Source organism: uncultured Flavobacterium sp., assembly GCF_963925185.1.
Lineage (GTDB): Bacteria > Bacteroidota > Bacteroidia > Flavobacteriales > Flavobacteriaceae > Flavobacterium.
Map to the genome: position 1 here is coordinate 115,343 of NZ_CAWURC010000001.1, position 57,671 is coordinate 173,013.

50 protein-coding genes (2 of these 50 running past the window's edge) are annotated in these 57,671 nt (G+C 35.8%); 21 read left to right on the forward strand and 29 right to left on the reverse strand.

Going from position 1 to position 57,671, the window contains the following annotated elements; translation table 11 throughout:
• The 5 genes from AABM59_RS00535 to AABM59_RS00555 form a co-directional block, all read right to left on the reverse strand.
• On the reverse strand, nt 1–222 hold the 5' end (the start) of the coding sequence (locus AABM59_RS00535; RefSeq protein ID WP_338407024.1) for a gliding motility lipoprotein GldH. It extends 258 nt beyond the left edge of the window; 222 of the gene's 480 nt are visible here — the first part of the coding sequence; its start codon is at nt 220–222; its stop codon lies beyond the left edge, outside the window.
• Nucleotides 206–1,489 (reverse strand): regulatory iron-sulfur-containing complex subunit RicT, encoded by a 1,284-nt coding sequence (ricT, locus tag AABM59_RS00540; protein WP_338407025.1) that lies wholly within the window; start codon nt 1,487–1,489, stop codon nt 206–208. Before ricT ends, AABM59_RS00535 begins: the two co-directional genes overlap by 17 nt.
• Before the next feature lie 217 nt (nt 1,490–1,706).
• Entirely contained in the window at nt 1,707–3,062 is a 1,356-nt protein-coding gene (locus AABM59_RS00545) for a rhodanese-related sulfurtransferase (protein WP_338407026.1), read from the reverse strand.
• A 136-nt stretch (nt 3,063–3,198) separates the two neighbouring features.
• Nucleotides 3,199–3,585, reverse strand: a complete 387-nt coding sequence (locus AABM59_RS00550; protein ID WP_338407027.1) for a hypothetical protein — start codon at nt 3,583–3,585, stop codon at nt 3,199–3,201.
• Nucleotides 3,586–3,714: 129 nt separating this feature from the next.
• Nucleotides 3,715–4,125 (reverse strand): BrxA/BrxB family bacilliredoxin, encoded by a 411-nt coding sequence (locus tag AABM59_RS00555; protein WP_338407028.1) that lies wholly within the window; start codon nt 4,123–4,125, stop codon nt 3,715–3,717.
• A gap of 208 nt (nt 4,126–4,333) precedes the next feature.
• Here AABM59_RS00555 and AABM59_RS00560 point away from each other — a divergent pair, with 208 nt between their 5' ends.
• Complete coding sequence (locus AABM59_RS00560) at nt 4,334–6,205, forward strand: Nramp family divalent metal transporter (RefSeq protein WP_338407029.1); 1,872 nt, start codon at nt 4,334–4,336, stop codon at nt 6,203–6,205.
• Between the two features lie 94 nt (nt 6,206–6,299).
• The gene (locus tag AABM59_RS00565; protein WP_338407030.1) at nt 6,300–6,953 is read left to right on the forward strand and encodes a metal-dependent transcriptional regulator; all 654 of its coding nucleotides are present in this window, start codon (nt 6,300–6,302) and stop codon (nt 6,951–6,953) included.
• A gap of 407 nt (nt 6,954–7,360) precedes the next feature.
• On the opposite strand, the gene AABM59_RS00570 is transcribed toward AABM59_RS00565, so the two are convergent.
• The 4 genes from AABM59_RS00570 to AABM59_RS00585 form a co-directional block, all read right to left on the reverse strand.
• Nucleotides 7,361–7,483, reverse strand: coding sequence for a FeoB-associated Cys-rich membrane protein (locus AABM59_RS00570; protein WP_338407031.1), 123 nt, complete (start codon nt 7,481–7,483; stop codon nt 7,361–7,363).
• Between the two features lie 6 nt (nt 7,484–7,489).
• Nucleotides 7,490–9,592 (reverse strand): ferrous iron transport protein B, encoded by a 2,103-nt coding sequence (feoB, locus tag AABM59_RS00575; RefSeq protein ID WP_338407032.1) that lies wholly within the window; start codon nt 9,590–9,592, stop codon nt 7,490–7,492.
• A 6-nt stretch (nt 9,593–9,598) separates the two neighbouring features.
• A complete protein-coding gene (locus AABM59_RS00580; protein WP_338407033.1) occupies nt 9,599–9,832 on the reverse strand; it encodes a FeoA family protein in 234 nt (77 codons plus the stop codon).
• Between the two features lie 75 nt (nt 9,833–9,907).
• Nucleotides 9,908–10,582 carry an SCO family protein gene (locus tag AABM59_RS00585; RefSeq protein WP_338407034.1) on the reverse strand — a complete coding sequence of 225 codons (675 nt, stop codon included), beginning with the start codon at nt 10,580–10,582 and terminating at the stop codon, nt 9,908–9,910.
• A gap of 137 nt (nt 10,583–10,719) precedes the next feature.
• On the opposite strand from AABM59_RS00585, the gene AABM59_RS00590 reads away from it, so the two are divergent.
• Both AABM59_RS00590 and AABM59_RS00595 read left to right on the forward strand, forming a co-directional pair.
• On the forward strand, nt 10,720–12,783 hold the full coding sequence (locus tag AABM59_RS00590; protein ID WP_338407035.1) for a M13 family metallopeptidase: 2,064 nt from the start codon (nt 10,720–10,722) through the stop codon (nt 12,781–12,783).
• 206 nt (nt 12,784–12,989) lie between these two features.
• Nucleotides 12,990–15,053 carry a M13 family metallopeptidase gene (locus AABM59_RS00595; RefSeq protein ID WP_338407036.1) on the forward strand — a complete coding sequence of 688 codons (2,064 nt, stop codon included), beginning with the start codon at nt 12,990–12,992 and terminating at the stop codon, nt 15,051–15,053.
• 63 nt (nt 15,054–15,116) lie between these two features.
• On the opposite strand, the gene AABM59_RS00600 is transcribed toward AABM59_RS00595, so the two are convergent.
• Genes AABM59_RS00600 through AABM59_RS00620 form a run of 5 tightly spaced genes read right to left on the reverse strand, consistent with a single transcriptional unit; the run spans nt 15,117 to nt 21,138 of the window.
• Nucleotides 15,117–16,040, reverse strand: a complete 924-nt coding sequence (locus AABM59_RS00600) for an EamA family transporter (RefSeq protein WP_338407037.1) — start codon at nt 16,038–16,040, stop codon at nt 15,117–15,119.
• 1 nt (nt 16,041) lies between these two features.
• On the reverse strand, nt 16,042–16,860 hold the full coding sequence (locus tag AABM59_RS00605) for an NAD-dependent epimerase/dehydratase family protein (protein ID WP_338407038.1): 819 nt from the start codon (nt 16,858–16,860) through the stop codon (nt 16,042–16,044).
• Nucleotides 16,857–19,247, reverse strand: a complete 2,391-nt coding sequence (locus tag AABM59_RS00610) for a M28 family peptidase (RefSeq protein WP_338407039.1) — start codon at nt 19,245–19,247, stop codon at nt 16,857–16,859. The genes AABM59_RS00605 and AABM59_RS00610 overlap by 4 nt, the downstream gene beginning before the upstream one ends.
• Nucleotides 19,248–19,264: 17 nt before the next feature.
• Nucleotides 19,265–19,612: a hypothetical protein gene (locus tag AABM59_RS00615; RefSeq protein ID WP_338407040.1), complete on the reverse strand. Its 348-nt coding sequence runs from the start codon at nt 19,610–19,612 to the stop codon at nt 19,265–19,267.
• The gene (locus AABM59_RS00620) at nt 19,609–21,138 is read right to left on the reverse strand and encodes a bifunctional GNAT family N-acetyltransferase/carbon-nitrogen hydrolase family protein (RefSeq protein ID WP_338407041.1); all 1,530 of its coding nucleotides are present in this window, start codon (nt 21,136–21,138) and stop codon (nt 19,609–19,611) included. The genes AABM59_RS00615 and AABM59_RS00620 overlap by 4 nt, the downstream gene beginning before the upstream one ends.
• 181 nt (nt 21,139–21,319) lie before the next feature.
• Between AABM59_RS00620 and ssb the strand changes: the two genes are divergently transcribed.
• Entirely contained in the window at nt 21,320–21,652 is a 333-nt protein-coding gene (gene ssb, locus AABM59_RS00625; RefSeq protein WP_338407042.1) for a single-stranded DNA-binding protein, read from the forward strand.
• A 114-nt stretch (nt 21,653–21,766) separates the two neighbouring features.
• On the opposite strand, the gene AABM59_RS00630 is transcribed toward ssb, so the two are convergent.
• The 3 genes from AABM59_RS00630 to metG are packed head-to-tail and all read right to left on the reverse strand — an operon-like array spanning nt 21,767 to nt 25,203.
• A complete protein-coding gene (locus AABM59_RS00630) occupies nt 21,767–22,396 on the reverse strand; it encodes a chloramphenicol acetyltransferase (protein WP_338407043.1) in 630 nt (209 codons plus the stop codon).
• Nucleotides 22,396–23,082, reverse strand: coding sequence for an HAD family hydrolase (locus tag AABM59_RS00635; protein WP_338407044.1), 687 nt, complete (start codon nt 23,080–23,082; stop codon nt 22,396–22,398). Before AABM59_RS00635 ends, AABM59_RS00630 begins: the two co-directional genes overlap by 1 nt.
• A gap of 60 nt (nt 23,083–23,142) precedes the next feature.
• On the reverse strand, nt 23,143–25,203 hold the full coding sequence (gene metG / locus AABM59_RS00640) for a methionine--tRNA ligase (protein WP_338407045.1): 2,061 nt from the start codon (nt 25,201–25,203) through the stop codon (nt 23,143–23,145).
• Nucleotides 25,204–25,457: 254 nt separating this feature from the next.
• Between metG and AABM59_RS00645 the strand changes: the two genes are divergently transcribed.
• From AABM59_RS00645 to AABM59_RS00655, 3 genes are all read left to right on the forward strand, one after another.
• Nucleotides 25,458–25,625, forward strand: coding sequence for a hypothetical protein (locus AABM59_RS00645; RefSeq protein ID WP_338407046.1), 168 nt, complete (start codon nt 25,458–25,460; stop codon nt 25,623–25,625).
• Between the two features lie 101 nt (nt 25,626–25,726).
• Nucleotides 25,727–25,954, forward strand: coding sequence for a CDGSH iron-sulfur domain-containing protein (locus tag AABM59_RS00650; RefSeq protein ID WP_338407047.1), 228 nt, complete (start codon nt 25,727–25,729; stop codon nt 25,952–25,954).
• Nucleotides 25,955–26,123: 169 nt separating this feature from the next.
• The gene (locus AABM59_RS00655) at nt 26,124–26,663 is read left to right on the forward strand and encodes a hypothetical protein (protein WP_338407048.1); all 540 of its coding nucleotides are present in this window, start codon (nt 26,124–26,126) and stop codon (nt 26,661–26,663) included.
• Nucleotides 26,664–26,716: 53 nt separating this feature from the next.
• On the opposite strand, the gene AABM59_RS00660 is transcribed toward AABM59_RS00655, so the two are convergent.
• Nucleotides 26,717–28,636 carry a M1 family aminopeptidase gene (locus AABM59_RS00660; RefSeq protein WP_338407049.1) on the reverse strand — a complete coding sequence of 640 codons (1,920 nt, stop codon included), beginning with the start codon at nt 28,634–28,636 and terminating at the stop codon, nt 26,717–26,719.
• A 189-nt stretch (nt 28,637–28,825) separates the two neighbouring features.
• Here AABM59_RS00660 and serS point away from each other — a divergent pair, with 189 nt between their 5' ends.
• From serS to proC, 6 genes are all read left to right on the forward strand, one after another.
• Nucleotides 28,826–30,097 (forward strand): serine--tRNA ligase, encoded by a 1,272-nt coding sequence (serS, locus tag AABM59_RS00665; protein WP_338407050.1) that lies wholly within the window; start codon nt 28,826–28,828, stop codon nt 30,095–30,097.
• Between the two features lie 91 nt (nt 30,098–30,188).
• On the forward strand, nt 30,189–31,967 hold the full coding sequence (locus AABM59_RS00670; protein ID WP_338407051.1) for a tetratricopeptide repeat protein: 1,779 nt from the start codon (nt 30,189–30,191) through the stop codon (nt 31,965–31,967).
• Nucleotides 31,968–32,008: 41 nt separating this feature from the next.
• Entirely contained in the window at nt 32,009–32,320 is a 312-nt protein-coding gene (locus tag AABM59_RS00675) for a DUF4286 family protein (protein ID WP_338407052.1), read from the forward strand.
• A gap of 218 nt (nt 32,321–32,538) precedes the next feature.
• Complete coding sequence (rsmA, locus tag AABM59_RS00680) at nt 32,539–33,321, forward strand: 16S rRNA (adenine(1518)-N(6)/adenine(1519)-N(6))-dimethyltransferase RsmA (RefSeq protein ID WP_338407053.1); 783 nt, start codon at nt 32,539–32,541, stop codon at nt 33,319–33,321.
• Nucleotides 33,311–34,663, forward strand: a complete 1,353-nt coding sequence (gene mgtE / locus AABM59_RS00685) for a magnesium transporter (RefSeq protein ID WP_338407054.1) — start codon at nt 33,311–33,313, stop codon at nt 34,661–34,663. Before rsmA ends, mgtE begins: the two co-directional genes overlap by 11 nt.
• Nucleotides 34,664–34,754: 91 nt before the next feature.
• Nucleotides 34,755–35,531 (forward strand): pyrroline-5-carboxylate reductase, encoded by a 777-nt coding sequence (gene proC, locus AABM59_RS00690; RefSeq protein WP_338407055.1) that lies wholly within the window; start codon nt 34,755–34,757, stop codon nt 35,529–35,531.
• 72 nt (nt 35,532–35,603) lie between these two features.
• Here the strand turns inward: proC and nhaA are convergent, their stop codons facing one another.
• Nucleotides 35,604–36,770, reverse strand: a complete 1,167-nt coding sequence (gene nhaA, locus AABM59_RS00695) for a Na+/H+ antiporter NhaA (protein WP_338407056.1) — start codon at nt 36,768–36,770, stop codon at nt 35,604–35,606.
• A 169-nt stretch (nt 36,771–36,939) separates the two neighbouring features.
• Between nhaA and AABM59_RS00700 the strand changes: the two genes are divergently transcribed.
• Nucleotides 36,940–37,893, forward strand: a complete 954-nt coding sequence (locus AABM59_RS00700; protein WP_338407057.1) for a 2-hydroxyacid dehydrogenase — start codon at nt 36,940–36,942, stop codon at nt 37,891–37,893.
• A 37-nt stretch (nt 37,894–37,930) separates the two neighbouring features.
• Here AABM59_RS00700 and AABM59_RS00705 read toward each other — a convergent pair whose 3' ends face one another.
• Entirely contained in the window at nt 37,931–39,739 is a 1,809-nt protein-coding gene (locus AABM59_RS00705) for a GNAT family N-acyltransferase (protein WP_338407058.1), read from the reverse strand.
• A gap of 115 nt (nt 39,740–39,854) precedes the next feature.
• Between AABM59_RS00705 and AABM59_RS00710 the strand changes: the two genes are divergently transcribed.
• From AABM59_RS00710 to AABM59_RS00720, 3 genes are all read left to right on the forward strand, one after another.
• Nucleotides 39,855–40,619 (forward strand): exodeoxyribonuclease III, encoded by a 765-nt coding sequence (locus tag AABM59_RS00710; RefSeq protein WP_338407059.1) that lies wholly within the window; start codon nt 39,855–39,857, stop codon nt 40,617–40,619.
• 24 nt (nt 40,620–40,643) lie between these two features.
• Nucleotides 40,644–41,585 carry an OmpA family protein gene (locus tag AABM59_RS00715; protein WP_338407060.1) on the forward strand — a complete coding sequence of 314 codons (942 nt, stop codon included), beginning with the start codon at nt 40,644–40,646 and terminating at the stop codon, nt 41,583–41,585.
• A gap of 136 nt (nt 41,586–41,721) precedes the next feature.
• Nucleotides 41,722–42,759: an aldo/keto reductase gene (locus AABM59_RS00720; RefSeq protein ID WP_338407061.1), complete on the forward strand. Its 1,038-nt coding sequence runs from the start codon at nt 41,722–41,724 to the stop codon at nt 42,757–42,759.
• Nucleotides 42,760–42,840: 81 nt separating this feature from the next.
• Here AABM59_RS00720 and AABM59_RS00725 read toward each other — a convergent pair whose 3' ends face one another.
• The 5 genes from AABM59_RS00725 to panC all read right to left on the reverse strand — a co-directional run bounded on the left by AABM59_RS00725 (nt 42,841) and on the right by panC (nt 46,437).
• A complete protein-coding gene (locus AABM59_RS00725) occupies nt 42,841–42,993 on the reverse strand; it encodes a hypothetical protein (RefSeq protein ID WP_338407062.1) in 153 nt (50 codons plus the stop codon).
• Between the two features lie 261 nt (nt 42,994–43,254).
• Nucleotides 43,255–43,416 (reverse strand): hypothetical protein, encoded by a 162-nt coding sequence (locus AABM59_RS00730; RefSeq protein ID WP_338407063.1) that lies wholly within the window; start codon nt 43,414–43,416, stop codon nt 43,255–43,257.
• Nucleotides 43,417–43,431: 15 nt separating this feature from the next.
• A complete protein-coding gene (locus AABM59_RS00735) occupies nt 43,432–43,701 on the reverse strand; it encodes a hypothetical protein (RefSeq protein ID WP_338407064.1) in 270 nt (89 codons plus the stop codon).
• Nucleotides 43,702–43,790: 89 nt separating this feature from the next.
• Nucleotides 43,791–45,152 (reverse strand): DNA repair protein RadA, encoded by a 1,362-nt coding sequence (radA, locus tag AABM59_RS00740; RefSeq protein WP_338407065.1) that lies wholly within the window; start codon nt 45,150–45,152, stop codon nt 43,791–43,793.
• Between the two features lie 406 nt (nt 45,153–45,558).
• Nucleotides 45,559–46,437: a pantoate--beta-alanine ligase gene (gene panC, locus AABM59_RS00745; protein ID WP_338407066.1), complete on the reverse strand. Its 879-nt coding sequence runs from the start codon at nt 46,435–46,437 to the stop codon at nt 45,559–45,561.
• A gap of 78 nt (nt 46,438–46,515) precedes the next feature.
• Here panC and AABM59_RS00750 point away from each other — a divergent pair, with 78 nt between their 5' ends.
• The 3 genes from AABM59_RS00750 to glmS are packed head-to-tail and all read left to right on the forward strand — an operon-like array spanning nt 46,516 to nt 50,837.
• Entirely contained in the window at nt 46,516–47,322 is an 807-nt protein-coding gene (locus AABM59_RS00750; protein ID WP_338407067.1) for a glycogen/starch synthase, read from the forward strand.
• Nucleotides 47,323–47,343: 21 nt separating this feature from the next.
• Entirely contained in the window at nt 47,344–48,981 is a 1,638-nt protein-coding gene (locus AABM59_RS00755; protein WP_338407068.1) for a DUF4270 domain-containing protein, read from the forward strand.
• Nucleotides 48,982–48,989: 8 nt separating this feature from the next.
• Nucleotides 48,990–50,837: a glutamine--fructose-6-phosphate transaminase (isomerizing) gene (glmS, locus tag AABM59_RS00760; RefSeq protein ID WP_338407069.1), complete on the forward strand. Its 1,848-nt coding sequence runs from the start codon at nt 48,990–48,992 to the stop codon at nt 50,835–50,837.
• 623 nt (nt 50,838–51,460) lie between these two features.
• On the opposite strand, the gene AABM59_RS00765 is transcribed toward glmS, so the two are convergent.
• The 4 genes from AABM59_RS00765 to AABM59_RS00780 form a co-directional block, all read right to left on the reverse strand.
• Nucleotides 51,461–54,931 carry an efflux RND transporter permease subunit gene (locus AABM59_RS00765; protein WP_338407070.1) on the reverse strand — a complete coding sequence of 1,157 codons (3,471 nt, stop codon included), beginning with the start codon at nt 54,929–54,931 and terminating at the stop codon, nt 51,461–51,463.
• 95 nt (nt 54,932–55,026) lie between these two features.
• Nucleotides 55,027–56,166, reverse strand: a complete 1,140-nt coding sequence (locus AABM59_RS00770; protein ID WP_338407071.1) for an efflux RND transporter periplasmic adaptor subunit — start codon at nt 56,164–56,166, stop codon at nt 55,027–55,029.
• A gap of 8 nt (nt 56,167–56,174) precedes the next feature.
• Entirely contained in the window at nt 56,175–57,548 is a 1,374-nt protein-coding gene (locus tag AABM59_RS00775) for a TolC family protein (protein WP_338407072.1), read from the reverse strand.
• A protein-coding gene (locus AABM59_RS00780) for a TetR/AcrR family transcriptional regulator (RefSeq protein ID WP_338407073.1) crosses the window boundary here: on the reverse strand, nt 57,548–57,671 show its end. 473 nt of this gene lie beyond the right edge of the window; only the last 124 of its 597 coding nucleotides appear in the window; the start codon falls outside the window, past its right edge; its stop codon occupies nt 57,548–57,550. Before AABM59_RS00780 ends, AABM59_RS00775 begins: the two co-directional genes overlap by 1 nt.

Below are 57,671 nucleotides of genomic sequence, written 5' to 3' on the forward strand. Positions count from 1 at the left end.
AATTAGAAAGATATTGTTAAAAGGATAGTTGTTGTTGTCTCTCAAATTGACAAACAAATTATATTGTTTTAATGAATCTAATTCGGGCAAGTTGAAGGTTAAAACACTGTCTTTGTGCCAACCACTCCTGGTGGATTTGTATTCGTCAAAAACTCTTTTTTTATCACACGAATAAAAGAGAGTCACAAGTAAAAGAAGCAATACACTATTCTTTATTCTCATTTTTAGTGATAATTATGGGTTTTCTTGCCACTACTAGTTTTTCGTTCGCCTCCTTGGGTTTGGCGTTTTGGTTTGGATTATTGTTATTATTGCTTTTGTTGGGTTGGTTATTGTTGGCTACAATCAAATTCTCACCAGATGATTTCCGATTTTTATTTGATTTTTTCTTTTTCTTAGGTTGGTCAAAACGCGTTAAACTTTCCTGACCCATAGCGTTATTGAAGTGTTTTTCTGGTTCTTGAACAATTTCTATTGCAAAATCTTCCAATGAAGCCACTTTGTTTTTGAGTTTGTTTTCGGTAATGATTTCCTTGACTTGGTCAATCTTCAATACATGCCAGTTAGCAAAATCATTGATGTAGGCAAACCACATCATTCCTTTGAAAATATCCTGTTTTTGGCAAATAGCATCTCCTTTTTCGGTAACTAATTTTGTGTCAAAACTAGGAAATCCATTCAGCGCATCCATATAAGTATCGAGTTCATAATTCAGGCAGCATTTTAATTTACCGCATTGTCCAGCCAGTTTTTGAGGATTCAAGGACAGTTGCTGATAACGGGCCGCTGAGGTATTGACACTTCTAAAATCAGTTAGCCAAGTGGAACAACATAACTCTCTTCCGCAAGAACCAATTCCGCCCAAACGAGCCGCTTCCTGACGAAGACCTACTTGTTTCATCTCGACCCTGGTGCTGAATTCTTTCGCAAAATCCTTGATTAATAGTCTAAAATCGACTCTGTCATTGGCAGTATAATAAAAAGTGGCTTTCGATCCATCGCCTTGGAATTCGATGTCGGAGATTTTCATTTCGAGTTTTTGGGCAATCGCCAATTCACGAGCCCGAACCTTCATAGGCTCTTCTTTATCGCGCGCTGTTGACCAAATATCGATGTCTCTTTGGGAAGCTTTTCTGTAGATTTTTGTGATTTCAGCACTGGTAGGATTGACTCCTTTTTTCTTCATTTGGATGCGTACCAATTCTCCTGTCAATGTCACAATTCCTATGTCATGACCCGGTGAAGCTTCGGTAGCGACGATGTCGCCCATACTTAAAGTCAGTTTTTCAGTATTGCGATAAAATTCTTTTCGGCCGTTTTTGAAACGTATCTCAACGCAGTCAAAAGGCGCTTCGCCATTGGGTAAACTCATATTAGAAAGCCAATCGAAAACCGTCAATTTGTTGCAGCTATCGGTGCCGCAAGTCCCATTATTTTTACAACCTTTTGGCGCTCCGCCATCAGAAGTTGAACAACTTGTACATGCCATAATTTATATGTAGTATTGTGATGAACACAATTTAAGTTCTTAAAACGTTTAATTTGTAAAGATATTATTTTAATTTAAGGTTTATAAGTTTAAAGTTTAAAGTTTTCTTTTGAGGAACTTTTAAATTAAAACAGCAATTTTTTCATAGCGATAAATAGTAGGGTTAAAATCTTTATCAAAGTTTTGAACGTTGACAAAAGTTGAAGGTCTTGAAAAACTAGTCTAAAACTTTATATAATTTATCAGACAATCGAATTCTGAAAGGAACTTTGAAAGTACATATGTCGCCAGCAATTGCTTTTTGTGCAGCATTTTCGTTGACAAACATTTCTGAAAGTATCATTTGTTGTTCGCCAGTTGTACTGCCTTTGATAAGGATTTTATCGCCAATTTTGATTTCGTTTTCTTCAATTTCGAATTGAGCGATACTTACTTTTGGATAAAAATGAGTTCCTTTTCCGATCAATGTTTTCTTGATTTTTTGGGCTTTTGCAACAACTGATTTTTTTTCTTCAGCAACAAAAACTCCTTGACTTTCTATATTATTTTTGAACGTTAAAACGTCTGATTTTCCTTTTTTGAATATTTTATTTCCGTTTTTTAATCCACGGCGAACGGCTTTTTGTTCGTCTTCGGGAAGATGAATTATCGACACACATTTGTCCGAACAGCAACCTTCCATTTTTGATTTACAAGAATCACATTGGATAAAAAGCAAATGACAACCTTCGTTGTCGCAATTGGTATGCACGTCGCAAGGGGCGCCACATTGATGGCATTGTGAAACAATATCGTTGGTGATTCTTTCGCCCAAGCGGTGATCAAAAACAAAGTTTTTACCTATGAATTTGCTTTCTAAACCTTCGGCTTTTACTTGTCGGGTATATTCAATAATTCCGCCTTCGAGCTGATAGACGTTTTCAAAACCTTTGTGTTTGAAATAAGCACTGGCTTTTTCGCAACGGATTCCTCCGGTGCAATACATCAATACTTTTTTGTCTTGTTTGTGTTCGGATAATTGTTCTTCGATTATGGGCAAACTTTCTCTAAAAGTGTCCACGTCAGGTTTTATGGCGCTGGTAAAATGACCAATTTCTGATTCGTAATGATTTCGCATATCGACCACAATAGTGTCGGGATCTTCTAAAAGAGCATTAAATTCCTTGGCTTTTAAATGGATTCCAATATTGGTTACATCAAAAGAAGCATCTTCTAAACCATCAGCCACAATTTTATCACGGACTTTTACGGTCAGTTTCAAAAAGGAATGATCGTCCTGTTCTACGGCGATATTCAGACGAACGCCTTTCATAAAAGGATAGTTTTCAATCGAATCTTTAAAGGCATAAAAATTGTCGGCAGGAAGTGATAATTGGGCGTTAATTCCCTCACTGGCGACATAAATTCGGCCCAGAACCTCAAGTGGATTCCAAGCTAGGAATAATTCGTTACGGAATTGTGTTGGATTTGGTAATTGCGCATAAGCATAAAAAGACAAGGTAAGGCGTTGCCTTCCGGCATCATCAATCATGACCGCTCTTTCCTCTGCGCTTAATGTGTTGTACAGTTGCATGCTATAAACAGTTTAAGTTGAGAAAATATTTGTGCAAAGGTAGAATCTTTACCACAAAGGCGCAAGGGTTTTGAAAAGTTAACAAAGAGCTGTATAAAAACCGCATGAACGAAGCTTTATGGTAATTGTGTGGTTTTTACTTGATCACGGTACAAACGCCATTGACACATTTGACTTCGGTTGGAGGCGTTATAGCCATACAGTCTGACATGGCATTCGTTTGAATGTTGTACAACCGATTCATTTCATTGTAGTTTAAAACCATTTCTTTTAGTTTATCCAAGTTGACACTATTGGAGAAAACCAAATAGGACCAAGGGCCACCACAAGGTTTTGAGCCAAAGGCAATATAACCACATCCAAGATTTTCGTAGCAAGAAGAGCTATTGATGTAATTTTGAATTTCCTGTTTTTTGGTTTCTAATTGCGTTGACGTGATGAGGCCTGAAGTATTGTTTGAATCACTACATTGAAAACCTTGAAGCACTAGAGAAATCGCTAAAACTTTAAAAACCCATTTCATTTTAATAAACTTTTGGATTATGTTGAAGAGTAAAGTTACATAATTTGGGTAAGATTAGTGTATATATTTTTATTAAAAACAAAAAGCACTAAATTAATAGTGCTTTTGACAAATTTAAAGATCAAATAATTAACAATATTCCTCGAAAGCATCTTTTAAGTTTTCAGCAATCAATTCAGCAGGGCGGCCTTCAATATGGTGACGCTCTAGCATGTGAACTAATTCGCCATCTTTGAACAAGGCAATACTGGGTGAAGATGGAGGAAATGGAAACATAAATCCCCTTGCGGCATCAACCGCTTCTTTATCAACTCCCGCAAAAACAGTCACTAAATGATTTGGTTTTTTAGCGTTGTCTAAACTCATTTTCGATCCCGGACGAGCATTTCTTGCAGCACAACCACAAACCGAGTTAACCACAACAAGAGTTGTTCCTTTTGCTTTCATTGCGTTTTCAACGTCTTCTGCCGTATGTAATTCTTGAAAACCAGCAGCTGTTAATTCAGCTTGCATTGGTTTAACCATTTCTTCTGGATACATATTTTTTTATTTAAAGATTATTGATTTCAGATATAAAAAATCTAGACACAAAGGTACAAAGTTTCAAAATAAGATGTAAGATTGAATTATAAAGTTTTGTTATAGTTTGATAATTAAGTTTAATTTTCAAATCGACATAATTTAGTTTTGTCTAAAAATTTTATTTGATTAGTAAAAATAATTTATATTTGCTACAAATACCATTTTTATGAATCATTCACTAGAAGAAGTAAATCAATCTGTAGCCACCCAAGACAAAAAAACTAGATTCAGAAAAATCCTTGCTTTTTTCGGACCAGCATATTTAATCAGCGTTGGTTATATGGACCCTGGAAATTGGGCAACAGATATTGCAGGCGGAAGTCAGTTTGGTTATGCATTACTTTGGGTTTTATTGATGAGTAATATAATGGCCTTGCTTTTGCAAAGTTTAAGTGCTAGATTAGGAATTGTAACCCAAAGGGATTTAGCACAAGCCTCTCGAGAAACTTATTCACCATTTATCAATTATATTCTTTATTTTCTTGCTGAAATTGCAATAGCCGCCTGTGACTTGGCCGAAGTTTTGGGTATGGCAATAGGTATCAATTTATTGTTTGATATTCCGCTTATTGATGCAGTTTTAATAACCGCTTTAGACACTTTTTTATTGTTGTTTCTTATCAACAAAGGCATTCGTAAAATGGAAGCGTTTATTATTGCATTAGTTGTGGTAATTGGGATTTCATTTGTTTTTGAAATGTTTTTTGCTCAACCAGTTATGGGTGATGTAATGCGAGGTTTAATTCCTTCAATGCCAAATTCTGCTGCTTTATATATCGCTATTGGTATTATTGGTGCTACGGTTATGCCTCACAATTTATACCTACATTCCTCTTTGGTTCAAACTCGAAAATTCGATCGAACACCTTTGGGAATTAAACAAGCTTTAAAATATAATTTTATTGATAGTACAATTGCGCTCAACCTAGCTTTTTTTGTAAATGCTGCCATTTTAATTTTAGCGGCAGCCACATTTCACAATAACGGACTGTTTGATGTTGCTGAAATTCAAGATGCACACAAAATTATGGAACCTATTTTAGGCACCAAATGGGCGCCTATATTATTTGCTGTTGCACTGATAGCAGCAGGTCAAAGTTCGACTATTACAGGAACATTGGCAGGCCAAATCGTAATGGAAGGCTATTTGAATTTAAGAATCCAACCTTGGGTTCGACGAATAATTACAAGATTGATAGCCATTATTCCAGCAGTAATCGTTATCACTATTTTTGGCGAAAGCGCCACTGGAAAATTACTGATTTTGAGTCAGGTGATTTTGAGTTTGCAATTGGGTTTTGCCATTATTCCTTTGATTCACTTTGTGAGTGATAAATCCAAAATGAAAGGGTTCCACATTAGTAAAACAACTCAATTCGCCTCATGGATTGTAGCCTTGATTATTGTTTCCTTAAACATACAATTGGTGTATAATGAAATTGAAGGTTGGTTAGCAACCTCAGAAGACCCATTAGTTTTATGGCTTACTGTAATACCGCTTTCATTTGCCTTTTTAATATTGCTTTTTTACATCGTATTTAGACCGTTTATTACACGAGCAAAAATCGATATTCACAACCATTCTCCACATAATTTAAATTTACAATTCTCTAATAAAGGAGGGTATAATAAGAAGAATGTTGCAGTTACTGTAGATTTTACATCATCTGATGAAGGCGCCATAAACAGTGCGTTTGAATTAGGAGGCACAGACGCTAAATATACTTTAATTCATGTGGTGGAAACTGTTGGAGCAATGATATATGGGGATAATATTGACGATCATGAAACACTAATTGATGATAAATTATTGAAAGAATATAAAAAGATGCTTACTGAAAAAGGATTTCAAGTTGAAACAGAACTCGGTTTTGGCACCCCAGACAAAGTGATTCCTGAAATTATAAATAAGGGCGAGTATGATGTTTTAGTTATGGGAACACACGGCCACACAGGCTTCAAAGACTTGCTTTTTGGGACTACTGTTGACAAATTGAGACACAAAATTTCGATACCTTTGTTTATTGTTAAGAATTAAAAACAGGATTAAGAATTAAGTAGTATATATCAATTTTTTTATTAAAATTCTATAATCTGCAATCTAAAATCGTTAATCTAGAACCATAAATCAAATGACATTTTCAGAAGAAAATTATCTTAAAACCATCTATCACCTTGCTGGAATCACTAAATCCGAAGTGAGTACGAATGCTATTGCCGAAATGATGGAAACAAAACCATCATCGGTTACGGATATGATTAAAAAATTATCCGAAAAGGACTTAGTAAATCATATAAAGTACCAAGGTGTTTCACTCACAGAAAAAGGCAAATTATCTGCAAAAATGATTGTTAGAAAACATCGCTTATGGGAGGTGTTTTTAGTTGAAAAATTAGATTTTTCTTGGGATGAGGTTCATGATATTGCTGAGCAATTGGAACATATTAAATCAGAAAAATTAATTAATAAACTAGATGATTTTTTAGGCAACCCTACCGAAGACCCACATGGTGATCCAATTCCTAATGCCAAAGGTCAAATAATTACTATCGATAAACAATTACTTTCAGAATTAATAGAAAATCAACAAGGGATATGTGTTGGAGTAAAGGATAGCTCAGCCGAATTCTTGAAATACTTAGACAAACAAGAAATTGCATTAGGCTCCACAATTGAAATATTGGCTAAAGAAAGTTTTGATTTGTCTTTAAAAATTAGAGTTAACCAAACTATCTTGACTATTTCTAACAAGATAGCTATGAATGTTTATGTGAAACTAAATTAGGGTTTTATTCTTTTTTTTGTAAATTATACCTTAAATTTCAAAACAAAAACACTTTTTTGTCGTCGTAATCAACCGGAATAAGGTTTTCATAAGCATTGGTTACACAAGAAGTTACTAGAACGATGAGCAAAGGTGCTCAATCTGGAATACAGGATTTTATTCAAAATGTTTCTGAATACAATTTAGAAGACTGGCCCCGCTAACTTTACCTTCATAAAAAGTTAAGAATAAAACTTAATTTTAATTTATGAAAAAGATGCGAAAGATTTATTTGCAAAAAAAGAAAAAGAAATAGAAGAGAGCCTTAAAATGATTGAAAATAAAAGCAGTGAAATTGAAAAACAGCGTCAATTAATTTTTAGTATTCAAAAAGAGTAATCAACTCAAATATTTTATTTAGAATAACTTTAGTGACAACCACAACCATCACCACAATTTTTATCGCTTTTTTTCTTTTTGAAAAAGAATTTTTTAATCAAAAACAAAACAGCAATTCCTAGTGTAATATAAGCTAAAATCTCTTGTAACATAATCAGTTATTTTAATATTTGATAAGCTAACAAAGCTACAATATAAGCAAAACTACTCATAAAAATTAATTGACCTAGAGGCCATTTCCAACTATTAGTTTCTTTTTTGGTCACCGCAAGAGTACTCGCACACTGCATGGCAAATGCATAAAACAACAATAGAGAAATTCCTGAGGCAAAATTAAATATCTTATTTCCTGTTTCAGGATGAACTTCAGCGGCCATTTTATTTTTTATGGTGTCTTCATTATCACTACCACCTACACTATATATTGTTGCTAAGGTTCCCACAAAAACCTCTCTTGCTGCAAATGAACTAATAATAGCTATGCCAATTTTCCAATCATATCCCAATGGTGAAATAGCAGGTTCAATCGCTTTTCCCATTATTCCAATATAAGAGTTTTCTAATTTATAAGAAGCTATTTTGTTTTTAAGTTCTGTTTTATCTATTCCAATATTCTCTGTATTCGATGTAATAATAGCATCAGCATCACTAAATTTATTTGTTGGACCATTCGATGCCAAAAACCACAAAATAATTGAAATTGACAAGATGATTTTTCCTGCTCCGTAAACAAATGCTTTTGTTTTTTCGATAACATTTATCACCACATTTTTTAATAAGGGTAACTTATAATTAGGCATTTCAACAACAAAGAATGTCTTGCAGTTTAGTTTAAGCACTTTGTGAAGCACATAAGCCGAAATTATTGCCATTGCAAAACCTAATAGATACAACAACATTAATGTTAGTCCTTGTAAATTCAAGAAACCAAAAACATATTGATCTGGAATTACCAGTCCAATGATAATGGCATAAACGGGTAATCTAGCCGAACAAGTGGTAAATGGAGTTACCAATATGGTGATTAATCTTTCTTTCCAGTTCTCGATATTTCGAGTAGCCATAATTGCTGGAATAGCACAAGCAGTTCCTGAAATTAAAGGCACTATGCTTTTTCCTGAAAGGCCAAATTTGCGCATAATTTTATCCATCAAAAAGACTACTCGACTCATATAGCCACTTTCTTCGAGGATAGAAATGAATAAAAACAAAAAGGTTATTTGAGGTATAAAAATTAAAATCCCACCAATTCCAGGAATAATTCCTTGAGCAATTAAGTTTGTAAATGAACCAGGTGGCAAGAATTTATTTGCCAAAGAACTTAAATCGGCAAAGGATTGATCAATTAGTTCCATCGGAACTTTTGACCATTCAAAAATGGACTGAAAAATTCCGAATAATATTAGAGAGAATATAAAATATCCCCAAACTTTATGGGTTAGAATTCGGTCTAGTTTACTTCTAAAATCTTTGGCTGTAGCCGAATTTACTCTTTGACCCAATTTCAAGACTTCATTTATATATTGATATCTCTTGATTGTTTCTTTTTGTTGTAAGCGTTTTAACTCCGAATTGGTTTTTGTAAACGAAGTGTTCTTTAAGGATTTTCTATTTAAATCAACAAAATTTACGTCCTGTGTAATAACTAACCAAAGCTTATATAATGACTGATTTGGAAATGTTTTTCTTAAGGATTCAAAATAATTATCATCTATTGAAGAGGCATTTAAACAGGGTTCTGTTGAAATGGTTTTGTAAGTGGTAATTAAATTTTTTAAATCTTCAATCCCAGATTTTTTTCGGGTACTTACTAATACAATTTTTGTGTTTAACTGGCTTTCTAAATATGGAATATCGAGTGAAATCCCTTTATAATCCATTCTGTCAATCATATTAATGACTAGAATTGTTGGAATCTCTATATCCTTGATTTGAGTGAAAAGCAATAAGTTGCGCTTCAAATTTTCGACCTCGGCAACCACAACAATTACATCAGGATAGAGTTTGTCGTTCTTGTTTAATAATAGTTCAATAACAACGCTTTCATCTATAGAACTTGCATTCAAGCTATAGGTACCCGGTAAGTCAAGAATATTTGCATCGATGGTGTTGGACAATTTACAAAAGCCCACTTTTTTTTCAACAGTAATTCCGGGATAATTTCCAACTTGCTGATTCAATCCTGTTAAGGCATTAAACACAGAGGTTTTTCCTGTATTAGGATTTCCAATTAAAGCGACATTAATGGTTTGCTTGCTCATTTCAACTTATTTTGCAACAATTTCAACTCCAATTTCACGAGCGGTTTCGATTCGAATAGCAAGGTGAGAACCATTTATATCTAAGAATAAAGGATCGCCTAAGGGAGCAATTTGGAGCAATTCGACCTGATTTCCAGGCAAACACCCCATTTCCAAAAGTTTTAACGGGATGGCTTCGACATCAAAATCGATGATCAGGGCCTTATCTCCTTTTTTTAAGTTGGCAATCGTAGTTTTCAAATTCTTATTTAGATTGAATTTAGATTACAAAAGTACAGATAAAAAAAGAATATTAAATGACAATTATTAGGTTTACTATTTTTTTCCATCTTCTAAAAGCCAATTGATGTCATCGATTAACCTTTGAATCTCCTCCTTTTCGGTTCCTTCATAAAAGCCACGAACCTGTCTTTTTGTATCTACAAGCACAAAATTTCCGGTGTGCACCATATCATAAAGTTGGTCTGGCTTTCCTAGTTTTACGACCAAATAGGATTTTCGTGCCATTGTGTAAATCTCTTTTTTGCCCCCAGTAACTAGGTTCCATTTGTTATCATTCACGCCATACGTTTTGGCATATTTTTTCAAAACAGAAACACTGTCGATTTCAGGAAAAACAGTATGCGACAACAACATTACCTTTGAATTATTAAGAAAAGCTTTTTGCACATCGACTAGGTTAGTCGTCATTTTCGGGCAAATAGATCCACAAGTTGTAAAGAAGAAATCGACAACATAAATCTTACCTTCATAGTCTTTTTGAGTGATGGTTTTTCCGTTTTGATTGGTAAACGAAAAATCAGTAATTGTGTGGTATTTGCTAATATATTGAACCGTACTATCAACTAATTCAGGATTTACATCTACCGGATTGAATATAGGCAAGGTTTTCGCCGGCTTCAAAGCCGTATAAAAAAAGGATAGCGTAATAGCGGAAAAAACCAAAAACCCCGTCAAGAATTTTCGGTATTTATAGAGAATGGTTTTCATAAAAAACATTTCGTGTAAAAGTACGAAAAGGACAATTGCTTTTAAATTAATTTAACACAATGTTGTTTTTAAACAAACTAGGGCAATTAATTAAAAAATAAGTATAGCTTTGTATTAGTAATCAAATCATTAAAAAAATGAAAATAGACTTCAATAAGGCGCTTGTTTTTGTGATTCCCGCAATCATTGGACTTACTTCAATTCAAGCACAAAATACACCAGCAAGCCAAGAACCAGGAATTAATGTTTCGAATATGGATTTGGAAGTAAGGCCCAGCGATAGTTTTTATCGATTTGTAAACGGAAGTTGGCTCGATAAAACCGAAATCCCTGCCGACAAAACTACATGGGGAAGTTTTAATGAATTGCGTCAAAAAACAGACAAAGATGCTCTTGAAATTTTGGCAGAAGCTGCAAAAAACCCTATTTACAAATCAAATACAGACCAAGGCAAAGCTATAAATCTGTATAAAACTATTATGGATACAGTTGGCAGAAACAAACAAGGGCTGTCTCCGTTAAAACCGTATTTAGAAAAAATCAATGCAGTAAAAAACTCCAAAGATTTAGAAGCGTTTTTAATAGAAATGGATCCCATAGGCGGCATTGGTTTTTTTGGCGTTGGCATTGGCTCAGACGCTAAGAATAGCAATAGAAATGTCATTAGTGTTGGCCCAGGAAGTTTAGGTTTGCCAGACCGAGATTATTATGTTTCTGATGACAAAGACTCAAAAGAAAAGAGAGATAAATATGTTTTGCATGTAGCCGGAATGTTAGAACTTTTAGGCGAAACTCCAAACGACGCAAAAGCAGATGCCGATAAAATTCTAGCAATAGAAACCGCAATGTCAAAACCGAGATTGGACAGAGTTGAAAGAAGAGACCGCAGAAAATCATACAATCCACTTTCAATTTCTGATTTGCAAAAATTGACACCTACTATTGATTGGAAAGATTATTTAACAAAAACAGGATTAACAAAAGCAGATTCTTTGATTGTTTCGCAACCAAAATATATGGAAGCTTTAGAAGCTATTTTTAAGGAAAACAAAGTCGAAGACTGGAAAGCCTACATGCGTTGGACATTGTTAAACAGGTCATCCTCTAAATTATCAACAACTCTTGAAACCGCAAACTGGGAATTTTATGGTAAAACGTTGACTGGAGCCATAAAGCAAAGACCTCTCGACGAAAGAGCTTTGCAGGTAATTAATGGGCCCACCGGAGAAGCACTTGGAAAACTATATGTAGAGAAAAAATTTCCGGCGGAAGCCAAAGCCAAAGCAGAAAAAATGATTAAAAATGTTTTTCTTGCTTTCGAAAACCGTATTAATAATTTACCCTGGATGTCAGTAGAAACAAGAGTAAGTGCTATTGCAAAACTCCATAAATCACAAGTAAAAATTGGTTATCCAGACAAATGGAAAGATTATTCAAAACTGACTTTAGAAAGCCCGGAAGAAGGGGGAACTTATTTTGAAAATTCAAAAAACATTTCTCGTTGGAGTTCTAAAAAAGATTTAGATAAATTGTACAAACCAGTTGATAAAACAGAATGGGGAATGTCTCCACAAACGGTAAACGCATACTACAATCCTTCGTATAACGAAATTGTGTTTCCAGCCGCCATTTTGCAGCCGCCATTTTATAATTATCAAGCAGATGAAGCAGTAAATTATGGAGGAATTGGAGCCGTAATTGGTCACGAAATTTCACATGGATTTGACGATTCTGGATCCCGTTACAATGCTGATGGAAACCTAAAAGACTGGTGGACGGAAGATGACCAGAAACAATTTGCGGCTTTAACAGGTGCGCTTGCTGACCAATACAGTGCATTGCAACCTTTGCCGGGAACTTTCGTTGATGGAAAATTTACTTTGGGGGAAAACATTGGGGATTTAGGAGGACTAAACGCGGCTTATGATGGTTTACAAATCTATTTAAAAGAAAACGGAAATCCTGGATTAATCGATGGCTATACACCAGAACAGCGTTTCTTTATTTCTTGGTCTACGGTTTGGAGAACAAAAATGCGTGACGAAGCCATAAAAAACTTGGTAAAAACCGATCCACATTCGCCAGGAATTTACCGTGGATATGTGCCATTACTTAATATAGATTCCTTTTATGAAGCATTCAACATCAACCTAGGAGACGGAATGTATGTTGCTCCAGAGAAAAGGGTAAAAATCTGGTAAAAAAATTAAAACCATAAAAAATTCCCAAGTTTGCGCTTGGGAATTTTTTAAATTACATCCTTGTTCTGTCCTGAAATAGCAATGTACAAAAAACATCTTTGATTGAATAAAATTCTAAACTTATAGAGTGTTGTTTTCTAAATAGATTAAATGTTTTTTGGGGATTTTATAAATAGATTTGTGAAACAACTAAACTATCAAAATAAATGAAAATACATTTAAGAAAACAATTGATTTTTGTTATCCCGACAATCATTGGCTTCTCATCAATTTTTGCACAAGAAACGCCAGTTCAGCAAAAAGAAGGGGTTATTATTTCGAATATGGATTTATCAGTTAAACCAAACGAAGATTTTTATAAATTCGTTAATGGAGGTTGGCTTAAAAAAACCGAAATTCCTGCAGACAAAACACGTTGGGGAACGTATGATGAATTACGTCAAAAAACGGATATCGACGCTTTAAATATATTGAAAGAAGCAACCGAAAATCCAAAATACCAATCCAATACCGATCAAGGAAAAGCGGTAAATCTGTACAAATCCATTTTGGACACCATTAGCAGAAATAAAAAAGGATTGTCTCCGCTTAAACCTTATTTGGCTAAAATCAATTCAATAAAAAACGTTAAGGATTTACAGGCATTGTTAATCGAAATGGAACCTATTGGCGGTATTGGCTTTATGGGTGTTGGAATTAGTAGCGATGCCAAGAACAGCAATAGAAACTTGATATATGTTGGCCCAGGAAGCGTAGGTTTGCCAGACCGTGATTATTATATTTCTGACGACAAGGATTCTAAAGAAAAAAGAGAAAAATACGTTTTGCATGTGGCTAGAATGTTACAGTTTTTAGGGGAAAAACCCAAAAAATCCCAATCTGATGCAGACAAAATTTTGGCATTAGAAACAGCGATGTCTCAACCAAGATTCGATAGAGTGGAAAGAAGAGATCGACGAAAATCATATAATCCAATGACGGTTTCTGATTTGCAAAAACTAACCCCCTCCATAGATTGGAATTCCTATTTGACAAATATTGGTTTGAAGAACGTGGATTCTTTAGTTGTTACGCAACCTAAATATATGATTGCCTTAGAGGCCATTTTCAAAGAAAACAAGGTCGAAGACTGGAAAGCCTATTTGCGTTGGTCTTTACTAAATAGTTCTTCAGGGAAATTGTCTAAAACCGTTGAAGTGGCAAATTGGGAGTTTTATGGCAAAACCCTGACTGGGGCAATGAAACAAAGACCTCGTGACGAAAGAGCCTTGCAGGTAATTAATGGAGTGGTTGGAGAGGCACTTGGGAAATTATATGTAGAGAAAAAGTTTCCACCAGAAGCCAAAGTGAAGGCCGAGAAAATGATCAAGAATATTTTTCTAGCTTTCGAAAACCGAATCAATAATTTACCTTGGATGACACCCGCTACCAAAATAAGTGCGGTTGAAAAATTGCACAAAATAAAAGCAAAAATTGGCTATCCTGACAAATGGAAAGATTATTCCTCGCTGACTTTAAACAGCCCGGATGAAGGCGGAACGTATTTTGAGAATATGAAAAACATTAGTCGTTGGAGTTTCCAAAAAGACATAGACGAACTTTATAAACCTGTTGATAAGACAGAATGGAGAACATCACCTCAAATAGTAAACGCTTTTTACAACCCTTCCTTTAACGAAATCACGTTTCCAGCAGGGGTACTTCAATCTCCTTTTTACAATTATCAAGCAGATGATGCCGTAAATTATGGTTCAATAGGATGTACCATTGGACACGAAGTTTCTCACGCATTTGATGATTCAGGTTCTCGTTATGATGCCTATGGGAATTTAAATAATTGGTGGACAGCCGAAGATTTAAAACAATTTACAGTCTTAACAGGCGCACTTGCCAATCAATATTCTGCGATAGAACCATTGCCAGGAATTCATATTGACGGGAAATTCACTTTGGGCGAAAATATTGGAGATTTAGGAGGCGTAAATGTCTCTTATGACGGATTGCAGTTGTTTTTAAAAGAAAATGGAAGGCCCGAATTAATAGATGGCTACACTCCAGAACAGCGATTTTATATTTCTTGGACAACAAAATGGCGTTCACAAATTCGTGATGAAGCTTTAAAAAATCAATTAAAAACAGATCCACATTCACCAGGAATGTATAGGGCTTATGTTCCTTTGCAAAACGTCAATGCTTTTTATGAAGCCTTCAATATCAATGCGGGAGACGGAATGTATATTGCTCCAGAAAAAAGAGTGAAAATCTGGTAACTGAAACTATTTAGTATAAAAATTCCCAAGTTTGCGCGTGGGAATTTTTTTGTTTTAATCGTATTACAACCTAGCTTTTCGCATCGAATAATTGACCATATACAAGCCGCCCAAAGTAACAACACCTCCTATGCCAATTGCTATTGTGAGTGGTTCTCCAAAAATCATTGCGCCCAAAAGAACGGCAATAATAGGATTGACGTAAGCATAAATACTGTTTATTTCGGGAGGAAGTCTTTGCAACATATAAATAAAGGCGATAAAAGATAAAACCGAACCAATTATGACCAAATAAGCAATCGCCCACCAGGAATTTACAGGAATTAAATTTACGGCTACTCCGGTACCAGTAGCCCCAGTTATGGCAAAAAGCAAGACACTTGAAATCACCATTTGTAATCCGAGACTAAAATAAGGATTGAAAGAAGCTGCTTTTTTCTTGGTGTATAAACTCCCGAAAGCCCAACTAATAGTGGCAATTATCGAAAGTAAAATCCCAAAAGTAAAATTGGGCTTTATAATTTCATTAAGATGGTCATAAAAAATGACGCAAACTCCCCCAAAACTTATTATTAATCCAAACACGGCCAATCGAGCTAATCTTTCTCCCCTAAAAAGTGTAATTATTACAATCCATAAAGGGAAAATGGCATTGATGATCGCGCCCAAACCACTACTGATGTATTTCACACCCCAAGTACTGAGTCCGTTGCTTAATGCAAAATTGAGAACACTCAAAATGAGGATCGTTTTCCATTGTTTTCCTTTCGGCCAAGGTGCTTTTTTAAACAAGAAATAACAGACATAAAGAGACCCTCCTATAAATTGCCTAATAGCGGCGAGTTGCAAAGCGGGCATATGTTTTACACCTTCTTTTGAGGCAATCCAAGTGGTGCCCCAGAAAAAACAAACAAAACACAAGGCGATTATTGGCAAACCAATAGCGTTTACTTTAGAGGAAACAGCGTTCTTAATTTTAGCTTTCACTTTATAAATTTGGTTCGGTAAAAGTATAATTTAAAATAGTTTTTATTTTACCATTTGAAATTGTTTTTCCAACAGAAATTTTTTCGTGATTAAATTTTGGTAAGGCCAAATTTAGATCTTTGGCTTTTTGGGTATAATAGGTTTCTCGACTCGGATGAAAAGGAGCCACGGCATTGAAAGATTCTCCCCAAATAAATTTGTCATTGAGAGCTTGTCGAAGAATGGCTCGAACTATTCCAATGCAATCTTTCTGATGAATGAGATTTATGGGTGCTTCTGGGTTTTCAAGATTCTCGCGACCTGCCAAAAATTTTATGGGATGTCGACCTTCTCCAATCAATCCGCCAAAGCGAAGAATGGTGGTTTTAAAGTTGGAATTGCTTTGCAAAAGTTGTTCTGATTGCAACAATTGTTTACCGCTTTCGGTTTCCGGATGAGGTTTTGTTTCTTCGGTTACGATAGAATTGCCATCACCATAAACAGATGTCGAACTAATAAAAAGCACGTTTTCGATATCGGATTTTTCAAGTAACGGAATCAAGGTTGTTATTTTTCCAACGAAATCTTCTTTCGAATTCCCCCTTAATTTGGGAGGAATATCGACAATTAAAATTTTAGAGTTTTCCAAAAATCCTTTTATATTTCCTGAAACACTTTTGCTTTCAAGCGTAATTAGAAACGGTTGAATCCCCGAGTTTTCTAAAACAGAAAGTTTCTCATTTGAAGTCGTTGAACCATTTACTGAAAAACCATTATTCAGCAAGGCTTTCGCCAAAGGCAAACCCAACCAACCGCAACCCAGAATGCTGATTTGTGTCATTTTTCTAATTGAATAGAATCATTAGAAGTGGGCACTACCAATGGATTTTTTTTTGCTTCTATAACCGGAATAAGACTTTCTTTTTTTTGCGGAGGCCTTATTTTTTCTTTAATAATCACGGCATCATTCAACACAAAAGGGGTTGGCATCATCCAATCGGCCCTTTTTGTCATTGAAAACAGCGGATTCTTCATCAAGTCGAAAGAGCTTTCCATTAAATTCAAATCTAAAACACTATAAACAGGAACATTAAATTCCATTTCCAGCGGAAGTTGGTCTACCACATAATAACTTATAATATGTTTTCTTTTTCGGATATATTTTGAAGTTTTTTGACCTAAAAGCGTCAAGCCATTAGCCCTGAAATTTTGAATGTCTAAATCTTCATTGGCAAAAACATCATACCTGTTGACTTTTCGGTTGGGCGTAATCCGTATTTTTAAATAGCGATTTGAACCGGAAACACTGTCTTTTAGGAATTCGATCGTGGCTCTTGCCATTTCTTTCACTGGCGCATCGGCCATATAAGTATATCCAGTTTTGTATTTACTTGGTAATGAAAGCGAATTTAATTCATTGGCATTTTTTGCGTTTTCTCCCAAATATGCCTTTGTCCATTCGTCAAGATTGATGTCATAAGTTGCCCAAAAAGCTTTGTTTGTGTCGGCGTCAAGAACATATAATAAACTATTGGACTTGGCTTTGCCTAATTCATAACCGGAATTATAATGTGCCTTAGCGAAAAAGCCAATAGCTAGTATAAACAAGATTAAGGATGGTATTCCTTTTCGTTTAAATGAACCAAAAACAGGCAGTAATAATCCAAACACCAATACCGTAAGAATAGCAATACCAAATAGCATGTTCAATCCCAAACCAATTGGTAGCATTTGAACAAATGGAGCTATGAGGAGCAATGCAGGAACGCTAAAAAACAGGTTCAGTTTCCAATTTGATTTTTGAGTAAGAATAAAATAAGCCAGCATCATTAATCCCGCAAAAACAGGAATTATGAAATAGCTCCCTCCCTTTAGGAAGATAGCAATACCTAAATTGATGATGATCCAAATCAATAATGGAGCTACATAATGGTTCATAGTCAGTTTTTTAGCAGAAAAAATTTGATAAAAAGCAAAACAAATTGCCAAACTCAAGAGTACAAAAGCCGCCATATAATCGTGTCCGTTATACGTAAATCCGTTGAGCAAATCGTTGTATTGTGGGTAAACCCTCAGCAATCCTTTCCATCCAAAAAAGGTAATTAATCCAGAAATAATTACAGAACCTATAAATGGAATAAATCCCTTTACAATTTCCTTGAACGATAAAATTCGTTTGCCCATTCCCACGAAGATCAACAATAATAAAAACGCAAATGCAACAATCACCATTGGCAAAACCCAGTCAAACGGATAATGAATAAAAGCATAAGGAATTGTAAAATACACGTCATCTTCATTAGTTTGTGGACCGCTTATGTTGGCATTCGAAAAGTAATTCAATAATGGCATCAGATAAGTGCCTTGGTGTGCCAGTGTATTTTTGCTCAAATGATCGACGTCGTCTTGAGCCGTATGATAATTAAAATGACTGTCCATAAAGGCAAAATTATAGCCATGAATATTCCCTTGTTTTCTAAAAACAGTCATGTCCATATCGTTGGGCAACATTTTATAAATACTGTACATCAATGAATTAGAAAGGGGATATTTTGCGTTTGCTTTTGCGAATTCTTTTGCCAATCCAGCATTTCCATTATTGGTTTCCATCAACATATAACTTGGACCTGAAGAACCTCGGGCTTCAAAATTTAGCACCAAGCCCACTTCCTTTGCCCATTTATGTTGGGTTACAAAAAGTGCCGCACCATTCAAACCCAATTCTTCTGCATCTGTAAAAAGAATGATAATGTCGTTGTTATGTGGTTTTTTGTTGTAAACAAAAGCACGAACACTTTCGAGAATTGTTGCCACTCCAGAACCAGCGTCACTCGCGCCGTGAGAAGCTGAATGTGGAGCGCTGTCATAATGCGAAAGCAAAAGCAAAGCTTTTTTACTGTCGTTCCCCCTTATTCGCGCCAAGACATTCTTGCATTTTGTTAGATTTCCCCAATCTGAAAAAGCAAAACCTTCTTGAACGGAAGTTTCCAACCCCATTTTTTGCAATTCTTTTACCAAATAGTTTGCAACAACATCATGATTTTCCGAACCCACGAAATGGGGTTCCTTAGAAATGTTTTTGACTTGTTTTAAAGCTCTTTGGGTCGAAAATTCCGAAAGCGGAACTTCCCTTTTAGGGATCCGTTGTGGCATCATTGTGTAGAAAAATAATGCAAGAATTGCAAGGATAAATACAACAGAAACAAGGGAGGAATAATTTTTTTTCATCACTGTACGTTTTGGGTTTATATTTCTTTTTTAACTAACATATAATAATCATCTTCCAGAACACGATAGCCTTGGTCGTAAACAAAATAATAAGTATTTCCAGTTTTTGTTTCTAATATATTGGTGAAAAACTCAAAATCAAAACCTTTACTTAAGAGTTTTGCTCTTGTGGCTTTTCCTTTTCCATCAACATTCAACACCGAAAGGATGCGATAATTTTTGCGTAACTTATTGTTCACGTTGCGCATAAAATTAGTGCTGTCTTTGTTTATTTTGTTATTGTAGGCGTTACGACAGCCGTCGCTGCAAAACTTTTTATCTTCGCGACCTACAATTTTATCTTCACATTCAAGGCAAGTTTTCATAGTTTTACTCTTTTAATTTCATACAAATCAGTTCTTCGATCTTTTAAAATCCTAACACTTCCGTGTTCATGAAGTTCTTTTAATAAATCCAAATCCACGTCTACAATCAGCGTCATTTCCGTATTTGTTGTGGTTTCTGCTTTTATTCCATTGCTTGGAAACGCAAAATCAGAAGGGGTAAATACCGCTGATTGCGCATATTGAATATCCATATTGTTCACTTTTGGAAGATTCCCCACACATCCCGCAATTGCAACATAGCACTCGTTTTCGATAGCCCTTGCTTGAGCACAATGCTTGACCCTAATATAGGCGTTTTGAGTGTCAGTTAAAAACGGAACAAACAAGATATTCATTCCTTCGTCTGACATCAATCTTGCTAGTTCAGGAAATTCGACGTCGTAGCATATCATGATTCCTATTTTTCCACAATCTGTATCGAAAGTTCTAATTTCTGAACCACCTTTCATCCCCCAATGTTGAACTTCGTTTGGCGTTACGTGAATTTTAGCATACATTTCAGAAGTTCCATCTCTTTTGCATAAAAAACCAACATTATACAAAGATCCATCTTCTATAAATGGCATACTTCCGGTAATGATATTTATATTGTACGAAATGGCAAATTCCTGAAATCGTTTGTGAATGGGCTCTGTGTGTTTTGCTAATTCCCTAATAGCTTCGGCTTCTGTTAAATGATTGTAATCTGCCATTAAAGGCGCGGTAAATAACTCTGGAAATAGCGCGAAATCACTTCCGTAACCAGAAACAACATCAATAAAAAATTCAGATTGTTCAAATAAAGCATCCAGATTATTTAATTGACGCATTTGCCATTGGATTAATCCTAATCGAATAACGCTTTTTTCAAGGTTAATTATTCTAGGGCTTTCATCATAATAGATATTGTTCCATTCTAGTAAAACGGCAAATTCTTTGGAAAGTTTATCCCCTTCAAGATAATTCTTCATAATCCGCATTACGTGAAAATCATTGCTTAGCTGAAAGGAAAGCACCGGATCGTGCAATTCTTTTCTTTTTACTTTTTCTATGTATTCTTTTGGCGAATATTCTTCGGCGTATTGCCCATAATTTGGAATTCTTCCTGCAAAGACGATTGATTTCAAGTTCAGTTGTTCGCAAATTTCCTTGCGCGCCTCATACATTCGTCGCCCTAAACGCAACCCCCTGTATTTTGGATGTACAAAAACATCAATCCCATATAATACCTCACCGTCAGGATTGTGTGTTGAAAAGGTGTAGTTCCCTGTTATTTTTGCGTAATCATGATTTTTTTCAACAATTCTTTCATTGACAATTAACGATAAAGCAGAACCAACAACGATGTCATCAACCAAAATCACAAGTTGGCCTTCAGGGAATAATCGTAGGAGATTTTCAATGTGTGTTTCTTTCCAGTACGAATTAATCATTCCAGGATAGGCCTCGATCATCGAATGTTTTAATTCTTTATAATCTTCGATTCTTAGATTACGAAGTTCAACTTTGTTGATTTCTGTTTGCATAAAGAGGTTTAGTTTTGACCAAGGTAGTAAATATACTATCCATTTACAAACGGTTACAAATAACTACAACCGAAAGTAAGTAGTTATTAACCGAATAAAATTTTAGAGTCATCGCATCTTTGCCTTGTTGATTTGAACGAACAATTCAACATTTATACTAACAATTTAAATTTTATAAGCCATGAATGCAATGAGAAACAGAGTACAGTTAATTGGACATGTAGGTAACGATCCAGAAATCAAAAATCTTGACGGAGGGAAAAAAGTAGCTAATTTTACTATCGCCACAAACGATAGTTACAAAAATGATAAGGGAGAAAAAGTGGAACAAACCGAATGGCACAAAGTGGTTGCCTGGGGAAAAACCGCCGAAATCATCGAAAAATACGTTACTAAAGGGAAAGAAATCGCTATTGACGGCAAACTTACTCATAGAAGTTATGACGATAAAAACGGTGAAAAACGATATATTACAGAAGTAGTGGCAAATGACGTACTGCTTTTAGGAAAATAAATCCAAGAAGGGTTTTTATATTAAAAGGTTTTCGGAAACGGAAGCCTTTTTTTAGTTTTTATCCTGACGGAATTTCAATCCGAAAAACCAAATTCACGAACTAAAACACTGGATTTATTTATTCATCAATTCCTGAAAACAATCCACAAATTGTCCCACATGAAAACCATCCATTAATCCGTGATGTACGTGAACCGACATTGACATTGTTCTTTTTCCGTTTTCATCAACCATCATTTTTCCAAAAGATATTTTCGGACAACTATCCGGAAAAGTATAACTTCTGGCGTGAGAAATAGAGGTGAAATTTACCCAAGGAATTGCAGAAAAATGGATCACGTTCTCGCTAGGGAATTCTCTGGTAAAAAGGCCAGGTGTATTTTTTATTCTTTGAATTTCTTCGAATGTGTTTTCCGAAAAAACAGCAAAATCTGGCGAATATTCAATCAACGAAAACCCAAAACTTTCGTCGTCACGCATTATCGTAGCGGATACATTTATAATGTCAAAAACACAAACCGCATCGTCTATTATTCGATAGCGAAAAGATTCAACAGTGTTCACCGCGGCAATTGTTTTGTGCAAATAATATACAAAAAAGGAAGTTTCTAATTGTTTTGCCGTTTCGTAGGCTTTTGTGCAATCGATGGTTGTGGTGATTCCGAAAAAAGGTTCTTTGAATTGTTTAAAAAACAAAAAATGCTCTTTTCTTGGCCAATTTTCTAAGTCTAAAAAGGCTTTCACTATTGTACTTTTTTTAAAACATCAGTCATTTTTTCGAAAGCGTAAAAATTTTTGTGTTCAATTGTATGGTCGATTCTTTCGTGCTCCCAAGTGGTGTGAAACGGAATATGCGCCGCGTGACCGCCAATTGCCAAAACCGGCAAAACATCTGATTTTAAGGAATTGCCAATCATAAAAAAATCAGCGGGTTGTATCTCCAAACGTTTTATCAAATCAGAATAATCTTTTTCTTGCTTGTCTGACATTACTTCAATATGGTGAAAATAATGCCCCAAACCGGAATCGTGCAGTTTTCGGCGTTGGTCTAACAAATCGCCTTTGGTAGCGACAATCAATTTGTATTTTCCGTGTAAAACTTCCAGTGTTTCTTCAACTCCATCCAATAAAACAATTGGTTTTTCGAGTAATTCTTTCCCGTATTCGATTATTTTTTCAATAACTTCAATGGAAATGGTATTGTTAGAAATTCGCATCGCCGCTTCAATCATCGAAAGAATATAAGCCTTGATGCCGTAACCGTAGATTTTTAAATTGTCGATTTCCACTCTAAAAAGTTCCTGCGAAATTCCTTGATGCGACAAATAATCCTCCATCAAACCACAGAATTTTTGTTCCGTTTCCTGAAAATAAGGTTCGTTGATAAACAAGGTGTCATCAGCATCGAAAGCAATTACTTTTAGCTTCATTTTTATTTTTTTTGCCACGAATTCATGAATTAAAAATTTTTAGAAATTTGCAGCTAATTTTTAATTTATTGTCTCCCCATTCCCAACTCCATCCGTATCAGGATTCACAAAAACCAGTTTCCCTTCAGCATTATTCGTCATCAAAATCATTCCTTGACTTTCGACGCCACGAAGGTTTCTTGGCGCTAAATTCACTAAAACTGTCACGCGTTTGCCAATGATTTCTTCTGGCGAAAAACTCTCGGCAATTCCCGAAACGATGGTGCGAACGTCAATTCCGGTGTCGATTTTCAAAATCAACAATTTGTTGGTTTTTGGCATTTTTTCAGCTTCAATGATTGTACCCACACGCAAATCCATTTTGGCAAAATCATCATATTGAATGGTTTCTTTCTGTGGTTCAACCACTTTGTTTTCGGCTAAATTAGCTGTCTTTGTTGCTTCCAATTTGTCTATTTGTTTTTGGATTTCATCGTCTTCAATTTTGGCAAAAAGCAATTCTGCTTCTCCAATTTGGTGTCCTGCAGGAATCAAATCGGAATTTGTTGCAACATCATTCCAGCTTAATTTTAAATCTGTTTTCAAAATACCGGATAATTTGCAAGCGGTAAAAGGCAAGAACGGCTCACACAAAACACGCAAAGCAGCCGCAATTTGCAAAGCCACATACATTTGGGTTTGTACACGATCCAGATCGGTTTTTACCATTTTCCAAGGCTCTTCGTCGGCCAAATATTTATTTCCCAATCGGGCAACATTCATTAATTCGCCCAAAGCTTCCCGGAATCGATACCGTTCCAAAGAACTCGAAATCACGGCTGGATAGGCCTTCAATTCGGTCAAAGTCGCCGTATCCACTTCCGAAAATCCGTTCGGACTTGGAACGATTCCTTCGTAATATTTATTGGTTAAAACCACGACACGATTGATGAAATTTCCAAAAATCGCAACCAATTCATTATTGTTCCTCGCCTGAAAATCTTTCCAAGTAAAATCATTGTCCTTCGTTTCTGGTGCATTTGATGTCAACGCATAACGCAAAACATCTTGCTGATTTTGGAAATCTTCCAAATATTCGTGCAACCAAACCGCCCAGTTTTTAGACGTCGATAATTTATTTCCTTCCAAGTTCAAGAACTCGTTTGCAGGAACATTGTCTGGTAAAATACAACTCCCTTCGGCTTTCAACATCGCCGGAAATATGATGCAATGAAAAACGATATTGTCTTTCCCGATGAAATGAACCAGTTTCGTGTCCTGATCTTTCCAATACGGTTCCCAATCTTTTCCTTCGCGCAATGCCCATTCTTTTGTAGAAGAAATATAGCCAATTGGCGCATCAAACCACACATATAATTTTTTTCCTTCGGCACCTTCAACCGGAACGTCAATCCCCCAATCGAGGTCACGAGTTACCGCACGAGGCTCCAATCCGCCGTCTATCCACGATTTTACTTGCCCGTAAACATTAGGTTTCCAGTCGTTTTTATGTCCAACGAGAATCCACTCTTTCAAAAATTCTTCATAACGATCCAAAGGCAAAAACCAGTGTTTCGTCGATTTCATAATCGGGGTTTCTCCCGTAATTGTTGATTTTGGATTAATCAAATCCGTTGCATTCAGCGTCGAACCACATTTTTCGCATTGATCGCCATATGCTTCTTCATGTCCGCATTTTGGGCAAGTTCCAACTACAAATCGGTCGGCTAAAAATTGATTTGCTTTTGCGTCATATAATTGCTCGGTAACTTGCTCTATAAAATCACCTTTATCGTATAATTTTTTAAAAAATTCTGATGCTGTATCGTGATGAATTTTAGCGGATGTTCTAGAATAATTATCAAATGAAATTCCAAAATCCGTGAACGATTTTCGAATTATCCCATCGTATTTATCGATTATTTCCTGAGGCGTAACCCCTTCTTTCTTTGCTTTCATCGAAATTGCTACACCATGTTCATCGCTTCCGCAAACAAACAAAACATCTCTTCCTTGCAATCTCAAATAGCGAGAATAAATATCCGAAGGCACATAAACACCCGCCAAATGCCCAATGTGAATCGGTCCGTTTGTATATGGCAATGCCGCCGTGATGGTATATCTTTTTGGATTCTGTAGCATAATTCAGTTTAATTTGCTGCAAAAATAAGGAATTATTTATTGTTATTGCGAGGAACGTGGCAATCCGGAGCGCTCATTGTTGGTTTTTTTGAATCAATCTCCTGCTATCCGTTGCAATCTTTTGCTTTTAAAAGGAAAAAGCAAAAGGATTTCCACAGCTATCGGGGCTAGGGGATTTGAGATTTCAAAACGGTTTCATAATAATTTAATCATTCCCTTTGTTTATATTTGTGTACAATAAATCATTGTAAATTATGGCAAAAGGACCTGAAAAAAAGACTAACAACAAGACTTTACACGCCAAATTGCTAAAACGAAAAAACACTAAAATTCAAGATGAGAAAAAAGCAAGCGCCTTGCGATTGAAAGCTTTAGTGGCAAAAATGAATCAGCAAAAGAGCGGTGACGATTTAATTCACTAAGATTCCGTTATTGATTTAGAACCTTTAATAAATAATAAAAAACAGGAATTGATGTAATCAGAAAATATTTTACAATCTTTGGCCTCTAAAATAAAAACAATATGAGCAAATCAAAACTAACAATTAACAAAAACGGATCTATAAAAATAGAAGGGGATTTTGAAATAGTAGACCAAGAAGGAAACATTTTTGGACTTCAGGGTCGAACATCGCTAGGCCTTTGCCGTTGTGGGTTATCAACCAACAAACCTTTTTGTGACGGTTCACACCGCAATAATTTTGAATGTGATTCAAAAGCATTTGACTTGCCGCCAATGAAAACGAATTAAAAAACACCGTTTATGCTAGAATAGCAAAAAGCTACTTTTTCATCGATGGAGCTTTTTTTTGTCTCCAAAACACCTTTGTCAAAGTTTAAATTTTGACAAAGGCTAAACAAAATTTCGTTTCTGTTATTATTTACCCGAATTTTGCAGCCAATATTTAAACACAAAACGGATGGAATTCGGCAGAATAATAGTTTCAGAAACAGCCTTCAACAGTGAAAACAGTCAAGATGTTGTCAACTCCAATATTTCGGTAATTAACTTAATGCGTGAGGAAAAAATAGATGACGATTTCATCCACGAAGATGCTTTAACGAGCTATTATTTAGATTATTATACGTCGCAATATGTTGCAGGAAACTTTTCGCAATTTGTATATAATTTGAGTTGGGACAAGGAGTTGAACGAATTGATAGAAGAAGGTTTGGCACTCATTGGGGCCTACAACCATTTGGAATTGTTTCAACAACAATCCAAAAAAGTGAAATTAATGAGCAGTGTAAAGCTCAATAAATTCCTAAAAGGTAAATTAGAAGGCGTAAACCCCACGAGAGACTTGCTCAACAATGATGTTTTTTTCGAAATAGATGAAAATTTGGTTACCTTGAACGCTAATTTTCTAAAAACCCATCCCAATTTCGAAGTGCTTTCCGTTGATGATATGTTTGCCACTTTGGAAGAATTTGTGGGTCACGAGATTAAAAGAGTTTAATAGTAACGCCATAGCACATCGCTTTTTTAAAATCCACCAACTGCTTTTAAAGTTTACTTTTTCACAAATTGAAATTGTTTAGTTCCCTCATTTGTATATATTTTAATAAAATAAACACCTTCCGAAAAAGCACCAACATCCCAAGAGGTAGGCGAAGTTGTTTCTTTAACTTTTTGGCCTAAAGCATTATAAATGATAGTTTTTTGAAGAGAAATTTCTTTTGGAAAATCTAGATATATTTTATTATTAGTTGGGTTTGGATATAACGTTATACCTTCTAATTTGAAATTTTCTGTGGCCAATGTAATACTGGAATTTTTAGAAATTAAATCTTTTTTCGGATCAAAAACTACACTTGTAACCACAAAAGGAACATTTTTAACAAAAGGTTCTCCATTGAAAGTGTTATTTAAAACAAAGTCCACCTGTTCGCCACTAGCTCCAAAAACTCGAATAGGAAGTGGCATTTCGAAAAAAGATACCGATGCATCCGATTGCGTTTGATTGACACTTAAAGCAACCGTGCCATTAAAATTATTTTGAACAGCAATCGAATAAGTAGGATAACCTTGATTGTAAACCCAATCATTGAAAAACGCAGTCAAACTACTGCCGTAAACCACTTCGAGATGCGTTTGCAAATTAGATGTGACAGCATACTTATAGGCCAAATCTGTATCGGCTAAATAATTTTTTAATCCTTGAAAAAACAACGCATCACCCATTTTTAAACGTAGCATATTCAAAACCATTGCGCCTTTATAATACGACAATCTGCTGTTAAAAATCCTGTTAACATTTGTAGCTTCGGTATCCGTAAGATAAACAGCTCCGTTTGTGATGGAAGTTATTGAATTGATCATATTAGTTTTATCGGCTGTAAAAGCCACATCACCATCAAAATGTTCAATAACCATCGAGGCAAGATATGTTGCAAATCCTTCGTTGAGCCAAATATCCTTCCAAGTGCCACAAGTAATCTTATCTCCAAACCACTGATGCGCCATTTCATGCGCTATTAATTGTCTTCCAAAACTACCCATAAATGAAACCGTGGTATGTTCCATTCCACCACCCCAACCAAACTGAGCATGACCATATTTTTCGTCATGAAAAGGATAGATTTCTAATAAATTTTCGAATAAATTCAATATCAATGGTGTTTGTGCCAATTGGTTTTGAACAGTTGGAGTGAAATTTTCTGGATAAATGTAATTCACAATTGGATATTGATTCGGAATAGTTCCACCAGTTTGATTGTAAACAGCATAATCAGTTACTGCCGCGCAAATTAAGTATGCAGGAATGGGATAATTGTGATGAAAATGAGTGGTTTTGTTCGGGCCATTAATTACAGGTGCTTCGGGTTCTACACCGTTAGAAACACTTGTATATTGACTTGGAGCAGTTATATAAACATCAATGCTGTTTATTTTATCATTCAAATCTTGCTTACAAGGCCACCATTCCATTGCTCCAAAAGGTTCAGATAAAGTCCACATTATGGGTATTCCATTATGTGTAGTGGTTTCAAACGAGCCAAAACCAGAAGAGGGAGGTGTTCCGGAATAGTTGATTTCAACTGTTTCAGAAATCCCTTTTGGTTGAGTTGTGGGTAAAGTAATTTGCAATTCGGTTTCCGTTTGTGTAAAAGCCAAATTATCAACCCCTTTTTTTACGGAACTTACTGTTAATGTGTTAGCTAAATCGAAAGTTAGGCTCGTCATATTCGAAAGTGCGATATAAGTAGTCGTTACTTTTCCGGATATAAAATAGATGGCTGGATTGATATTCCATTCTAATTTATGGTATGTAATGTCATAATTTGCAGTATTAGGATTGGTTTTTACCGACATAAGTTTTGAAGCAGAGTTAGCTTCAGATGCTCTCATTTTTTCAAATAAAACAAGATTTTCTTGCGAAAAAACGAAAGAGGTAAACAACAGAAAACCGAAGAGAAGTATTTTTTTCATTGACTGAAATATTTATGCTAAAAATAAGTAATCTATCAGAAATACAATCTATAATAGCAGAAAAAGCACAAACACAATTCACCATTATCGTCTAAATCGTTCTTAACTTTTTGATTCCCCCTTTTTATAAAAACATTTCCTTAAATTTGCTTCCTTATATTGAAAACAAAGAGTTAAAAAAATCAAGTTATGTTACAAATAGCATTTATTAGAGAGAATCAGGAAAAAGTAATCAAGGCTTTGGCAAAAAGAAATATAGATGCCACAGGTGTTGTTGAAGAAGTGGTACAACTGGATGAAAGACGTCGCGCCACACAAGTGGAGTTGGACGGAATTTTATCCGAATCTAATAAATTATCCAAAGACATTGGCGAATTGATGAAAAACGGTGAAAAGTCAAAAGCCGCCATTCTCAAAGAAAAAACATTTTTATTAAAAGAAAAAAGTAAAGCACTGGCTGAAACTGCCGACCAATTGGCCGACGATCTTATAGAAAAACTATACACTTTACCCAATCTTCCAGCTGATATTGTTCCTGAAGGAAAAACCCCTGAAGATAACCTAAACATTTTTGAAGAAGGCGAAATTCCCGTTTTACACGAAGGTGCGCAACCCCATTGGGAATTAGTAAAAAAATACGATATCATCGATTTTGAATTAGGTGTAAAAATCACAGGTGCTGGATTTCCGGTTTACAAAGGAAAAGGAGCCAAATTACAACGAGCCTTAATCAATTATTTTCTTGATAAAAACACAGCTGCAGGCTACAATGAAGTTCAGGTTCCGCACATGGTCAACGAAGCTTCGGCTTATGGAACGGGACAATTGCCCGATAAAGAAGGGCAAATGTACCACGACGCCACCGATAATTTATATTTGATTCCAACTGCCGAAGTTCCGGTAACGAATTTGTTTCGTGATGTGATTCTGAATGAAAACGAATTACCAATTTTAACGACTGCATACACGCCTTGTTTCCGTCGGGAAGCCGGTTCTTATGGCGCTCAAGTTCGCGGATTGAATCGTTTGCACCAGTTTGACAAAGTTGAAATCGTGCGAGTGGAACATCCTGATAAATCCTACGAAGCCTTGGACGGAATGGTAGAACACGTAAAAAGCATTTTGCAAGAATTGAAATTACCGTATAGAATATTGCGTCTTTGTGGCGGTGATATGGGTTTCACATCAGCTTTGACGTATGATTTCGAAGTATATTCTACGGCGCAAGAACGTTGGTTAGAAATCAGTTCGGTTTCTAATTTTGAAACTTTTCAAGCGAATCGTTTGAAATTGCGTTTCAAGGACAAAGATGGAAAAAACCAATTGGCTCACACCTTAAACGGGAGTTCATTGGCTTTGCCAAGAGTTTTAGCGGGAATTTTAGAAAATTACCAAACACAGGAAGGGATTGTAATACCGGAGGCTTTAAGAAGCTATTGTGGGTTTGATATTATAGATTAACTAGTGTTCAGTTCTCAGTAATCGGTGTTCGGTTCCTTATTGGACAAAACTCCTTTTGTAAACTGAACACCAAATACCGAACGCTTTTGAAATGAAATACTTCTTTCTACATATCGTCCTGTTTTTTTCGTTGGCGTGTTTCTCGCAAAACGAGCAATTGGCGCAATATTATTTTGATAAAGGTGATTTCGAGAAAGCAAAAATCAGTTTTGAAGAATTAGTAAAAGAAACACCTCAAAACTATCAGTATTTCAATAGAATTATTGACTGTTACCAACAATTACAACAGTTTGACGTTGCCGAAAAAGCGATTCGAGAGCGATTGGACAAATACAAACAAGGGAATCTTTTGGTCGAATTGGGTTATAATTTCCAGTTGCAAAAGAACGAGACTTCCGCCAAAAAGTATTACGATGAGGCTATCGAACGAATCAAGAATAAGCCAAATGAGGTTTATGGAATTTCGAATTCTTTCGAGAAAAAAGTCTTGATTGAATATGCTTTGAAATCCTACCAAACGGCAATAGCCATAGAGCCAAAGTATAATTTTAATTATCAAATGGCGCTGCTTTATGGTCAACTTGGCAATGCCGAAATGATGATTTCCACTTTTCTCGATGAAGCTTTTGAAAACCCACAGAATTCGATTCAAATCCAGAATCAGTTGGCTCGTTTTATGGTCGATGAAGGCGATGAAAACTTCAACGAAACTTTTCGAAAAGCATTAATTATAAGAGCTCAGAAAAATCAAGACGTTTTTTGGAACCATTATTTGAGTTGGTATTATGTGCAACAAAAAGAGTTTGGAAAGGCTTTTATCCAGGAAAAAGCAATCTACAAACGCAATCCTAAATCACTTTCCGGAATCGTAAATATAGGACAACTTGCCATCGATGAGGATAATGAGGAAGCGGCTAAAGAAATTCTGGGATTTGTTTTGGAAAACACCAACGATTTTGAACTACTCATTCAGGTAAATTCCTACTTGATAAAAATAAAAATCGAAAAGGCACAGGAAAAGGATTTTGCCTCCATTAACATCGAATTGGAGGATTTGTTGAAGGAATATGAAACAAGTCCTTTTACACTATCTTTGCAACTTATTCAGGCGCATTTTGTGGCTTTTAATTTGCGAAAACCCGAGGAGGGAAAAGCAATAATCAAGAAAGCACTCGATTTACAACTGAACTATTACGAAGCGGCTCAGGCCAAAATGATGTTGGCTGATGTTTTTCTTTATGAGGAAAAATACAATCAGGCATTGCTTTATTATTCGCAAATTGAGGAAGATTTAAAAAATGACGAGGTAGCGCACGAAGCGAGTTTGAAAGCCGCCAAAACGAGTTATTTTCAAGGAGATTTTGTCTGGGCGTTGAAACAATTCAAGGAATTGAAAGCCGCCAATTCAGAATTGATTGCCAATGACGCAATGGAATATTTCCTTTTAATCAATGACAACACCATTGCCGATTCGACACAAACGGCCTTGAAACAATTTGCCAAAGGGGATTATTTGTTATATCAAAACAGGAACCAGGAAGCGATTGAGCAGTTTCAGTCAATTTTGAAAAGCTTCAAAGGACAAGAGATTGAGACGGTGACATTGTTGCGTTTGGGGGGGATTCATGAAAAGTTGAATGACAATGATTCGGCTTTAGGTCAGTTTCAAAATATAATTGACCATCACGCTGATGGAATTTATATGGATGAAGCTTTATATTTTTCGGCAGAAATTTATAATAGCAAATTACAAGAACCCGAGAAAGCAAAACCGCTTTACGAAAAAATAATTTTCAGTCATCAGGACAGTATTTACTTTATTGAAGCTCGAAAAAAATACAGGCAATTGCGTGGTGACACAAATTTATAATCTGAAAATTTTAGACCCAAAACATAAAACCAAGACCTAAAATGATTATTTACAACGTTACCACAAACATACACGAAATGGTTCACGAAAAATGGATGATTTGGATGCAACACAAACACATTCCAGAAATGCTTGCCACAGGAAAATTTTCATCGGCCCGAATGGTGCGGGTTTTAATTGAGGAGGAAATGGGAGGAACAACCTATTCGGTACAATATTCAACGGATAGCAAAGCAACTTTAGAAAAGTATTATCAAGAAGATGCCCCAAAAATGCGAGAAGAAATAAAACAATTATTTGGAGATAAAATGCTTTCTTTTAGAACAGAATTGGAGTTGATTTCAGAATATTAGAGGAAAGTGTTCAGGAATCAATTTTAAAAAGAATTAACCACGGATTGAACAGATTAAACCGATTAATATAGATTTTCAAGCCTAAATTTAAAATAACCCCCGCTTCTGTCTGTAAAATCGTGTCATTTTTGGCGCAATAAATATAATTTGATTATTGCCTTCGTGGCAAAATAAACTTAAAAATAAAACGAGATTGCTTCGTGCCTCGCAATGACAATATGGAAAAAGTAAAAGCCAAAAAACACCTCGGACAACATTTCTTAAAAGACGAAAGCATTGCCAAAGCAATTGCCGACACCTTGAATCTGGAAGGCTATGATTACGTGCTAGAAATAGGCCCGGGAATGGGTGTTTTGACGAAATATTTATTGGAAAAACCTGTCGTCAACGTATATGTCATAGAAATAGACGCGGAATCGGTGACGTATTTGGACGAGAATTACCCAAAATTGAAAGATAAAATCATCTCAAAAGATTTTTTGAAATACAACATTAATGAGGTTTTCGAAAACAAGCAATTCGCTATAATTGGAAATTTCCCATATAATATTTCAACACAAATTGTATTTAAAGCATTAGAATATCGCAACCAAATTCCAGAATTTGCAGGGATGTTCCAGAAAGAAGTGGCCCAACGTATTTGCGAAAAAAAAGGAACCAAAGCCTATGGAATTTTGTCTGTTTTAGTTCAGGCTTTTTACGATGCCGAATATTTATTCACGGTAGACGAACACGTTTTTATTCCTCCACCAAAAGTAAAATCAGGAGTTTTACGCTTGCGTCGAAAAGAAAATTACACTTTGCCTTGTGGCGAAAAGTTATTTTTCACGGTCGTAAAAACTGCTTTTCAGCAACGCAGAAAAACATTGAGAAACAGTTTAAAAACACTAAATTTGTCCGATAATTTAAGAGAAGATGAGGTTTTTAATCTGCGTCCAGAACAACTTAATGTCGAACAATTTATAACACTTACCCAAAAAATAGAAGCCGATGGAGTTTAAAATCAGCAAAGAACTAATCCAGGAATTAGAGCAACTTATTCAAAGTAAAGACGACCAGCAACTGGAAGTTTTGCTAAATGATTTGCACCACGCTGATATTGCCGAAATTCTTGATGAACTCGATTTCGACGAAGCAACTTATATTTTTAAGGTTTTAGACAGTGAAAAAACTGCCGAAATTCTTCTTGAACTAGAAGATGATTTGCGGGAAAACATATTGAGTAGGCTTTCGCCAAAAGAAATTGCCGAAGAATTGGACGAACTAGAAACCAATGATGCAGCCGATATTATTGCCGAACTCTCACAAAGCAAAAAACAAGAAGTAATCTCAGAACTTCTAGACGTTGAACACGCCAAAGACATTGTTGATTTGTTGCGTTATAACGAAGATACTGCTGGCGGAATTATGCATAAAGAGTTAGTTAAAGTAAACGAAAACTGGACTGTATTTACTTGTATCAAGCAAATGCGAGTTCAGGCCGAAAACATTTCCAGGGTACATTCTATTTACGTGGTAGACGATGAAGACAGATTATTAGGACGTTTGTCTCTCAAAGATTTGTTGACAACATCTGCAAAGACACCAATTACCGACGTTTATATCAAAAAATTAAATTCGGTTAATGTCGATGCTGAAGATGTTGAGGTCGCTAGGATTATGCAAAAATATGACTTAGAAGCCATCCCAGTTACTGACGAAATGGGGCGATTAGTTGGGCGAATCACTATCGATGACATTGTTGATGTAATCAAGGACGAAGCGGATCAGGATTATCAATTAGCAGCAGGTATTTCGCAAGACGTCGAAGCGGATGACAGTATTTTGGAACTAACAAAAGCGCGCTTGCCTTGGTTAGTTTTGGCACTTTTGGGAGGATTTGTCTCTGTAAAAGTTCTTGGATTATTTGGCGATGCAATGCTGCAACACGGAAACTTATTCTTTTTTACACCTCTTATAGCTGCAATGGCAGGAAATGTGGGTGTTCAGTCTTCGGCAATTATTGTACAAGGTTTAGCGAATGACACCTTGAGCGGTTCGTTGTTCAACCGATTGATAAAAGAAGTTTCATTGAGTTTGTTGAACGGAGTAATTCTGGCAACTATTTTGTTTTTGGGAAGTCATTTTCTTTTAAACGTAGAATTTATTGTTGGAATTATTGTTACGATAGCTTTGATTTCAGTAATTATTATTGCCTCGCTTATCGGGACTTTTGTTCCTTTATTACTAGATAAATTTGGGATTGATCCTGCGCTTGCCACAGGACCATTTATTACTACCAGTAATGATATTTGCGGAATTCTTATCTATTTTACAATAGCGAAACTGATTTTAGGGTTTTAATTAAGACGATTTAAAAACAAATTTACAATAATACTCTCGGTTTAGACACCCTATATTTTGAGGATTTTTGGAAAGAGGAAATACAAACAAAATGAAAATACACATTATTGGAGGAGGAAACCTTGGCGTTTCGATTGCATTGGGAATAGCAAAATTTTCAAAAAACAATCAGGTTACCATAACAAGAAGGAATACGGCAAGTATTTTGCATCTTGAAAACTTAGGGATCACGGTTTCTACTGACAATACGCATCATATTCAGGAAGCAGATATTATTATTCTAACTATAAAACCGTACCAAGTGGATACTGTTTTAAACGAAATACTTTCGAAAACAGCGAACAAAACAATAGCTTCAGCTGTTAGTGGATTGTCGGTAGAGGATTTGCAAAATAAAATTGGAGCATCAAACAGTGCTATCCGAATTATGCCGAATATTGCGGCTCAATTTGGAGCATCAGCTACCTGTATCGCTTTCCGTGAAAAAGACAAAGACAGCGGGCAAAATGTGGTTGCCTTATTCCAAGACTTGGGAACAGCGCCTATTATTGATGAAAAATTGATGGACGCAGCCACGGTTTTAGCAGCAAGCGGAACCGCTTTTGCCTTGCGTTATATTCGCGCTTCGATGCAAGCCGGAATCGAAATAGGATTCGACTGGCAAACAGCTTTGGCAATTTCAGCCCAAACTGTAAAAGGCGCAGCCGAAATGCTTCTCGAAGAAAAAGGGCATCCAGAACAATTAATTGACAGAGTGACAACGCCTAAAGGATGTACGATTGCTGGGTTAAACGAAATGGAAACTCACGGATTCAGTTCGTCGTTGATTAGAGGAATAAAAACTTCTTTAAAGCAAATTAAGGGGTAGATTTTAGAATTATAATTAAAAAAGGTGTTTAGTTTTAAGTAACTAAACACCTTTTTTCTATTTATTAGAAAGCTATTCTATTCGCTTTTTTACTTTTTGAGCTGGGGTTTTTAAGTTGATTTTCAACCAAATAAACCCTAAAGTTCCAGCAATAAAGGAAGCTATCAAAACGGCTATTTTCGAATTGATAATCACTTCGGTATTTCCAGGAAAAGCAAGAAGTGTAACAAATATAGACATCGTAAAGCCAATTCCCCCTAACATTCCAGCCCCAACAACACTAGCCCATTTCATGTCTTTTGGCAAGCTACACAACCCCAAACTAACCCCAAGGAAAGAAAAAAGAAAAATTCCCAATGGTTTCCCAACAATTAAACCAAGAATAATTCCCAATGAATTGGATTGACTCAAACCTTCACTCCAATCCGGATTAATGGAGATACAAGTATTAGCAATGGCAAAAAGAGGCAGAATAAAAAAGGCAACAGGTTTGTGTAAAAAATGTTGAAGAATATAGGAAGGTGATTTTTTCTTACCATCACCAAACGGAATGGCAAAAGCCAATAATACGCCAGTTATTGTAGCGTGAACACCTGAATTAAGCATAAAATACCACATCGCTACTCCGCCAATTAGGTATGGAATTAGGTTGTGAACTTTCACCCGGTTTAGAAAAAGTAAAAACCCAAAAATAGCCAAAGCAATGGTTAAATTCACAAAAGCAATAGTTGTTGTATATAAAATAGCAATCACAATAATAGCTCCTAAGTCGTCCATTACAGCTAAGGCCGTAAGAAATATTTTTAACGAAGAGGACACTCGACTTCCTAAAAGAGATAAAATCCCTATAGCAAATGCAATGTCAGTCGCCATTGGAATTCCGGCGCCGTTTTGTGTTGATGTGCCAAAATTTAACAATAAAAATAATCCCGCTGGGACAAGCATTCCTCCAATAGCCCCAAAAACCGGTAAGGCCGCATTTTTAATACTAGACAGCTCCCCTTTATAAATTTCACGCTCTAATTCCAACCCTATCAAAAGAAAGAAAATCGTCATCAAACCATCGTTTATCCAATGAGTGATGGAGTGGTGACCAATATTAGTTGCCCACAACTGGATGTATTCGGTTTGAATAGGAGAATTAGCAAGAATCAGGGATAAAATTGTTACAAAAAGTAAGAGTAGACCGCCAGTCTTTTCACTTTCGGAAAATTCTAAAAACATTTTTGTTAATCGCATAGTTGAATTTTAATTTTTAACAATTTATGAAGTAAATGAAAATCCCGAAAGTTGTTTCGTTAGTTCCCTTTCTGCAAAATTACAAAATTGAGACACTAAATCCCATTGGCAAAACGATAAACCACAAATTTTTTGTTATTTTGGTAAACCAAATATTGAAACACATTTTATGAACATTAAAATCCTTCATATCGACAGCAATCACCCCATACTTTGGAAGCAATTACAAGAAGCGGGGTTTATAAACCACGAAGATTTCTCGTCGTCCAAAGAAGAAATCGAAGCAAAAATAAAGGATTACCAAGGAATTGTCATCCGAAGTCGATTCAAAATTGATAAAACATTTTTAGACAAAGCCACGAGTTTGCAATTCATTGCCCGCGTTGGGGCTGGATTAGAAAGCATTGATTGTGACTATGCGTTAACGAAAAACATCCAACTTATTGCTGCCCCAGAAGGCAACAGGAATGCAGTTGCTGAGCACACACTGGGAATGATTTTGTCGCTTTTTAATAAACTAAATACTGCCGATATAGAAATTCGATCTGGATATTGGAATCGCGAAAATAACCGTGGGCACGAACTCGACGGAAAAACCGTGGGTATCATTGGTTATGGAAATATGGGAAAATCGTTTGCCAAAAAACTGCGAGGTTTCGATGTTGAAGTTTTGTGTTATGATATTCAGGAAAATGTAGGCAATGAAAATGCCAAACAAGTTTCTCTCGAAGAATTACAACAAAAAATCGATGTTTTAAGTCTTCATATCCCTTGGACAACCGAAACAGATAAAATGGTTGATGCTGATTTTATCAATGCTTTCGCTAATCCGTTTTGGATCATAAATACTTCACGAGGAAAAAACATTGTGACCACTGATTTAGTAGAAGCGATGAAATCTAGAAAAATCCTTGGAGCCGGTTTGGATGTTTTGGAATATGAAAAATTGTCTTTCGAAACCCTTTTTCAAGAGGGAAAAACACCCGAAGCATTTCAATATTTGTTGAACGTAAAAAACACAATCCTTACACCACATATAGCCGGTTGGACTTTTGAAAGTCACGAGCGATTGGCACAAGTAATTGTCGATAAAATCAAAGAAAAATATTCTATAAGGAAATAGGAGAGGAATGTTTTGATTAAAAACATTCTTCATAAACTTAATCACACTCCCCTTTTTCTGCTAATTTTTTTTCAAGTTCTGCCTGAAATTCTTCCATCACGGGTTTTACGGTGCTATCCGGAATATCGGAAATCCGGATGTACATTAATCCATCGACAGCATTATTAAATAAAGGGTCAACGTTAAACGCAACCACACGAGCGTTTTGCTTAATGTATTTTTTTATCAAAACAGGCAAACGCAAACTTCCAGGTTCTAATTCGTCTATAATTTTATCAAATTTATTCAAATCCGCTTCAGCTTCATCAAAAATAAAGTCCTTATCAGCATCTTTTAGTTTGACTTTGAATGCTTTTTTCGGATGAATATATTGCGCAATATAAGGGTCGTAGAAATTCGATTTCATAAACTCAATCATCAATGATTTCGAAAAATTTGAAAACTGATTGCTGATGCTCACCCCGCCAAGCAAGAATTTATGTTCAGGATAACGCAATGTTATATGGATAATTCCTTTCCAAAGCAGGAAAAGAGGCATGGGTTTTTGCTGGTATTCTTTAATGATAAAAGCACGACCCATTTCGATAGATTTGCTGAGCATATCATGTAATTCGGGTTCAAATCTAAAAAGATCATTCAGGTAAAAACCTCCGATTCCATATTGTGGATAAATTTCTGAGCCCAATCCCATTCTGTATGCGCCGGCAATTTTTTTGGCATCATCATCCCACAAAAACATGTGGCGATAATGTTTGTCGAAAGAGTCAATATCCGTAGATTCATTTGTTCCTTCACCAACTTCCCGAAAAGTAATTTCGCGCAATCGACCAATTTCATGTAGTATGTTTGGAATTTCTGCGGCTTTGGCAAAAAAAACCTCATAGTTTTTGCTTTGCAACAATCGACAATCGTTATCACGTAAGAAATGGATTTCGGCAACCATATTATCCGGGCTTGCGGCAGTTATTATCGTCTTAGGATTTCTAGGAAGTTTTAAATTTGGTGTTGGCAAAAAAGGCGTTTCTTTTTCGAAAGGATTGGCTAACATATAGGTTTTTCGCCTTAAAAATTCCGAATAATCTTCAATTGTCGAATGCTCATTTTGCTCTGCAACGGATATCGGTTTCCCTATACGAACTTTTATAACGCGACGTTTCTGACTGAATACTTCCGAAGGCAATTTTGCTGTGCGCATGGTATCGCTAATTTTCGAAAGAAAATAAAACAACCAACTATTTTTGGCGTGAAAATAAATAGGAACAACAGGCACCTGAGCCTTACGGATTACTTTTATCGCGCCCTCTTCCCACGCTTTATCCACAACAAGTTTACCATCCTTATAAGTAGAAACTTCGCCAGCGGGAAATATTCCCAGGGGTTTTCCGTCTTTCAAATGGCGAAGTGTTTCCTTGATTCCCACAACGCTTGATTTATTTTTTTTGTGGTTTTCGAAAGGATTCACAGGCATGATGTATTTCTTCAAAGGCTCAATTCGATGCAATAGAAAATTGGCTATTATTTTGAAATTCGGCTCTTTTTCGAGCATTAACTTCAAAAGTAAAATACCGTCAATTCCCCCTAAAGGGTGGTTGGAAACAGTAATGTACGCTCCTTCTTTTGGCAAACGTTTGAAATCTTCCTCGGGAATTTCGAACTTAATTTGTAAATCATCTATTATAGCATTTAAAAAATCAGAATCTTTCAAGTGTTTATTACTATCGTAAAATTTATTTAAAGTGGAAATTTTCAGCACCCTCATCAATAACCAACCTGAAAACGTACCTAAAAACCCGTACTTGTCAGCGTTTATTGATTTGGCAACTTCTTTTGCAGTAACTAAACCCATATAATTTTTGTGTGTTGAGCGAAAAACAAAGATAGCAAAAAACTCCATTTTCTTCTTTTTTTATTAATCATTCTTCGTCCTTTTTTTATTACTTTTGAAACACTAAATTTTTTTAATGAAAATCATTTCTTATAATGTTAACGGAATTAGATCCGCGATTTCTAAAGGATTCATCAACTGGCTTCAACAAGTTGATCCCGACGTGATTTGCCTTCAGGAAATTAAGGCGACTCCAGAACAAATCCCACTTTTAGATTTTGAACTTGCAGGGTATCCTTATCATTACTGGTTTCCAGCCACAAAAAAGGGATATAGCGGCGTTGCGATTTTGTCGAAAACAAAACCTAATAACGTTGTTTTTGGAACTGGAATTCCGCATATGGATTTCGAAGGAAGAAATATCAGGGTCGATTTTGATCAATTTTCGGTGATGAGTTTGTACTTGCCTTCGGGAACCAATAGCGAAAGACTGGACCACAAGTTTATGTATATGGATGATTTTCAAAATTATATTTGCGAGTTGAAAAATGAAATACCAAACTTGATAATTTGTGGAGATTACAACATTTGCCATGAAGCCATTGACATTCACGATCCAATTCGAAATAAGAGGGTCTCGGGATTTTTGCCCGAAGAAAGAGCTTGGCTTGACACTTTTTTAAAAAATGGATTTATCGATAGTTTTCGATTTTTTAACAAAGAACCTAATAATTACACTTGGTGGACGGTTCGATTTCCTTCTGCAAGAATAGAAAACAAAGGTTGGCGCATCGATTATTGCTTGGTTAGTGAGCCTTTGAAACAAAAAATCAAAAGAGCCGTTATATTACCTGAAGCTAGACATTCGGATCATTGCCCGATATTTGTGGAATTAGAATAAAAACTTACCCTAAACATAAACAAAATGATAAAAAGAATTTCCCTCGGATTGCTGATTGTAGCACTTTCAACTTCTTGTGTGTCCAAGAAAACATACAATGATTTAGAAAACAAATACGCTGATTTAAAGAAAGAAAACAGGAGCTTTTCTGACGAAAACATAGATTTACTTAAAGCAAAAAGCCAATTGGAATTAGATCGTGAAGCCTTGATTTCGGAATTAGGAAAAGTAAAATTGGAGCGAGATAAACTACAAGCCGATTATACCGCTGCAAACAAAAAACTGCATCTTTTGCAGGACTCTTACACTGCTTTGGAAAAAAATAGTGATGAAGCCTTGAAAGCAAATATGGCTAAAAATCGAGATCTATTAGCTCAATTAGAGACAAAAGAAAAAACATTGGCATTGGAGCAAGAACGTTTGGACAAAAGTAACCAGCGATTGAATGAATTAGAAGCCTTGATAGCCGCCAAAGAGGAAAGTATGCGAAAATTAAAAGAAACACTTTCGAATGCTTTGAATGGTTTTGAAGGGAAAGGCTTAACCGTGGAGCAAAAAAACGGGAAAGTGTATGTTTCTATGGAGAACAAATTGCTTTTCAAATCTGGAAGTTGGGCAGTAGGAACCGAAGGTAAAAAAGCCGTTGTCGAAGTGGGAAAAGTGTTGGGCGACAATCCTGATATTTCTGTTTTGATCGAAGGTCATACGGATGATGATCCTTTTGGAGGTTCAGGACCAATTGCAGATAACTGGGATTTATCGACCAAAAGAGCCACGGCAATAGTGGCAATTTTGAGTGAAAACAAAGCCATCAACAAAAAAAACCTAACCGCTGCCGGCAGAGGCGAATTCTCCCCATTGGAAAGCAACACAACTGCTGAAGGGAAAGCAAGAAATCGTAGAATCGAAATTATTTTGACACCGAGATTAGACGAAATTGCCGAGATGTTGAAAGAGATAAATTAAGTTTTAAATAACTAAAGTTAAAAAGGGTTCGCGTGAAAATGCTGAACCTTTTTTTATTTTAAAAACTGTTAATGTTACGCCCAATCACCAGACTAACCTTTACCTTTGCACACAATAAATTAAGCACTTCTAATAAATGAAATACACCACTTTACCTAATTCCGACATAAAAATTAGCAAAATTTGCCTTGGCACGATGACTTTTGGTCAACAAAACACCGAAGCCGATGGTCATGTCCAAATGGATTACGCACTCGAAAAAGGAATTAATTTCTTCGACACCGCCGAAATGTATTCTGTTCCGGGACGCAAGGAAACCTATGGGAGCACAGAGAAAATCATTGGAACTTGGTTCAATAAATCAGGTAAAAGAGAAGACGTGATTTTGGCTTCAAAAATTGCGGGACCCAATCCGGGATTGTCGTACATTCGAGAAAATATGGATTTTTCTCCGGCGAGCATTACCTTGTCATTGGAAAAAAGCTTGACCCGTTTACAAACAGATTATATCGATTTATACCAATTGCATTGGCCAGAGCGCAAAGCAAATTTTTTTGGACAACGTGGTTTTAAAGTGCAACACGATGCTTGGGAGGACAATGTTCATTCTGTTTTAGAAACTTTAGAAGGTTTGATCAAGCAAGGAAAAATAAACCACATAGGACTTTCAAACGAAACACCTTGGGGAATTATGCGGTTTTTGGAAGAAAGCAAATACCAGAATCTCCCAAGAATAAAAACTATTCAAAATCCGTATTCGTTGTTGAATCGCCTTTTCGAAAACGGTTCTGCTGAAATTTGCGCTCGGGAAAATGTAGGTTTGTTGGCTTATTCTCCAATGGCTTTTGGGGTTTTGTCAGGGAAATTCTTATCTGGCGAAAGTCACCCTGATGCGAGAATCAAATTATTTCCCCAATTTGCAAGATACAACAGCGCGCAATGTACCGAAGCATCTAGATTATACCAAGAAATCGCACACAAAAATGGCTTGACCTTGACCGAAATGGCTTTGACTTTTGTAACCCAACAAGTTTTTGTGACTAGTACGATTATTGGCGCCACAACAATGGAACAATTAAAGGAAAACATCGCCACGATTGATGTCGTCTTATCCGACGAAATCCTGAAGGAAATTGAAGCGGTTCAGGCTGCAATTCCAGATCCAGCACCTTAAATTTTTAACTACAAAGACACGAAGAGAATATTTAAATCTTCCTGTATTATACAACTTCTTTGCATCTTTTTGGTTTAACAATCAAAAATCAAATGGTTCATCTGCTGCCAATGAATCCAAAGGAATAGAGCCTTGTGTTTTCAGTTTCAAAAGAGAATGCGCGAAACCCGAAATAGTTATTGGAACAGATTGTCCAATAGTGTCTTCTGGAGTTAAAACCCATCTTCGCAACATCAAATTACTTAAGAATTTTTGCTATTGGTTTGCGAAAGTTTTTGGCGTTCCTTCGGGGTCAAATTGCCACATAAATTTTCTTGGTTTTGGAATAATGGTTGCCAGAAACAGTCATTCGGAGGTACTTCTAAACCACAACATATTTTATGTTGTGGTTTATATTTAAAATAGACCTTTAAGTTTATCGTTGTTTATCCAAATTGATTTTGCGTTGCAACGGATTATAAAAATTCTTAACCTTAGCTACAATATCATTTAAAGTTATGTTTTCTGAGGGTTCCACAGCTTTAAGATTAATGTTGCCAAGGGAATTTTTTTAAATATTCGTTGTTCCAATTTTGTTTTGTTTTCGGCTGGACGAAATATATAGAGATAATCAGAACCTTTTATATAATTCATCACGGCGTCTAAATAAGAATTCATTTGTTTTTTCGGTTATCAAACTTCGTTTTCCACAAGTGAATCAAAAACCATTTCAATTTGATAAGCGGCATCATCACCAAGTTCATTTAAAGAATCTTCGAGCGCAAGCCATTGGTTTTTTATAATTTCATTGAGTTGAGCAATTTCTTCTTTTTGGACAACTTTATCTGCTGAAGCAATTCGATAGAACACCTTGCCAAGTTGTTGGTAGAAATGAATCATTGTTTGTTTGATGGTTTCATTTTCTGAATTCTTTTCATTGGAGAAAGGAAAAGATAAAATCACCAATAAATAATGAAAGCTGAGCAGATTTAAAGAATTAAATTGAATTATTCACCTGAATGTTTATGTTTTATGAAAAATAAATTAAGTAATCATCCAAACAATTCGCTTGCAACATCTTCTATTTTTGCTACCAAACGGATTTTTATTATCGTGTTTTTTAAGGAAATTTTATTGTATTTAGACACAAAAATAGTCGAAAAACCTAATTTTTCAGCCTCCTGAATGCGTTGGTCCACCCGATTCACAGGCCGGATTTCGCCTGACAAACCGACCTCCCCCGCAAAACAAAAATCTTTATTTACCGGAATATCTTCATTCGATGATAAAATAGCGGCGACAACTGCCAAATCGATCGCGGGATCATCTACTGAAATTCCTCCAGTTACATTCAGGAAAACGTCTTTGGCGCCAAGCCTGAAACCGGCTCTTTTTTCTAAAACCGCCAAAATCATATTCAGTCTTTTGGCGTTATAACCGGTTGTACTGCGTTGCGGCGTTCCGTAAACGGCAGTACTAACCAACGATTGAATTTCGATCATCAACGGGCGCATTCCTTCGAGAGTCGAAGCGATAGCGGTCCCTGATAATTCTTCGTCTTTGTGCGAAATTAATATTTCGGATGGGTTCGACACTTCTCGCAAACCATTTCCAAGCATTTCATAAATCCCTATTTCGGCAGTAGATCCAAAACGGTTTTTTAGCGAACGTAAAATACGATATACGTGGTTTCTGTCTCCTTCAAATTGCAAAACGGTATCGACCATGTGTTCCAATATTTTTGGCCCAGCAATGTTTCCATCCTTAGTAATGTGACCAATGAGGATTACAGGAATATTGGTTTCTTTGGCAAATTTTATCAATTCAGCAGTGGTTTCCCTAACTTGTGAAATACTTCCGGGCGTCGATTCGATATAGTCAGTATGAAGCGTTTGAATGGAATCTATGATGACAATTTCGGGCTCGATGGCTTCAATTTGTTTGAAGATATTTTGGGTTTTGGTTTCAGTAAGAATATAGCAATTTTCACTGTTTGGCGTGATTCTTTCGGCGCGCATTTTAATTTGTTTTTGGCTTTCTTCACCAGAAACATATAGGGTTTTATAAGGAAGTTTCAAGGAAATTTGTAGAAGAAGCGTGCTTTTTCCTATGCCGGGCTCACCGCCCAAAAGGATTAAAGAGCCAGGAACAATACCGCCACCAAGTACCCGATTGAGTTCGCCGTCACGAGTGTCCATTCGAATCTCTTGACTGGAATCGATTTCGTTGATTTTTAATGGTTTTGAAACTTTTTTGGGGTCAGGAGTTGTGGGTTTCCAACTTAATTTTTCTTCTTTTTGAATAATTTCTTCGGCGACGGTATTCCATTCTTTACAGGAATTGCATTGACCTTGCCATTTCGAATATTGGGCGCCACAATTCTGGCAAAAAAAGGAGGTTTTTACTTTTGACATTATATAGAACTAAATTAAATTCAAATTTAGGATAAAGAATTTTAATTAGAAGGATTTAATTGTTTAAAATGAAAGGCTTTATTTGGGTTAGGGGATGGTCTTTTTTTATTAGAAAAAGAACCCAAGGCCCGAAGAGGGTAGTTTCTTGAAAGTCAATCGTGGCAAAACAAATGATGATTGGGTTATCTTTTTGTGCTTTTCGAACGACCGAACCCTTGAGTGTAATTGTTCTAGATTTTCCCAGTATTTAACAGCATAAGCGATGTATCACTAGTCTTCGATGATGTTTGAAGCTTCGAGTAAAGGTTCGTCAATTGTTGGTTTTTTGATATAATTTAGATTTACGCAGTTATCCTTTAGAGAGTGGGTTATTTTAACACCTAAATGCGCGGTCCTAAAAAGCAAATTAATTTAAAGAAAGTGTGTCAATCAAACGCACATTATTAAAAAAAACAGCAATAAAAGCCCGATATTTTTTGGTTTTGTTTTTTCTCATACAAGGCAAAAGTTTTTCCTCATCTGCAATTTGAAAATATTCCAATTTGAAATTTGAATTTTTTTCAAAAGATTTTTGAACCCACTTTTCTGTTACTGTTGCGCTATTTGTTTTAAATTTTGCTTTTGCATCTACTAACGTTTTATAAATAATGGACGCTTCTTTTTTTTGTTCTGGGGTCAAGAGTTCGTTTCTGGAACTCATGGCTAAACTATTCGATTCTCTAAAAACAGGACACCCGATTACATTGATTTTCAGATTTTTTTTACGAACCATTTTTTTTATTATTTGAAGTTGCTGAAAATCTTTTTCGCCAAAATAAGCATTTGTAGGTTCTACTATTTCGAAAAGACGTTTCACAATGGTGCCAACTCCATTAAAGTGACCGGGTCTAAATTTGCCTTCCATTTGATCTTCTAATCCATCAAAATTAAAATAACCAGAAGAAGGTCTCCCTTCATAAACATCGTCTATAGGGGGGGCATACACTATGATTTTTAAGCTTAATGAGGTAATTTTTTTTAGATCATCTTCCAGTGTTCTGGGGTATTTTTCTAGATCTTCGAGATTGTTAAATTGAGTTGGGTTTACAAAAATACTAACAACTGTAATTTCATTTTCCGACATAGACTGTTGTATCAGCGAAAGGTGACCTTGGTGTAAAGCACCCATGGTTGGAACAAAGCCAATTTTTGAATAATTGGTTTTTGAGGGTTTTAAATAGTCTATCAAAGCTGCTTTTCCGTAGAAAATATGCATGGCGGTTTTATTGAAATTAATTGCAAACATAATATTTTAGACAATAACTGCATAAATTTTTGTAATTTTGCATGGTTTTTATAGACAATAAATTAAGTAAATTACAATATGGAAGATAAGAGAATATTATATGTATCATCAGAGGTGGTGCCTTATCTAGCTGAGAATGAGGTGTCTTCGATGTCTTATGAGGTTCCAAAAATGATTAATAGTCTAGGGGGACAAATAAGAATTTTTATGCCAAGATATGGAAATATTAACGAAAGAAGACATCAATTACACGAAGTAATTCGTCTTTCGGGCATGAATCTAGTTGTAAATGACTTGGATATGCCTTTAATAATAAAAGTAGCTTCAATACCAAAAGAAAGAATTCAGGTTTATTTTATTGATAATGATGAATATTTTAAAAGGAAAGCGACATTTACAGATGAAGAGGGGATTATGTTTCCTGATAATGACGAACGAGCCATTTTCTTTGCAAAAGGGGTTGTCGAAACGGTAAAAAAACTCAATTGGGTCCCTGATATTATTCATGTTCACGGATGGATGGCGGCAATGTTGCCCATTTACATGAAGCATTTTTACAAAAACGAAGCCTTGTTTTCAGACACAAAGATTGTAACATCTGTCTATGGCCAGTCTTTTGAAGGGACTTTGGATGTTGAAATGATTAACAAAGTAAAGTTTGACGGCGTACCAAACGAAGCTGTTTTAGATATGAAAAGTCCTGACTACGAAGGCATAATGAAAGCCTCAATTAACCATTCTGACGCTGTTATTATTGCTTCAGAAAACCTCTCTTCAAGTTTAACAAAATTTATAGAATCTTCAGGAAAACCTTTTTTACCTTTCGCCCCGAAAGACAAATTCGCAGAGGCGTATGTTGATTTCTACAAAAGCAGTGTTCTATAAATTAAATTTCCCACTTTAAATATGCGCTATAATTCTTTTTTTAAGCAAATTCTATTTTTTGTAAGTATCGTTTTCTTCGTTTCATGTGATAAAGAATATAATGTAATTGGAGCCGATCTAATAGGAGACAATAACTTTACTTTAAAAAGTTACAGTTCAAGCGTGGTGGCTTATAACCAAAAAATCACCCCAATTGAATCTGAAAATTTACCAATAAACGCTTTGGGAATTTACAATAATCCCGCCTTTGGTAAAACAACTGCAAATTTCGCAACACAGCTAGTTTTGAGTGCTGTAAACCCTGTAATAGGAAGTAATCCGGTAATTGATAACGTGATTTTAAATGTGCCGTATTTTACCGATGCGTCCAAAATAGTAAATAATACTGATGGCAGCCATGTTTACACACTGGACTCTATCTATGGTGAACCTGAGGCGAAAATTAAATTAAGTGTTTATGAGTCAGGATATTTTATGAGAAACTTAGATCCAATTGGAGGGTTTCAAACTACACAAAAGTATTTCACGGATCAAAACACGGACTTTAACAACCTCAAAATTGGAAATCGTTTGAATGACACCACAGATGTAGCTCAGAATGATGCGTTTTTCTTTGACCCTGCTGAACATACCGTCTCCATTACGGACGTTACAACAAAAGTGGTTACAACTACAAGAACAGTTCCGTCAATGCGGTTGAATCTAAACACCAGTTTTTTTAAATCAAAAATAATGGACGCTTCTACCTCTGGTAAATTGCTTACAAATGATATTTTCAAGGAATATTTTCGAGGATTATATTTCAAAGTAGAACAATTTGGCGGTGATGCCGGGAGTATGGCTATGATGAATTTTTCGAAAGGAACAATTACGGTTAATTATAAAGAGGACCTTGTTACAAATGGAGTAACTACGAAGGTTACCAAAACGATAGTGCTTAATATGACAGGAAACACGGTAAGTTTATTGAACCAAACCGATACAACTCCTGCTTACTCAAGCGCCATGAGTGCGGCAAACACTACAATTGGCGATGAAAAATTATACTTAAAAGGAGGCGAAGGTTCAATGGCGGTTTTAGAACTTTTTGATAAAACTGATTTAATTGGGTATGATAAAAAAGGAAATCTAACAGGACCCAACAACGTTTCAGATGAGTTAGACAATATTAGAAAAAGCGGATGGTTAATTAATGAAGCCAATCTTGTGTTTAATGTTGATACGGGTACAATGGCAAACAGCTATGAACCACAGAGAATATATTTGTTTGATTTAACCAATAACCGTCCTGTGATGGATTATTTTACAGACGGCTCAACAAGCGCTAATGCCAAACAAGAAAAATCAGTATTTGGCGGAAACATAAATACAGATGCAACGTCAAAACGTGGGACAACATATAAAATCAGGATTACAGATCAGATCAGAGGGCTTGTAAAAAACGTAGATTCAACAAATGTCAAGTTAGGGATTGTAGTTACTGAAGATATTGCGAATTTATATTCTAATAAGTTAAGAACTGCGAATACTATTTCACAAGCACCAAGGGCAAGTGTTATGAGTCCATTAGGAACTATACTTTATGGAAGTGCGACTACAGTACCTGAGGACAAAAGACTAAAGCTTGAAATATATTATACAAAACCAAAAACTAATTAACCAAAATTATGTGCGGAATAGTTGGATACATCGGTTATAGAGAAGCTTATCCTATTGTTATTAAAGGATTAAAAAGGCTAGAATATAGAGGATACGATAGTGCAGGAGTTATGTTATATGACGGAACTGACATAAAACTTTCAAAGACAAAAGGAAAAGTTGTAGATCTTGAAGAGAGGTCTTTAAAAGAGATTACAATCAATGGCATCATTGGAATAGGACACACACGTTGGGCAACACACGGCGTTCCAAACGACGTGAACTCACATCCTCATTTATCTAATTCTGGGGATTTGGTAATAATTCATAACGGAATTATTGAAAATTATGCTCCGCTCAAAGAAGAATTGATAAAAAGAGGGTATGTTTTTCATTCAGATACAGATACCGAAGTACTTGTAAATCTCATAGAAGAAGTACAAAAAAAAGAAAAAATAAAACTAGGTAAAGCTATTCAAATAGCACTAAACCAAGTTGTTGGGGCTTATGCAATTGCCGTTTTTGACAAAAAAAACCCAGATGAAATCGTTGTTGCCCGTTTGGGAAGCCCATTAGCGATAGGAATTGGCGAAGGTGAATATTTCATTGCATCGGATGCTTCTCCATTTATTGAATACACTTCGAATGCAGTATATTTAGAAGACGGTGAAATGGCAAATATAAGGCTCCACAAGCCAATAAAAGTGAGAAAAATTAAAGATGACTCTTTAGTCGCTCCTTATATCCAAGAACTTCAAATTAACTTGGAGCAAATTGAAAAAGGGGGTTACGATCATTTTATGTTGAAAGAAATATACGAACAACCAAGCGTTATAAAAGATACGTATCGCGGAAGATTACATGCAAATGAAGGGATAATACAAATGTCGGGTGTAGAGGATAATTTAGAAAAATTCCTGAATGCAGATCGGATTATTATTGTCGCTTGTGGAACTTCATGGCACGCAGGCTTAGTAGCAGAATATGTTTTTGAAGAATTTGCTAGAATATCTGTAGAAGTCGAATATGCTTCTGAATTTAGATACAGAAATCCAATAATAAATAGCCGAGACGTGGTAATTGCCATTTCGCAATCTGGAGAAACAGCTGATACAATGGCCGCCATAAAATTGGCCAAAGAACAAGGTGCATTTGTTTTCGGAGTTTGTAATGTTGTTGGCTCCTCTATTTCAAGAGAAACTCATGCCGGTGCTTATACACACGCAGGGCCAGAAATTGGGGTTGCTTCGACAAAAGCATTTACCACACAAATTACGGTTTTAACAATGATAGCCTTGCGTTTGGCAAAAGCCAAAGGAACTTTATCTAATTCGGATTTCCACATGTACTTGCAGGAATTGGCAATAATTCCCGAAAAAGTAAAAGAAGCTTTGGAAACCAATGAGAAAGCAAAAGAAATAGCCGCTACATTTAAGGACGCTCCTAATTGTTTGTATTTAGGGAGGGGATACAATTTTCCCGTAGCCCTTGAAGGGGCTTTAAAGCTTAAAGAGATTTCTTATATTCACGCAGAGGGCTATCCTGCTGCCGAAATGAAACATGGCCCAATTGCTTTGATAGACGACCAAATGCCGGTGGTTGTTATTGCGCCAAAGCAAGGTCATTATGATAAAATAGTTAGTAATATACAGGAAATAAAATCAAGAAGCGGGAGGATTATAGCTGTGGTGACAAAAGGCGATACCCAAGTCCGTGAATTAGCCGATTATGTTATTGAAGTTCCTGAAACGTCGGATGCATTATCGCCATTAATTACAACCATTCCCTTACAGCTTTTGTCTTATCATATTGCGGTAATGAGAGGTTGCAATGTAGATCAACCACGAAACTTAGCTAAGTCTGTTACGGTGGAGTAGTCGGCAGATATCTGGGTTGATTTCCTTGATTTTAAAGGGGTTTCGAAGGATTTTATGACAGCGGGAGTGCTGTTTATTCTACCCGAATTTGTGACATAATTGCCGAGGGGAACCTTCAACCTTGTATTCAGTTCATGCGTCTGATCGGAGTGGTTATATGAAGCCACTGTTCGGTCTAAAATTGTTCTGAGAACTTTTTTTACCCTCAACAGTCCATTCAGAATGAGATCTAAAATATGAACCCAATAAGGTTAGGTTACTATACCAAGTGTTTGTCTTCCCATTCTTTTTCTAAGGGAGTTAGTATTCAATTTCTAACGAGACTTTGCTGAAATCATCATTCAATGAGTTTTTTAAAGACTTGTATACTGCTGGTTTATTATAATCATTTAGCAGATTTTGTTTTCCCACTTCCACTAAACCATTTGTAATGGTCTCTTTACTGTCTATGCTGCTCCCCAAAAACCAGACAAAACTTTCACATAATTTTCACTTGACTAAATTAATAATTTTCAATTAATCAAGTGGTCCTAATTTCTAGAGGTATTATACTCTTTCCATTCCTACAAAAAAACCACCCAAAATCAAATTTCGGGGGGTTTCTCTATAAAAGTTTAAAAAAATTATATTTCGGTAGTACGAGCTAATCTTCGATCGCGCAACCAATATTTCGTTCTTTTGACCAAGTAAAACATTACCGGAACCATTACTAAGGTCAATACCGTGGCATACGTCAATCCGAAGATAATTGTCCAAGCCAGTGGACCCCAGAAAACCACGTTGTCTCCGCCCATAAAAAAGTGTGGGTTAAAGTCGGTTATTAGTCCAAAGAAGTCAAAGTTCAGTCCAATCGCCAGTGGAATCAACCCCAAAACTGCCGTTAATGCCGTCAATAAAACGGGACGCAAACGCGATTTCCCGGAGTCGATGATGACTTCTTTTATTTCATTTAGCGTTAAATCGTCGTGAGATTCTACTCCTTTGTCATACATTTTTTTATCCATCAGCAAAACGAAGAAATCCATTAATACGATTCCGTTTTTCACGACGATACCGGCGAGCGAGATGATTCCCATCATGGTCATTAGGATTACAAAATCCATATTGGCAATCACATAACCATAGAAAACACCGCTGAAACTCAGTATTACCGTGAATAAAATAACCATAGTTTTCGACACTGAATTAAATTGCAACACGATGATTAAGGTTATTCCCGACAAAGCCAAGAATAGTGCATACATCAAGAAACTTTGATTTTTGTCCTGTTCTTCCTGTACTCCAGAGAAGGAATAGCTTACGCCTTTTGGCAACTCGTAATTTTTTAATTCTGTTTGGATTTGTTGTGTAATTTCATTACCATTAAAACCAGTCAACACATTAGAATAAATCGTCATTATTCGCTTGTAATTCTTTCTTTTTATCTGATTATAAGTCGTGGTTTTTTCGGTGTTAGAAATCGCAGAAACTGGAACTTGCATGATTTGTCCGTTATTTTGGTTTCTAAAAGTCAACGATTGATTGAAAAGAATATTTTCATTTTTACGTTGGTCTTCCTGCATACGCATCACGATATTATAATCGTCGTCCCCTTCTTTGTAAGTCGAAATTTCCTGACCATAAACCGAACGGCGTAGTGTAAAACCCAATTGTCCTGTAGAAACACCCATGCTTCCGGCATTTACCCTATCGACTTTTACCTCGAGTTCAGGACTTTCTTTGTTGATATCGACGCTCAATTTTTCGACACCGGGAATGTTTTTCGAATTGACAAAAGCAATCATTTTATCGGCTTCTTTTAGCATCAAATCATAATCATCTCCGGCTAATTGAATGCTGATTGGATAACCCGACGGCGGTCCGTTGGCATCTTTTTCGACAGTTATAATTGCTCCGGCAATTCCTACTACTTTGGAACGAATTTCTTCCAAAATGTCGGAAGTATTGATTCCTTGACGAAACTTAAATTCCGAGAAACTTACTGTTACCTTCCCTTTATAAGGCGTTTCCGAAGCGGAACCTGCATCTACTTGCGGGTTTCCCGCCCCTTTTCCCACTTGGGAAACGACAGATTCTGCCAAGAAGTTTTTGTCAGTTTTTGGATCTACATATTTTTGCAATATTCCAATGACTTGATTTTCTACAAACAGGGTTGCTTTATTGGTTTTTTCAATCGTAGTTCCTTGAGGATATTCGATGTAAGCGATTACTTGATTGGGAATGTTATCAGGAAAAAACAACACTTTTCTTGGAAAAGCGCCCAACAAAACAAAGGAAAAAATCAACAACCCAATAATTCCTCCTAAGGCAAACCAAGATTTGTTTTTGGTAAGTATTTTAGCTAAAAAAACCTTGTATTTATCTTCTAATCTTGGAAAAAAACTATGCTGGAAATCCTGAGTCCATTGGTAAATTTTTAAAAAATACAACCACATTAAACCTAATGAAATTAAAAGTAGATGTCCAATTCCTCTAATTAATTTGCTGTCATACGTATATTTAGATCCCAGAAAGGTAAATAATATTCCAAAAGACAAAAACAAAATAGTGTAGAATTTTAAATTCTTTTTAGAAACATTTTTATCTTCAATATCCATCGAGCCACCCGTCATTGCGGCATTGATAACCATCGCGACGAATAAAGATGCACTAAGCGTTACGGTCAAAGTCATTGGGAAATATTTCATAAATTTCCCCATCGTTCCCGGCCATAAGGCAAAAGGCAAGAACGCCATCAATGTTGTAGCGGTAGAGGAAATGACCGGCCAAGCGATTTCGCCAATACCAATTTTGGACGCCTCAATTCGAGAATAGCCCTTTTTCATATTGGCAAAAACATTGTCGACGACCACAATTCCGTCATCGACCAGCATTCCTAATCCCATTACTAATCCAAAGAGGACCATCGTGTTCAACGTTAAACCTAAAGCCGATAATATGGCGAATGCTATCATCATCGACAACGGAATTGCCGCACCCACAAACAAGGAATTCCTTAGTCCCATCGTAAACATTAACACAATCATGACCAAGATTATCCCGAAAATAATGTGGTTCGACAATTCATCGACTTGGTGTTCTACACGAGAAGATTGGTCATTAGTTAGTTCGATTTTCAAGTTTTTTGGCAAATAGTTTTCTTTTGCCTTTTCGACTCTTTCTTTGACCTGATCAATCGCCGAAATCATATTTTGCCCAGAACGTTTTTTCACGTTGAGCATCACGACTTCAGTACCTTTTTCGCGAGCATAAGTGGTTTTTTCTTTTTCTTTAAAGCTTACTTTGGCAATGTCTTTAAGGTAAACTGTTCCGCCGTAGGATTTCACAATAATATTTTCCAACTCTTTGGGTTCTTTGATTTCGCCAACGATTCGAATGTTATTTCTGGAACCTTGTGAAACTAAATTTCCGCCCGAAAGCGTCATATTTTCATATTTTACCGCATTTTGGATTTCGTCGAAAGTCACTTGTGCAGCGGTCATTTTGAAAATATCCACGGCAATTTCTACTTCTTTATCATCGACACCCAGAATGTCTACTTTCTTTACTTCAGATATTTCTTCAAGATCATCTTGCAATAATTCGCCGTATTTCTTGAGTTGTTGTGTCGTGTAATTACCTTGTAAATTAATATTTAGAATAGGTACTTCTTCTGAAATATTCAATTCAAAAACATTGGGCTCTACTTTACTTCCGTTGTCAAGATTGGGCCAATCTGTGTTGGCTTTAGCATTATCAACCTTGTCTTTAATTTTTACTTTTGCCTCTTCAATGGTAACATCGTCGTCAAACTCGGCGATAATCATTCCATAATCTTGGAACGAACTCGAAGTGACTTTGGTTACACCGCTGATGTTTTTGATTTCTTTTTCCAATGGTTTAACAACCAATTTTTCCACATCTTCGGCTGAATTCCCAGGGAAAACAGACGAAATATATACTTTGTTCTCTATGACTTCCGGAAAATCCTCGCGAGGCATAGTAATATAGGCAGTTACTCCTAGAATTACTATAATAAATGTCAAGATGTAAACCGTAACGCGATTGTCGACAGCCCAATTTGAAATACCGAATTCTTTGTTTTTATGACCCATTTTTTTTGTTTAAAGTTGTTTAAAGTTGTTTAAAAGTTCTAAACGAGACGGTTTTAATTAAACCATCTTAAACTTTTAAACCATCTTAAACTTTTTTAGAAATTTAATTTCATTCCGTCAGAAATAGCGTTTACTCCTTCGGTTACAATGACATCATTAGATGATAAACCGCTATGTATTTCAGTAACATTATCAGAGGATTTCCCCAATTTCAATATTACTTTTTTAGCAGTTCCTGTCTTTCCGTTTGTGTTAATTACTGTGAAAACAAATTTGTTTCTATCGCCATCTTCCTGAATTACATTCGTGGGAACCACAATCACGTTTTTACTTACGTAATCAATAATTTTAAGTTTCGCCACTTGGTTGGGACGCAACAAATTTTCTGGATTTGGCACGCCAACTTCAATGCCAAAACTTCTGTTATTTGGATTGATAAAATTCCCTATTTGCCGTACTTTTCCTTTATAGGTTTTCCCTAATGAAGTAAAGAAAACGTCTACTTGAGTACCTATTTTTAGTTTACCAATGTAAGTTTCGGGAACCGAAGTAGAAACATACATGTTCGACAAATTCACGATTCGCATTAATCCTTGTTGGCTTGGTGCAACAACCTGTCCTTGCTCTACAAAAACCTCGTCGATGGTCCCGGAAAAAGGTGCTTTTATTACGGTTTTTGCTAGCTGTGCCTTTATTTGTGCAACACCTCTTTGAGCAGAAATCATTTGGGTTTGTGCTTGTAAATATTGAATTTCGGAGCCAATTTTCTGATTCCAAAGATTTTTTTGACGTTCGAAAGTGGTTTTTGCCAATGCATATTGGTTTTCTAAACTCGCCACTTGCTGGCTTAATCCCGCATCATCAACTCGTCCAAGTATTTGTCCTTTTGAAACTCTTTGTCCCGCTTTCACGTTCAATGCAACTAACGTTCCTTGAAATTCTGGTTGAACCAATATATTTTCTTTTGTGTTTACACTCCCTTGAATTTCAAGATAATGACTGAATACAGTGTCTTTTACAGTAATAACCGAAACCAAAGCCTCTTCTTTTCTCACGTCTAATGTTGCTAAAGCTTCTTCGATTTTGGTCAAATCTGCTTGAATTAATGCTTTTTTGGCTTGTAATGCACTCAAATTTTTAGCTTCGATTAAGGTGTCGATGTTTTGAGTTTCTTCTTTCTTTCCGCAGGAAAATAAAATTGCCGATAATAATGTAAGGAATAGTATTTTTTTCATTTTTATATTTATTGTTGGATTGTTAATTTTTCTAAAGCTGCTTTTTTGTTGATAATATCAGCCATGGATTGCAAATAATTTTGTTGTGCAGTATATAATTGTCGTTGTGCTTCGCTAAACTCAAAACTCGTCGAAAGGCCTTCTTTAAACTTGATTTGCTGTTTTTTCTCGATTCGTTCAGCCAAATTTAAATTGGTTTTTGAAGTTGCATATTGTTCGATGCTAAACTCAAAATCACTTTTCGATTTTTCGTATAACAAGTTGAGTTTTTGCTCTATTTCGGTTTGTTGAGTTTGTGCCTGCTCATAAGATATTTGTGCCTGCTGTGTTTTTGCTTGTCTTCCAAAACTACTAAATATCGGAACATTTAAACTTACTCCAAGATTGGAAAAATTATTCCACTTTTGACGCTGTGAAAACAACTTAAAATCGTTTTCAAATGAATTATAGCCAAAATTTACCGCAGCCCCAAGGGATGGTAACACCTTGCTTTTTTCAAGTTTTAGCAACAACCTTTTTTGATTTGTTATGCTCGAAGCGATTTGATAATCAATCGAATTGTCAATTTTAAAGTCGGTGTTTGTGAAAGTAAAACTTAAATTTGTTTTAGATAATTCATCTAAATTATCAGTTAATTTTAAGTCTTCATTTATTTCGATTCCTAAATTTAATTTAAGCATTTTTATAGAAATGTTTTTCAATCTTTTTACGTTGTTCAAACTGCTTTTTACCGAAGCCAAGGTTATAGCTATTTGCTCAACACTTTCTTCTTCAGCTAATCCGTTTTTATAAATTTGGTCGATGTCGTTGTAATTTTTCTCTAAAATGGCTTTGTTGCTTTCCAATATTTTTATGCTTTCTTCGGCCAAAAGCACATTTCCATAGGAGTTGATCACCATTTCACGAACTTCACTGTTGGTTTTTTTCTTGGCGTTTTCAAAGAATTGTAAATAGGCTTTCGATGCTTGTAAGGCAACTACATACGAACCATCAAAAATTAACTGGCTTAAAGTTACTTTTGAAATCATAGTGTGTTTTGTTCCAAAAACGATTGTTGAAATTTGGCCTGGCTTTCCCCCAAAAGGACCTCCGCCAGTAACGCCTTGTTTAGTAAATTCGAAATTATTTAAATAATCTAATCCTGCATTAATTTGCGGCAAACCTAGGGCCGTTGTTTCTCGTTTTTTTTCTTTGGATGCATCAATATCTCGATTTGCATTTATTACGGAATAATTATTTAACAATGCGTAAGCGATTGCCTGTTCTAAAGTTAAAGCGAGGGCTTGTTTTTTTGTTTTATTTGCCTGTTCGCTGTCACTTGAACCTTGTGCTCTTGCCGTGAAGGTAAATACTAAAAAAGGAATTAAAAATAGTTTCTTCATTATTGATTATAGTTTTGTAATTGTTTCTCGAGTTCGATTATTCCTTCTGATGTTGCCATTGCCCTAGTGTGATATTCTAATATTTTTAATTCTAATTCTTGACCTTCTTTTTCAGAAACTATT

What these genes read in the sequence shown, in the direction of transcription:
- ricT (WP_338407025.1), bottom strand. Translation starts at nt 1,489, where the DNA reads ATGGCATGTACAAGTTGTTCAACTTCTGATGGCGGAGCGCCAAAAGGT.
- AABM59_RS00545 (WP_338407026.1), bottom strand. Translation starts at nt 3,062, where the DNA reads ATGCAACTGTACAACACATTAAGCGCAGAGGAAAGAGCGGTCATGATT.
- AABM59_RS00550 (WP_338407027.1), bottom strand. Translation starts at nt 3,585, where the DNA reads ATGAAATGGGTTTTTAAAGTTTTAGCGATTTCTCTAGTGCTTCAAGGT.
- AABM59_RS00555 (WP_338407028.1), bottom strand. Translation starts at nt 4,125, where the DNA reads ATGTATCCAGAAGAAATGGTTAAACCAATGCAAGCTGAATTAACAGCT.
- AABM59_RS00560 (WP_338407029.1), top strand. Translation starts at nt 4,334, where the DNA reads ATGAATCATTCACTAGAAGAAGTAAATCAATCTGTAGCCACCCAAGAC.
- AABM59_RS00565 (WP_338407030.1), top strand. Translation starts at nt 6,300, where the DNA reads ATGACATTTTCAGAAGAAAATTATCTTAAAACCATCTATCACCTTGCT.
- AABM59_RS00570 (WP_338407031.1), bottom strand. Translation starts at nt 7,483, where the DNA reads ATGTTACAAGAGATTTTAGCTTATATTACACTAGGAATTGCTGTTTTG.
- feoB (WP_338407032.1), bottom strand. Translation starts at nt 9,592, where the DNA reads ATGAGCAAGCAAACCATTAATGTCGCTTTAATTGGAAATCCTAATACA.
- AABM59_RS00585 (WP_338407034.1), bottom strand. Translation starts at nt 10,582, where the DNA reads ATGAAAACCATTCTCTATAAATACCGAAAATTCTTGACGGGGTTTTTG.
- AABM59_RS00590 (WP_338407035.1), top strand. Translation starts at nt 10,720, where the DNA reads ATGAAAATAGACTTCAATAAGGCGCTTGTTTTTGTGATTCCCGCAATC.
- AABM59_RS00595 (WP_338407036.1), top strand. Translation starts at nt 12,990, where the DNA reads ATGAAAATACATTTAAGAAAACAATTGATTTTTGTTATCCCGACAATC.
- AABM59_RS00605 (WP_338407038.1), bottom strand. Translation starts at nt 16,860, where the DNA reads ATGACACAAATCAGCATTCTGGGTTGCGGTTGGTTGGGTTTGCCTTTG.
- AABM59_RS00610 (WP_338407039.1), bottom strand. Translation starts at nt 19,247, where the DNA reads ATGAAAAAAAATTATTCCTCCCTTGTTTCTGTTGTATTTATCCTTGCA.
- AABM59_RS00615 (WP_338407040.1), bottom strand. Translation starts at nt 19,612, where the DNA reads ATGAAAACTTGCCTTGAATGTGAAGATAAAATTGTAGGTCGCGAAGAT.
- AABM59_RS00620 (WP_338407041.1), bottom strand. Translation starts at nt 21,138, where the DNA reads ATGCAAACAGAAATCAACAAAGTTGAACTTCGTAATCTAAGAATCGAA.
- ssb (WP_338407042.1), top strand. Translation starts at nt 21,320, where the DNA reads ATGAATGCAATGAGAAACAGAGTACAGTTAATTGGACATGTAGGTAAC.
- AABM59_RS00635 (WP_338407044.1), bottom strand. Translation starts at nt 23,082, where the DNA reads ATGAAGCTAAAAGTAATTGCTTTCGATGCTGATGACACCTTGTTTATC.
- metG (WP_338407045.1), bottom strand. Translation starts at nt 25,203, where the DNA reads ATGCTACAGAATCCAAAAAGATATACCATCACGGCGGCATTGCCATAT.
- AABM59_RS00645 (WP_338407046.1), top strand. Translation starts at nt 25,458, where the DNA reads ATGGCAAAAGGACCTGAAAAAAAGACTAACAACAAGACTTTACACGCC.
- AABM59_RS00650 (WP_338407047.1), top strand. Translation starts at nt 25,727, where the DNA reads ATGAGCAAATCAAAACTAACAATTAACAAAAACGGATCTATAAAAATA.
- AABM59_RS00655 (WP_338407048.1), top strand. Translation starts at nt 26,124, where the DNA reads ATGGAATTCGGCAGAATAATAGTTTCAGAAACAGCCTTCAACAGTGAA.
- AABM59_RS00660 (WP_338407049.1), bottom strand. Translation starts at nt 28,636, where the DNA reads ATGAAAAAAATACTTCTCTTCGGTTTTCTGTTGTTTACCTCTTTCGTT.
- serS (WP_338407050.1), top strand. Translation starts at nt 28,826, where the DNA reads ATGTTACAAATAGCATTTATTAGAGAGAATCAGGAAAAAGTAATCAAG.
- AABM59_RS00670 (WP_338407051.1), top strand. Translation starts at nt 30,189, where the DNA reads ATGAAATACTTCTTTCTACATATCGTCCTGTTTTTTTCGTTGGCGTGT.
- AABM59_RS00675 (WP_338407052.1), top strand. Translation starts at nt 32,009, where the DNA reads ATGATTATTTACAACGTTACCACAAACATACACGAAATGGTTCACGAA.
- rsmA (WP_338407053.1), top strand. Translation starts at nt 32,539, where the DNA reads ATGGAAAAAGTAAAAGCCAAAAAACACCTCGGACAACATTTCTTAAAA.
- mgtE (WP_338407054.1), top strand. Translation starts at nt 33,311, where the DNA reads ATGGAGTTTAAAATCAGCAAAGAACTAATCCAGGAATTAGAGCAACTT.
- proC (WP_338407055.1), top strand. Translation starts at nt 34,755, where the DNA reads ATGAAAATACACATTATTGGAGGAGGAAACCTTGGCGTTTCGATTGCA.
- nhaA (WP_338407056.1), bottom strand. Translation starts at nt 36,770, where the DNA reads ATGCGATTAACAAAAATGTTTTTAGAATTTTCCGAAAGTGAAAAGACT.
- AABM59_RS00700 (WP_338407057.1), top strand. Translation starts at nt 36,940, where the DNA reads ATGAACATTAAAATCCTTCATATCGACAGCAATCACCCCATACTTTGG.
- AABM59_RS00705 (WP_338407058.1), bottom strand. Translation starts at nt 39,739, where the DNA reads ATGGGTTTAGTTACTGCAAAAGAAGTTGCCAAATCAATAAACGCTGAC.
- AABM59_RS00710 (WP_338407059.1), top strand. Translation starts at nt 39,855, where the DNA reads ATGAAAATCATTTCTTATAATGTTAACGGAATTAGATCCGCGATTTCT.
- AABM59_RS00715 (WP_338407060.1), top strand. Translation starts at nt 40,644, where the DNA reads ATGATAAAAAGAATTTCCCTCGGATTGCTGATTGTAGCACTTTCAACT.
- AABM59_RS00720 (WP_338407061.1), top strand. Translation starts at nt 41,722, where the DNA reads ATGAAATACACCACTTTACCTAATTCCGACATAAAAATTAGCAAAATT.
- AABM59_RS00725 (WP_338407062.1), bottom strand. Translation starts at nt 42,993, where the DNA reads ATGTTGCGAAGATGGGTTTTAACTCCAGAAGACACTATTGGACAATCT.
- AABM59_RS00730 (WP_338407063.1), bottom strand. Translation starts at nt 43,416, where the DNA reads ATGAATTCTTATTTAGACGCCGTGATGAATTATATAAAAGGTTCTGAT.
- radA (WP_338407065.1), bottom strand. Translation starts at nt 45,152, where the DNA reads ATGTCAAAAGTAAAAACCTCCTTTTTTTGCCAGAATTGTGGCGCCCAA.
- panC (WP_338407066.1), bottom strand. Translation starts at nt 46,437, where the DNA reads ATGTTTGCAATTAATTTCAATAAAACCGCCATGCATATTTTCTACGGA.
- AABM59_RS00750 (WP_338407067.1), top strand. Translation starts at nt 46,516, where the DNA reads ATGGAAGATAAGAGAATATTATATGTATCATCAGAGGTGGTGCCTTAT.
- AABM59_RS00755 (WP_338407068.1), top strand. Translation starts at nt 47,344, where the DNA reads ATGCGCTATAATTCTTTTTTTAAGCAAATTCTATTTTTTGTAAGTATC.
- glmS (WP_338407069.1), top strand. Translation starts at nt 48,990, where the DNA reads ATGTGCGGAATAGTTGGATACATCGGTTATAGAGAAGCTTATCCTATT.
- AABM59_RS00765 (WP_338407070.1), bottom strand. Translation starts at nt 54,931, where the DNA reads ATGGGTCATAAAAACAAAGAATTCGGTATTTCAAATTGGGCTGTCGAC.
- AABM59_RS00770 (WP_338407071.1), bottom strand. Translation starts at nt 56,166, where the DNA reads ATGAAAAAAATACTATTCCTTACATTATTATCGGCAATTTTATTTTCC.
- AABM59_RS00775 (WP_338407072.1), bottom strand. Translation starts at nt 57,548, where the DNA reads ATGAAGAAACTATTTTTAATTCCTTTTTTAGTATTTACCTTCACGGCA.